The 56,622-nt window shown below is 68.2% G+C and carries 48 protein-coding genes and 1 pseudogene (1 of these 49 only partly in view); 25 read left to right on the top strand and 24 right to left on the bottom strand.

The features are described from left to right. Positions 1–2,313: the 3' portion of a CHASE2 domain-containing protein gene (locus tag AC3WON_RS15215; protein ID WP_492352157.1), read on the top strand. Its footprint begins 111 nt before the window's first position; only the last 2,313 of its 2,424 coding nucleotides appear in the window; its start codon lies beyond the left edge, outside the window; its stop codon occupies positions 2,311–2,313. A 454-nt stretch (positions 2,314–2,767) separates the two neighbouring features. Here the strand turns inward: AC3WON_RS15215 and AC3WON_RS15210 are convergent, their stop codons facing one another. Both AC3WON_RS15210 and AC3WON_RS15205 read right to left on the bottom strand, forming a co-directional pair. Continuing rightward, entirely contained in the window at positions 2,768–4,141 is a 1,374-nt protein-coding gene (locus tag AC3WON_RS15210; RefSeq protein WP_492352156.1) for a heavy metal sensor histidine kinase, read from the bottom strand. Continuing rightward, positions 4,138–4,833 (bottom strand): heavy metal response regulator transcription factor, encoded by a 696-nt coding sequence (locus AC3WON_RS15205; RefSeq protein ID WP_492317187.1) that lies wholly within the window; start codon positions 4,831–4,833, stop codon positions 4,138–4,140. The genes AC3WON_RS15210 and AC3WON_RS15205 overlap by 4 nt, the downstream gene beginning before the upstream one ends. A 166-nt stretch (positions 4,834–4,999) precedes the next feature. Between AC3WON_RS15205 and AC3WON_RS15200 the strand changes: the two genes are divergently transcribed. From AC3WON_RS15200 to copD, 4 genes are read left to right on the top strand one after another with little or no spacing between them, the layout of a single operon-like run. Beyond that, positions 5,000–6,853, top strand: a complete 1,854-nt coding sequence (locus tag AC3WON_RS15200; protein WP_492352155.1) for a copper resistance system multicopper oxidase — start codon at positions 5,000–5,002, stop codon at positions 6,851–6,853. Between the two features lie 29 nt (positions 6,854–6,882). Beyond that, the gene (locus AC3WON_RS15195) at positions 6,883–7,881 is read left to right on the top strand and encodes a copper resistance protein B (protein ID WP_492352154.1); all 999 of its coding nucleotides are present in this window, start codon (positions 6,883–6,885) and stop codon (positions 7,879–7,881) included. Between the two features lie 35 nt (positions 7,882–7,916). Further along, a complete protein-coding gene (gene copC, locus AC3WON_RS15190; protein WP_492317190.1) occupies positions 7,917–8,303 on the top strand; it encodes a copper homeostasis periplasmic binding protein CopC in 387 nt (128 codons plus the stop codon). After that, positions 8,304–9,236 (top strand): copper homeostasis membrane protein CopD, encoded by a 933-nt coding sequence (gene copD, locus AC3WON_RS15185; RefSeq protein WP_492352153.1) that lies wholly within the window; start codon positions 8,304–8,306, stop codon positions 9,234–9,236. Positions 9,237–9,248: 12 nt separating this feature from the next. Here the strand turns inward: copD and AC3WON_RS15180 are convergent, their stop codons facing one another. From AC3WON_RS15180 to AC3WON_RS15170, 3 genes are all read right to left on the bottom strand, one after another. Further along, the gene (locus tag AC3WON_RS15180; protein ID WP_492352152.1) at positions 9,249–9,761 is read right to left on the bottom strand and encodes a DUF6644 family protein; all 513 of its coding nucleotides are present in this window, start codon (positions 9,759–9,761) and stop codon (positions 9,249–9,251) included. Positions 9,762–9,776: 15 nt separating this feature from the next. After that, positions 9,777–10,148 (bottom strand): DUF6152 family protein, encoded by a 372-nt coding sequence (locus AC3WON_RS15175; RefSeq protein ID WP_063832578.1) that lies wholly within the window; start codon positions 10,146–10,148, stop codon positions 9,777–9,779. A gap of 61 nt (positions 10,149–10,209) precedes the next feature. Then, complete coding sequence (locus tag AC3WON_RS15170; RefSeq protein ID WP_492317194.1) at positions 10,210–11,538, bottom strand: tetratricopeptide repeat protein; 1,329 nt, start codon at positions 11,536–11,538, stop codon at positions 10,210–10,212. Between the two features lie 217 nt (positions 11,539–11,755). Between AC3WON_RS15170 and AC3WON_RS15165 the strand changes: the two genes are divergently transcribed. After that, positions 11,756–12,190 (top strand): FKBP-type peptidyl-prolyl cis-trans isomerase, encoded by a 435-nt coding sequence (locus AC3WON_RS15165; RefSeq protein ID WP_010810958.1) that lies wholly within the window; start codon positions 11,756–11,758, stop codon positions 12,188–12,190. 9 nt (positions 12,191–12,199) lie between these two features. Here AC3WON_RS15165 and AC3WON_RS15160 read toward each other — a convergent pair whose 3' ends face one another. Both AC3WON_RS15160 and hpnN read right to left on the bottom strand, forming a co-directional pair. Next, the gene (locus AC3WON_RS15160) at positions 12,200–12,994 is read right to left on the bottom strand and encodes an MlaA family lipoprotein (RefSeq protein ID WP_010810959.1); all 795 of its coding nucleotides are present in this window, start codon (positions 12,992–12,994) and stop codon (positions 12,200–12,202) included. A 40-nt stretch (positions 12,995–13,034) separates the two neighbouring features. After that, on the bottom strand, positions 13,035–15,671 hold the full coding sequence (gene hpnN, locus AC3WON_RS15155) for a hopanoid transporter HpnN (RefSeq protein WP_492352151.1): 2,637 nt from the start codon (positions 15,669–15,671) through the stop codon (positions 13,035–13,037). Positions 15,672–15,842: 171 nt separating this feature from the next. Here hpnN and AC3WON_RS15150 point away from each other — a divergent pair, with 171 nt between their 5' ends. Then, complete coding sequence (locus AC3WON_RS15150; protein ID WP_492317197.1) at positions 15,843–16,487, top strand: MlaC/ttg2D family ABC transporter substrate-binding protein; 645 nt, start codon at positions 15,843–15,845, stop codon at positions 16,485–16,487. A gap of 13 nt (positions 16,488–16,500) precedes the next feature. On the opposite strand, the gene AC3WON_RS15145 is transcribed toward AC3WON_RS15150, so the two are convergent. From AC3WON_RS15145 to ispH, 6 genes are read right to left on the bottom strand one after another with little or no spacing between them, the layout of a single operon-like run. Further along, positions 16,501–17,505, bottom strand: coding sequence for a lysylphosphatidylglycerol synthase domain-containing protein (locus tag AC3WON_RS15145; protein ID WP_492352150.1), 1,005 nt, complete (start codon positions 17,503–17,505; stop codon positions 16,501–16,503). 9 nt (positions 17,506–17,514) lie between these two features. Next, positions 17,515–18,318, bottom strand: a complete 804-nt coding sequence (gene hpnK / locus AC3WON_RS15140) for a hopanoid biosynthesis-associated protein HpnK (protein WP_492317431.1) — start codon at positions 18,316–18,318, stop codon at positions 17,515–17,517. A gap of 38 nt (positions 18,319–18,356) precedes the next feature. Further along, positions 18,357–19,781 (bottom strand): hopanoid biosynthesis associated radical SAM protein HpnJ, encoded by a 1,425-nt coding sequence (gene hpnJ / locus AC3WON_RS15135; RefSeq protein ID WP_492352149.1) that lies wholly within the window; start codon positions 19,779–19,781, stop codon positions 18,357–18,359. After that, positions 19,778–20,932 carry a bacteriohopanetetrol glucosamine biosynthesis glycosyltransferase HpnI gene (gene hpnI, locus AC3WON_RS15130; RefSeq protein WP_492352148.1) on the bottom strand — a complete coding sequence of 385 codons (1,155 nt, stop codon included), beginning with the start codon at positions 20,930–20,932 and terminating at the stop codon, positions 19,778–19,780. Before hpnI ends, hpnJ begins: the two co-directional genes overlap by 4 nt. An 11-nt stretch (positions 20,933–20,943) precedes the next feature. After that, on the bottom strand, positions 20,944–22,113 hold the full coding sequence (hpnH, locus tag AC3WON_RS15125) for an adenosyl-hopene transferase HpnH (RefSeq protein WP_492352147.1): 1,170 nt from the start codon (positions 22,111–22,113) through the stop codon (positions 20,944–20,946). 21 nt (positions 22,114–22,134) lie between these two features. After that, a complete protein-coding gene (gene ispH, locus AC3WON_RS15120) occupies positions 22,135–23,148 on the bottom strand; it encodes a 4-hydroxy-3-methylbut-2-enyl diphosphate reductase (RefSeq protein ID WP_010810967.1) in 1,014 nt (337 codons plus the stop codon). 201 nt (positions 23,149–23,349) lie between these two features. On the opposite strand from ispH, the gene hpnA reads away from it, so the two are divergent. Then, the gene (hpnA, locus tag AC3WON_RS15115; protein ID WP_492352146.1) at positions 23,350–24,351 is read left to right on the top strand and encodes a hopanoid-associated sugar epimerase; all 1,002 of its coding nucleotides are present in this window, start codon (positions 23,350–23,352) and stop codon (positions 24,349–24,351) included. A 16-nt stretch (positions 24,352–24,367) separates the two neighbouring features. Here the strand turns inward: hpnA and AC3WON_RS15110 are convergent, their stop codons facing one another. From AC3WON_RS15110 to AC3WON_RS15090, 5 genes are all read right to left on the bottom strand, one after another. Then, positions 24,368–25,516, bottom strand: a complete 1,149-nt coding sequence (locus tag AC3WON_RS15110; protein ID WP_492352145.1) for a glycosyltransferase — start codon at positions 25,514–25,516, stop codon at positions 24,368–24,370. Positions 25,517–25,525: 9 nt separating this feature from the next. Next, complete coding sequence (locus AC3WON_RS15105; RefSeq protein WP_492352144.1) at positions 25,526–26,515, bottom strand: ferritin-like domain-containing protein; 990 nt, start codon at positions 26,513–26,515, stop codon at positions 25,526–25,528. Between the two features lie 80 nt (positions 26,516–26,595). After that, on the bottom strand, positions 26,596–27,975 hold the full coding sequence (locus AC3WON_RS15100) for an amino acid permease (protein ID WP_010810971.1): 1,380 nt from the start codon (positions 27,973–27,975) through the stop codon (positions 26,596–26,598). A 258-nt stretch (positions 27,976–28,233) separates the two neighbouring features. Then, positions 28,234–29,343 carry an alkene reductase gene (locus tag AC3WON_RS15095; RefSeq protein ID WP_492352143.1) on the bottom strand — a complete coding sequence of 370 codons (1,110 nt, stop codon included), beginning with the start codon at positions 29,341–29,343 and terminating at the stop codon, positions 28,234–28,236. A 108-nt stretch (positions 29,344–29,451) separates the two neighbouring features. Beyond that, positions 29,452–30,354, bottom strand: a complete 903-nt coding sequence (locus AC3WON_RS15090; RefSeq protein ID WP_492317206.1) for a LysR substrate-binding domain-containing protein — start codon at positions 30,352–30,354, stop codon at positions 29,452–29,454. Positions 30,355–30,457: 103 nt separating this feature from the next. Here AC3WON_RS15090 and dkgB point away from each other — a divergent pair, with 103 nt between their 5' ends. Together dkgB and AC3WON_RS15080 are read left to right on the top strand one after the other, a co-directional pair. Next, entirely contained in the window at positions 30,458–31,261 is an 804-nt protein-coding gene (dkgB, locus tag AC3WON_RS15085) for a 2,5-didehydrogluconate reductase DkgB (RefSeq protein ID WP_492352142.1), read from the top strand. A 7-nt stretch (positions 31,262–31,268) separates the two neighbouring features. Then, entirely contained in the window at positions 31,269–32,390 is a 1,122-nt protein-coding gene (locus AC3WON_RS15080; RefSeq protein ID WP_492352141.1) for an alkene reductase, read from the top strand. A 61-nt stretch (positions 32,391–32,451) separates the two neighbouring features. Here the strand turns inward: AC3WON_RS15080 and AC3WON_RS15075 are convergent, their stop codons facing one another. After that, on the bottom strand, positions 32,452–35,868 hold the full coding sequence (locus AC3WON_RS15075; protein WP_492352140.1) for an adenylate/guanylate cyclase domain-containing protein: 3,417 nt from the start codon (positions 35,866–35,868) through the stop codon (positions 32,452–32,454). Positions 35,869–35,968: 100 nt separating this feature from the next. Continuing rightward, positions 35,969–37,174: a CaiB/BaiF CoA transferase family protein gene (locus tag AC3WON_RS15070; protein ID WP_492352139.1), complete on the bottom strand. Its 1,206-nt coding sequence runs from the start codon at positions 37,172–37,174 to the stop codon at positions 35,969–35,971. Positions 37,175–37,264: 90 nt separating this feature from the next. Here AC3WON_RS15070 and AC3WON_RS15065 point away from each other — a divergent pair, with 90 nt between their 5' ends. The 6 genes from AC3WON_RS15065 (at position 37,265) to AC3WON_RS15040 (ending at position 43,089) form a co-directional block, all read left to right on the top strand. Continuing rightward, positions 37,265–38,404 (top strand): acyl-CoA dehydrogenase family protein, encoded by a 1,140-nt coding sequence (locus tag AC3WON_RS15065; RefSeq protein WP_492352138.1) that lies wholly within the window; start codon positions 37,265–37,267, stop codon positions 38,402–38,404. An 8-nt stretch (positions 38,405–38,412) separates the two neighbouring features. Then, positions 38,413–39,558, top strand: a complete 1,146-nt coding sequence (locus tag AC3WON_RS15060) for an acyl-CoA dehydrogenase family protein (protein WP_492352137.1) — start codon at positions 38,413–38,415, stop codon at positions 39,556–39,558. Beyond that, positions 39,551–40,333: an enoyl-CoA hydratase/isomerase family protein gene (locus AC3WON_RS15055; protein WP_492352136.1), complete on the top strand. Its 783-nt coding sequence runs from the start codon at positions 39,551–39,553 to the stop codon at positions 40,331–40,333. The genes AC3WON_RS15060 and AC3WON_RS15055 overlap by 8 nt, the downstream gene beginning before the upstream one ends. A gap of 45 nt (positions 40,334–40,378) precedes the next feature. Next, a complete protein-coding gene (locus AC3WON_RS15050) occupies positions 40,379–41,341 on the top strand; it encodes a tripartite tricarboxylate transporter substrate binding protein (RefSeq protein ID WP_492352135.1) in 963 nt (320 codons plus the stop codon). Positions 41,342–41,620: 279 nt separating this feature from the next. After that, the gene (locus AC3WON_RS15045; RefSeq protein WP_492352134.1) at positions 41,621–42,229 is read left to right on the top strand and encodes a TetR/AcrR family transcriptional regulator; all 609 of its coding nucleotides are present in this window, start codon (positions 41,621–41,623) and stop codon (positions 42,227–42,229) included. Between the two features lie 134 nt (positions 42,230–42,363). Then, positions 42,364–43,089: an IclR family transcriptional regulator gene (locus AC3WON_RS15040; protein WP_492352133.1), complete on the top strand. Its 726-nt coding sequence runs from the start codon at positions 42,364–42,366 to the stop codon at positions 43,087–43,089. Positions 43,090–43,111: 22 nt separating this feature from the next. Here the strand turns inward: AC3WON_RS15040 and AC3WON_RS15035 are convergent, their stop codons facing one another. Beyond that, positions 43,112–44,014 (bottom strand): HpcH/HpaI aldolase/citrate lyase family protein, encoded by a 903-nt coding sequence (locus tag AC3WON_RS15035; RefSeq protein WP_492352132.1) that lies wholly within the window; start codon positions 44,012–44,014, stop codon positions 43,112–43,114. 250 nt (positions 44,015–44,264) lie between these two features. Here AC3WON_RS15035 and AC3WON_RS15030 point away from each other — a divergent pair, with 250 nt between their 5' ends. The 7 genes from AC3WON_RS15030 (at position 44,265) to AC3WON_RS15000 (ending at position 51,253) form a co-directional block, all read left to right on the top strand. Continuing rightward, entirely contained in the window at positions 44,265–45,635 is a 1,371-nt protein-coding gene (locus tag AC3WON_RS15030) for an MmgE/PrpD family protein (protein WP_492352131.1), read from the top strand. Continuing rightward, complete coding sequence (locus AC3WON_RS15025) at positions 45,632–46,168, top strand: MaoC family dehydratase (RefSeq protein ID WP_492352130.1); 537 nt, start codon at positions 45,632–45,634, stop codon at positions 46,166–46,168. The genes AC3WON_RS15030 and AC3WON_RS15025 overlap by 4 nt, the downstream gene beginning before the upstream one ends. Before the next feature lie 26 nt (positions 46,169–46,194). Then, the gene (locus tag AC3WON_RS15020) at positions 46,195–47,409 is read left to right on the top strand and encodes an acyl-CoA dehydrogenase family protein (protein WP_492352129.1); all 1,215 of its coding nucleotides are present in this window, start codon (positions 46,195–46,197) and stop codon (positions 47,407–47,409) included. After that, complete coding sequence (locus AC3WON_RS15015; RefSeq protein WP_492352128.1) at positions 47,406–47,894, top strand: MaoC family dehydratase; 489 nt, start codon at positions 47,406–47,408, stop codon at positions 47,892–47,894. The genes AC3WON_RS15020 and AC3WON_RS15015 overlap by 4 nt, the downstream gene beginning before the upstream one ends. A gap of 14 nt (positions 47,895–47,908) precedes the next feature. Beyond that, entirely contained in the window at positions 47,909–49,156 is a 1,248-nt protein-coding gene (locus AC3WON_RS15010) for a CaiB/BaiF CoA transferase family protein (RefSeq protein WP_492352127.1), read from the top strand. 62 nt (positions 49,157–49,218) lie between these two features. After that, entirely contained in the window at positions 49,219–50,130 is a 912-nt protein-coding gene (locus tag AC3WON_RS15005; RefSeq protein ID WP_492352126.1) for an HpcH/HpaI aldolase/citrate lyase family protein, read from the top strand. 85 nt (positions 50,131–50,215) lie between these two features. Continuing rightward, the gene (locus AC3WON_RS15000; protein ID WP_492352125.1) at positions 50,216–51,253 is read left to right on the top strand and encodes a Bug family tripartite tricarboxylate transporter substrate binding protein; all 1,038 of its coding nucleotides are present in this window, start codon (positions 50,216–50,218) and stop codon (positions 51,251–51,253) included. An 88-nt stretch (positions 51,254–51,341) separates the two neighbouring features. Here AC3WON_RS15000 and AC3WON_RS14995 read toward each other — a convergent pair. From AC3WON_RS14995 to AC3WON_RS14985, 3 genes and pseudogenes are all read right to left on the bottom strand, one after another. Continuing rightward, positions 51,342–51,632: pseudogene (locus AC3WON_RS14995) on the bottom strand (carboxymuconolactone decarboxylase family protein); the annotation flags it as partial. A 182-nt stretch (positions 51,633–51,814) separates the two neighbouring features. Beyond that, on the bottom strand, positions 51,815–52,588 hold the full coding sequence (locus tag AC3WON_RS14990) for a helix-turn-helix domain-containing protein (RefSeq protein ID WP_492317209.1): 774 nt from the start codon (positions 52,586–52,588) through the stop codon (positions 51,815–51,817). Continuing rightward, positions 52,572–53,495: a DMT family transporter gene (locus AC3WON_RS14985; RefSeq protein ID WP_492317210.1), complete on the bottom strand. Its 924-nt coding sequence runs from the start codon at positions 53,493–53,495 to the stop codon at positions 52,572–52,574. Before AC3WON_RS14985 ends, AC3WON_RS14990 begins: the two co-directional genes overlap by 17 nt. Positions 53,496–53,693: 198 nt before the next feature. On the opposite strand from AC3WON_RS14985, the gene AC3WON_RS14980 reads away from it, so the two are divergent. Continuing rightward, positions 53,694–55,283 carry a DUF1800 domain-containing protein gene (locus tag AC3WON_RS14980; protein ID WP_492317432.1) on the top strand — a complete coding sequence of 530 codons (1,590 nt, stop codon included), beginning with the start codon at positions 53,694–53,696 and terminating at the stop codon, positions 55,281–55,283. Between the two features lie 13 nt (positions 55,284–55,296). Beyond that, positions 55,297–56,619, top strand: coding sequence for a DUF1501 domain-containing protein (locus tag AC3WON_RS14975; RefSeq protein ID WP_492352124.1), 1,323 nt, complete (start codon positions 55,297–55,299; stop codon positions 56,617–56,619). The last annotated feature ends 3 nt before the right edge of the window (positions 56,620–56,622 follow it).

Below are 56,622 nucleotides of genomic sequence, written 5' to 3'. Positions count from 1 at the left end.
CTGGCCCTGGTGGTGCTGGCCGCGCGCCAGGGCTGGGCCGAGCGCGCCGACCTGGCCGCCTACGACATCGCCATCAGCGCCCAGCATCATCCGGCCCGCGACGACATCGTCATCGTCGGCATCGATGACGCCAGCATCACCGCCATCGGCCGCTGGCCGTGGCGCCGCGCGGTGCTGGCGCAGCTGGTCGAGCGCATCGCCGCCGGCCGGCCGCGCGTGATCGGCGTGGACGTGATCCTGTCCGAGCGCGACACCCGCTATCCGCAAGACGACGCCGTGCTGGCCCGCAGCCTGGCCCAGGCCGGCAACGTGGTGCTGCCGGTGGTGGCCGAATCCGGACCCGCCGGCATGCTGGTGCGCTACCCGCTGGCCGGGCTGGGCGCCGCGGTGGGGCATATCAACATGGTGGTCGATACCGATGGCGTGGCGCGCCAGGTCTATCTGAGCGAGGGGCCCCATCCGGTGGCCGCCGCCGGCGTGCCGCACCTGGCCGCGGTGATGGCGGGGTTCGGGCGCGCCGGAGAGCCGCCCGGCATCGCGCGCCAGGAGCCGGCCCGGATCACCGAAGCCAACGGCTGGGAGCGCAGCGGCCGCCTGCGCATCCCGTATGCCGGCCCGCCCGGCACCTTTGCCCGCGTGTCGGCGCGCGACGTGCTGGACGGCCGCACCAATCCCGCCATCTTTGCCGGCAAGGCCGTGCTGATCGGCGCGCTCGCCACCGGCATGGGCGACGTGCTGCCGACGCCCGTGTCGCGCGATGGCCGCGGCATGAGCGGGGTGGAGATCCTGGCCAATACCGTGCAGGCGCTGACCGACGGCGATGCCATCGTGGCGGTGCCGCGCGCGTGGCAGGTCGGCGGCACGCTGCTGGCGGTGCTGCTGGCCGCACTGGCCGCGCTGCGCCTGCCCCCGCGCGGCGCGCTGGTGGCCACCGGGCTGCTGCTGGCCGCCCTGCTGGGCGGCTCGCTGTTGCTGCTGGCGCTGGCGCGGCTATGGTTTGCACCCGCCGCCGCGGCGCTGGGCTGCGTGCTGTTCTACCCGCTGTGGAGCTGGCTGCGCCAGGAGGCGGCCCTGCGCTTCCTTACCGACGAACTGGCGCGGCTGGAACGCGAACCCGGCCTGATTGCCGCGCCGCGCCATGCCGGCGCCACGCTCGACAGCCGCATGCGCGCCGTCTACAGCATGAGCGCGCAGCTGCGCGGCACGCGCCGCTTCCTGTCCGATGGCCTGGAAAGCCTGCCCGATGCCACCGCGATCTGCGACCTGGACGGCGCCGTGATGCTGGCCAACCGGCGCTGCGTGGCGCTGGCGCCCGCGGTGCTGGACGGCGAGCCCGCTCATGCGCCGGGCGCGGCCGGGCCGCCGCGGGCCGCCATCCGCGCGCTGATCGAGGCAATCTTTCCCGCGCCGGCACCGGCCCTGGCGTACTGGCAGTCGCTGCACGACCGCCACGCCGGCGCCCGCATCGCTCCGGTCCCGGTTCCCGACGGCGGCATCGAGGTGGCCGGGCGCGGCGACCGCCGCTACCTGCTGCATGGCGCGCCGCTGCACGCCGAGGCCGGCGCCGTGGCCGGCCTGATCGTCAGCGTGATCGACATCACCGCGATCCGCATTGCCGAGCGCCAGCGCGAGCAGATGCTGCGCTTCCTGTCGCACGACATGCGCTCGCCGCAGGCATCGATCCTGGCCTTGATCGAGCTGCATGAGCGCCGCGCGCGGCGCGATGGGGCAGCCGCCGGCGACGTCGCCACGGACAGCGGCGTGCTGGCACGCATCGCCGCCCATGCACGCCGCACGATGACGCTGGCCGACGATTTCATCAGCGTCGCGCGCGCGGAGTCGAAGACCCTGGCGTTCATGGAAGTGGAATTGGGCGGCCTGGTGCTGGATGCGACGGACCAGCTCTGGGCACTGGCCAAGGCCCGCGAAGTGACGCTGCAGATCGACCTGCCTGACGAGCCCGCGGTGCTGCAGGGTGAACCGACGCTGCTGGCGCGCGCCATCGCCAACCTGGTCAGCAATGCGATCAAGTTCAGCCCGCAAGGGGGGACCGTGACGGTCTCGCTCACGCGTGAGCCGGGCAGCTTTGTCGTTGCCGTGCAGGACCATGGGCCGGGAATTGCCGAGGCCGACCAGGCACGATTGTTCGAACCGTTCGCGCGCTTGCATGAGGGGCAGCAGGGCGCGCCGGAAGGCGCGGGTCTGGGGCTGGTGCTGGTGCGGGCCGTGGCCGAGCGGCATGGCGGCAAGGCCAGCGTGCGCAGCGCGGCTGGGGCGGGGGCGGTGTTCCGTATCGAATTGCCTGTGGCCTGAGCGGCACGCCAACGGCCGCAAGCCACGTTACGGCTGCCGACACAATTGTTGGCAGTCGTCACAGGGGGATTTGCGTAGCATCGGATTGCCGCTGGAGCCGCATCCGGTGGTCTTCGCGCCCACGCCAGCTCCCCCAATTGCCGTAACTGGCGTGGGCGGCTTTTTTGGGGGCCCCTGAACTCAGTACCCGCCTTGCCCAGCACGCCTCTTTGCCTCTGGCAATCGCGGGCGTGGCTGGACCAGATCGACCTTGTGCCGATTCCACCATCCCGGCTGGGCCAGCGCGATTTCTACTTGCTTTACCGAACGGCGGAGTGGCCCGGCCTCGCCGCAGACATTGCCCGGATCACGCGGACGGTGCCCACGCGGGAGCTCGTCCCAGCGATTCGCGCCATGCTGCCTGGGTTGCCGGCGGATGCGATCACCGCTGACACGGCTGAATCTGCCTCAGTCCCTACGCCTTGAACGTCAAGACAAAGCGCGTCCTTCCTCCCTCCGATTCCACTCCAATCCCCCCACCATGCGCAGCCACAATCGCCTGCGTAATCGCCAGCCCCAGCCCGGCGCCATCGGACTCGGGCCGCGCCCGCGACTTGTCGGCACGGAAGAACCGATCGAACAGCGATGGCAGCAACTCCGGCCGGATCGTGTCGCCCTCGTTCTCGACCACCACCGTCACCGCCTCGGCGGAGGGCAGAATCTCCACCACAATGCCCTTGCCCGCCGGCGTATGCCGCAGCGCATTCGACAGCAGGTTGCTCAATGCCCGCCGCAGCATCAGCCGGTCGCCGGTGATGCGGCCACGGCCGCGCAGGGCCATGCGCACACCCTTGTCCTCGGCCAACGCATCGTAGAAATCGAACAGCGCAGTGACTTCATCAGCCACCTCGATCGGCTCGGCGTTCGGCAGGGTGATGCCGTGCTCCATCTTCGCCAGGTAGAGCATGTCCGACACCATGCGCGACAGGCGCTGCAGCTCTTCCACGTTGGACGCCAGCACGTCGCGGTACTTGTCCGCATCGCGCGGTTGCGACAGCACCACCTGGGTCTGCGTCATCAGGTTGGTGATCGGCGTGCGCAACTCATGCGCCAGGTCCGATGAGAACTCCGACAGGCGCGTGAAATCGCGCTGCAGGCGTTCCAGCATGGCGTTGAGCGTCGCGGCCAGGTCGGCCATTTCCACCGGCACGGCATCGACCGGCATGCGCTCGTCCAGCTTGTGCGCGGTGACGGCGCGCGCGCGCGAGGCCATGGTGCGCAATGGCGAGAGCCCGCGACGCGCGGCCCACCAGCCCAGCAGCCCGCTCGCCAGCGCGGCCAGCGCGGTGTAGAAGGCCAGCGACTGGCGGAAGGCGTGCATGAAGTGGGCGTGCAGCGCCGTGTCCATGCCGACCACGACCTGCAGCGGCCCCGGCTGTCCGGTTGGCACCTGCGCCAGCGCACGCATGCCGCGGTAGGTCTGGCCGCCCTGTTCCCAGGTGAAGGCATGCCGCTGCGCCGGCAGCTGCGCGGCGGCGGCCAGGGCCATGCCGAAGTCGAAGCCCTGCGTGGCATACAGGCGCTTGCCGTCGGCGGCGCGCACTTCGGCGACGAATCCGGCATGGTGTTCCAGCACCGGGCCCAGGCGTTGCGCCAGCGACGCCGCCGCGCCTTCGCCCGCGATCTTCTGGATCAGCCGCACGTTGTCGCCGAGCACGGCGTAGTCCTCGTCGGCGAAATGATTGTCGATCGCCAGCCAGATCAGCACGCCCAGCCCCAGCAGCACCGCGGCCGACGACAGCGAGAACAGGATGGTGAGCCGTGCCGTCAGCGACATCCGGACCTTCATTCAGCGTTCTCCGCTGCCTCGGGGGCTTCCAGCACATAGCCCATGCCGCGCACGGTCTGGATCAGCTTGGGCTCGAACTCATCGTCGATCTTCGCGCGCAGGCGCCGGATGGCGACGTCGATGACATTGCTGTCGCTGTCGAAGTTCATGTCCCACACCTGCGAGGCGATCAAGGAGCGCGGCAGCACTTCGCCGCGGCGGCGCGCCAGCAGTTCCAGCAAGGCGAACTCCTTGCTGGTCAGCGTGATGCGGCGCCCGGCGCGCGTGGCCCGGCGGCGGCCCAGGTCCAGCACCAGGTCGGCCACCTGGATGCGGTCCAGCGCCATCTGCGCCGTGCCCCGGCGCAGCAGCGTGCGCACCCGCGCGAGCAGCTCGGAAAAGGCGAAGGGCTTGACCAGGTAGTCGTCCGCACCCAGCTCCAGCCCCTTGACGCGGTCGGCCACGCTGTCGCGCGCGGTCAGGAACAGCACCGGCACGGCGATTTCCGCCGCGCGCAGCGCCTGCACGATGCGCCAGCCGTCGAGATCCGGCAGCATCACGTCCAGGATGACCAGGTCATAGGGCTCGGTCATCGCCATATGCTGGCCGTCCAGTCCGTTGGCCACAAGGTCGACGACAAAGCCCGCCTCGGTCAGCCCCTGGCGCAGGTATTCGCCGGTCTTGGACTCGTCCTCCACCACTAGCAGTTTCATCAGCACATTCCTTGATCGATCAGCCCTTTCGGCAGGGTCCGGCAACTCTACGCCGGCAACGCGGGCGCCAACATGACCGGAAGATTACCGGAATGTCATGTTCCAGTCAGACGTGCGTAGGGTGGCCTTCGCTACGCTTGGCATGCTTTCTACCAGGACTGATGACATGCGACGCCACCCCAGTACCGGCCTTGTGCTGCCCGATTTACCCCGCCGCCGCTTCGTGCAAGGGCTGGTTGCCGGCGGCGTGGTGGCCGGCCTTGCCGGCGTCGGCGGCAGCGCGTGGGCGCAGCATGCGGGCCAGCACGCCGGGCAGGCTGCCCCGGCCGGCTCCGGCTCGGCGCCGGTGCTGCGCGGCACCGAGTTCGACCTGGTGATCGGCGAGTCGCTGGTCAACTTTACCGGCAAGCCGGCCATTGCCACCACCATCAACGGCATGCTGCCCGGCCCGACGCTACGCTGGCGCGAGGGCGACACGGTCACCATCCGCGTGACCAACCGCCTGCGCGAGGCCACCTCGATCCACTGGCACGGCATCATCCTGCCGTTTGAGATGGACGGCGTGCCCGGCATCAGCTTTGCCGGCATCCCGCCCGGCCAGACCTTCACCTACCGCTTCAAGGTCGCGCAGACCGGCAGCTACTGGTACCACTCGCATTCGGGCTTCCAGGAAATGACCGGCGTGTACGGCGGCATCGTCATCGATCCTGCCTCCGGGCAGGAAACCGTGCGGGCCGACCGCGACCACACCGTGCTGCTGTCGGACTGGACCGACGAAGACCCGATGCGGGTGCTGACCAAGCTCAAGGTCCAGGGCGACTACTACAACTACAACCAGCCGACCGTGGTCGACTTCTTCCGCGACGTCTCGCGCGACGGGCTGAAGCAGGCGCTGGACAAGCGCAGCATGTGGAACCAGATGCGGATGAGCCCGACCGACCTGGCGGACCTGTCCAGCGCCACGCTCACGCACCTGGCCAACGGCGTCACGCCGGCCGGCAACTGGACCGGGCTGTTCCGGCGCGGCGAGACCGTGCGCCTGCGCTTTATCAACGGCTCGGGCAACACCTTCTATGACGTGCGCATCCCCGGGCTGAAGCTGCGGGTGGTGCAGGTCGACGGCCAGGATATCGAACCGGTCACGGTCGACGAATTCCGCTTCGGCCCCGGCGAGACCTGCGATGCGATTGTCGAACCGCGCGACGACGCTTACACGCTGTTCGCGCAATCGATGGACCGTACCGGCTATGCGCGCGGCACGCTGGCGGTCAGGGAAGGGCTGGCGGCGCCGGTGCCCGCACTCGACCAGGCCGAATGGCTGACCATGACCGACATGATGGGCGCGATGACGGGCCACGGCGGGCATGGCGGCCATGGCGGGCATGCTGGACACGGCGGTATGCAGCACGGCGCTATGCCGATGCAGGGCATGGACCACGCCGGCATGGACCACAGCCAGCACGCCATGGCCGCCGCCGACCCGCTCAAGGTCCCCAGCAAGACCGCCCGCCACGCCCGCACCGAATACGGTCCGGGCACCGACATGCGCGTCGACATGGCGCGCACCAACCTGGACGATCCCGGCATCGGCCTGCGCAACAACGGCAGGCGCGTGCTGACCCTGGCCGACCAGCACACCATCGGCGGCGCCATGGATGCGCGCGGCCCCGGGCGCGAGGTCGAGCTGCACCTGACCGGCAATATGGAGCGCTACACCTGGTCCTTCGACGGCGTCGAGTTCGGCAAGTCGACGCCGATCTACTTCAAGCATGGCGAACGGCTGCGCGTGATCCTGCACAACGACACCATGATGACCCACCCCATGCATCTGCATGGCATGTGGAGCGAGCTGGAAACGCCGGACGGCAGCTTCCAGGCGCGGCGCCACACCATCCCCGTGCAGCCGGCGCAGCGCATCAGCTTCCTGGTCAGCGCCGATGCGCTGGGACGCTGGGCCTGGCATTGCCACCTGATGCTGCATATGGATGCGGGCATGTTCCGCGAAGTGGTGGTGGCGTGATGGCTCAACCTGAATTCGCAATTATCTCCATGCACAGGCACAAGAAGACGATACTGGCCGCGGCGCTGGCCTTGACCGCAATCGGCGCAGCCCGGGCGCAGGACCCGCATGCCGGCCATGCGCACCAGCACGATGCCCCGGCCGCCATGCAGGGCATGGACCATGGCCAGATGCAGGGCATGGAGCAGGACGGGATCCAGACCATGGACGGTGGCGGCGCGCCGATGCCGGACACGCAGGGCATGGCCGCCCCTGCCATGGACCACGGCGACATGAAGATGCAGGGCGGCAGCGCGCCGCCCGACGCCCGCGATCCGCATGCCTATTCCGGCGGCTACCAGCTGGGCGTCGGCAAGTACGCGCTGGGCGACAAACGCCAGCTCGTGATGGCCGACGAGCACCTGTTCGCCTCGGTGCTGGTCGACCGCCTGGAGTGGGCCCACGCCAGCGGCAGCAATGCCGCCGCCTACGAGATGCAGGCGTGGTTCGGCAACAGCTATGACAAGCTGGTGCTCAAGGCCGAGGGCGAAGCATCGAAGGGCAAGCTGCACGAGGCCCGCACCGAGCTGCTGTGGGGCCACGCTGTGGCGAGCTACTGGGATACCCAGCTGGGCCTGCGCAACGACGCCGGCAGCGGGCGCCCGGCGCGCAACTGGCTGGCCTTCGGCGTGCAGGGGCTGGCGCCGTACTGGTTCGAGGTCGATGCCACGGCCTATGTCGGCACCAGCGGCCGCACCGCGCTGCGGCTGTCCGCCGAATACGAATTGCTGCTGACGCAGCGCCTGATCCTGCAACCACGCATCGAAGCCAACCTCTATGGCAAGAACGACCCGGAGGCGGGCATCGGCAGCGGCTTGTCCAACGGCACCGTGGGGCTGCGGCTGCGCTATGAGTTCAGCCGGCAGTTCGCGCCGTATATCGGCGTGGAGCGCTACCAGGCCTTCGGCAATACCGCCGACATGATCCGGACCTCTGGCGGCAAGGCGGGCGAAACGCGTTTCGTCGCCGGTGTCCGGGTCTGGTTCTGACACCACAACTTCATCATCCCCAAGCGGAGACAACCATGCATGCCAATCGCCCCCTGATCCAGATCCTGCTTGCCGCAACCGCGGCGCTGGCCAGCAGCATCGCTTTCGCGCACCCGAAGCTGGTGTCGTCCACGCCGGCGGACAAGGCCGAGGTGGCCGCGCCGCAGAAGATCGAACTGCAGTTCTCCGAGAACCTGGTCACCCAGTTTTCCGGCGCCAACCTGGTGATGACCGGCATGCCGGGCATGGCCGACCATGCGCCGATGAAGATGGCCGTGAAAGTCTCCGGCAGCGACGACCCCAAGGCCATGGTGATCACGCCGGCGCAGCCGCTGCCGCCTGGCAGCTATCGGGTGGACTGGCGGGCGGTGTCGTCCGATACCCATCCCGTCAACGGCAAGATTGCCTTCACGGTGAAGTGATTGCAGCAGCCGGACTGGATGGCCGCCGGGCTGCGCCTGGCGCTCTATGTCGACCTGGCCTTGCTGTTCGGGCTGCCGCTGTTCTGCACCTATGCGCTGCATCGGGGGGAACGGGCCTCACGCTTCGCAAAGCGTTGCCAGGCGCTTGCGCTGGGCTGCGCCATCGCCGGCATCGGGCTTTCGCTGGCTGCCCTTGTGGTGATGGCGCTGGCCATGACAGGGGAGTCCGACTACGCCGCGTTGCAGGCCCACGTCTTCGCCATGATCGTCACAGGGACGGATTTCGGGCTGGCGTGGTCGGTGCGCCTGGCGGCCCTGCTGCTGTTCGTGCTGGCCTGCGTGTCCTGGCGCAGGCGGCCGGGCGCGCGCTTCACCGCGCTGGCCGGGTTCGGCGGGATTGCGCTGGCGACGCTGGCCTGGGGCGGCCACGGCGCGATGCATGAGGGCGCCTTGCGCTATCTCCACCTGAGCGCCGACGTGGCCCACCTGCTGGCCGCCGGCGCCTGGGTTGGCGCGTTGGCCGCGTTCGTGCTGCTGTCGCTGGCGGGGCCGGTATCGGACCGGGCGGCGGTGGTGCTGCTGAGCCGCACCTCGAACGGGTTTGCCCGTATCGGCACCATCATTGTTGCCACGCTGCTGCTGACCGGCGCGCTCAACTACTGGTTCATCGTGGGCCCGGCGCTGCCGGATCTTGCGCCGATGTCCTATGGCGGGCTGCTGGCCGCCAAGCTCGCGCTGTTCGTGGCGATGCTTGGCCTGGCCGCCGCGAACCGCTTCCGCCTGAGTCCGCGGCTGGCGTTGGCGGTGCAGGCCGGGGAGCATCGGGCGGCGACGCTGGCGTTGCGGCGCAGCCTGCTGCTGGAGGCCTGCGCCCCCGCGCTGGTGATGGCCCTGGTGGCCATGCTGGGGATGCTGTCTCCGGCGCCGCCGTGAGTCCCGCGGCCATCAGACATAGGCAATCAGACGCCCGGCACAGATCACCAGCAACCACGTCACCATCGAGACAATGGCGCTGACGCGCGCGCCGGCCGGCGGCGCGACGCCGCTGTCCCAGCCCCGTTGCCCGGCATGCAGGCTGCGATAGGGCCCGAGGTGGAACCACAGCACATTGGCCAGCGCCAGTGCAATCAGGTACAGCTTGGCCAGGAACGCGGGATTGGCGGCCAGCTCATCGGCATGGGCCAGGAACAGCAGCACGCCGCTGGCCGCGACCGCAATGAAGGCGCCGACGGTGAAGGGCAGCGCATGGCGCAACAGCAGGCTCACCGGCAGCCGCCGGCCGAGCCCGGCCAGGCGCATGTCGACCACGAAGATGGAGCCGAACAGCAGCGCCATGCCGGCCAGGTGGACGATCTCTACCGCGGGATAGGCCCAGGCCGAACTGCGCAGGGCCATCGGGAACGGCAGCCGCGCCAGCGCGCCGGCCCATTCCGTCCATTGCGCGAACAGCACCGACATGCGGCGCGCGCCGGCTCAGCGCAACTCGACGGTCTTGCCGTCCACGGTGATGCGCTCGGCGCGCAGCTCGCCGGCCTTTTCCTTGCTGGCGTAGCCGACCAGCGTGACCTCGCGCCCCACGGCCACCTTGTCGGCGGTGGCGCCGCGCGCCTCCATCCGCGACACCGGTGCCAGCACGGCCAGCCAGCGCTTGCCGCCGGCATCGATGCGGATATGCGCGTGGGGGTTCTCGTAGTGGCTCTCGACGATCTTGCCGGTCAGCGTCAGCGGCTTGGTCTCGTCGTAGGTGGACCAGCCGTGATGGGCAATGGCCGGCACGGCGGCCAGCGCCAGCGCGGCGCTGGCGGCAAAGAGGGCGGGGCGGAACAGGGCGCGGAAGCTGGGCATGGGTGATCTCCGGTCAGGACAGGTGCAGTATAGGCGCCGATCCCGGCCGCGGCAGGGAGACTTATGCGCGGCACGAGTCGGCGCGCTGCACCAGCCGGTGCAGGCTAGGACTCATGGGCTTGAGCGCGGCGCGTTCGGCCGTGAGCGCGATCGCCAGGTTGCTGCGGCGGCCGCGCAGCGCCGCCTCGAGCAGGGTCAGGCTGACGATGTCGCGCTGCGCATGGCTGCCGCCGAAGCGGTGGGCGATCAGGCGCACCGGCATCAACAGGTCGATGGCGGTGCTGTAATCGCCCTGGTCGAACGTGATCAGGGCATCGGCCACCGGCAGCCCCACATCGCGCGACATCATGGCATTGGTGCCGTTGCCCAGGGCGGCGCGCTCCAGCGCGGCGCGGACCTGGTCGGCGGCAGCGGGCCGGTGCGCGCCCAGGCTGGCCATCACGGCATGGACATCGTTGAAGGCGTAGTAGCCGGCCGCGCCGCGGCCGAGCCAGTCGTCCGCCACCGGCTGCCAGCGCCGGCCCACGTCCACGCCGCGCAGGTGCAGCCGCCACAGCAGCGCGGAGGCATCCACCAGGTCCAGCGCGATCGCCGGCGCAGGGCGCTTGATATAGCGGTCGTACAGCGCCAGCACCTCGTCGGTCCTGCCCGCTTCCAGATGGAACAAGGCCAGGTGCCACCAGTTGTGCACGGCCAGCATATTGTCGTCGGACCAGTCGTCGCGGCGCCCGTCCAGCCAGGCGATGCCGTCGTCCAGCCGGCCCTGCATCTCCATCACGTGCGCCACCGCGTGCACGGCCCACGGGTCGCGCGGATTGAGCTCCAGCGCGCGCCGGCCGCTTTCCTCGGCGCGCTCGTAGAGCTGGGTTTCTTCCAGGCCGAAGGCATGCATGCCGAGCAGGTAGCCGTAGCCCGGCATGCCGGCATCCCAGTGCGGCAGCGCCTGCGCCACGCGGTCGCGCAGCATCGATGACTGCCCCAGCAGGAAGTCGCCGAGATGCGCGGTCTGGATCGCCAGCAGGTCGCGTGGATAGTCGATCACGATATCGCCGTAGAGACGGACCGAGCGCTCGAACTCGCCGTCCAGCCAGGCCCGTGCCGCGGCGATGTGGCGGCGCTCGCGGTCGTTGGCGCGGGCGTGCAGGGCTTCGCCGGCTTCAACGCTCTGGCGCAGCATGGGCTCGGCCGTGCCATCGCCAGAGGTGACCGCCAGCGCCGCGCGCAGCGCGTGGCCCATGGCGAAGTCGGGGTCGGCGGCCAGCGCCGTGTCGATGGCGGCGAGCGGGTCGCCGTAGTAGCCGTTCAGCAGTTGCAGGGCGGTCTCATACTGCTCGACCGAGCGGGCGTTCTGGGTCGAGACCGGAAGGTCCCGTGAATCCGTGAGTGCCATGGCAATCTCCGTGCGCCCGCGGCAGCGGGGCTGTCACGAACCATCGTAGACGGCAAAACGCCCCGTGTAACGGATGCGGCGGGGTGCGCCGCACCATGCCCACCGCAAGGCGCACGGCGGGGGTGCGTTGTGCGCTATATGCCGCTGCCGCCATATCGTTGCCGTGTGTCGGTTAAACTGCCGCATCCCCAATCACGACCTCACGACCAGGTTTCCCATGAAAACACTTGCGCTTTTCCTCGGCACCCTGACCTTAGCCTGCGCCGCCTCCGCTGCCGCCCCGGCCGCCTCGGCCCCGGCCGCACCCGCGGCGGCGCCGCAGACGCTGGCGTCGGGCATGACCATCCAGCACCTGATCAAGGGCAACGGTGCCTCGCCCAAGGCCACCGACTCGGTGCAGGTTCACTACCGCGGCACGCTGGCCGACGGCACCGAGTTTGACAGCTCGTACAAGCGCGGCCAGCCGATCTCGTTCCCGCTCAACCGCGTGATCCCGTGCTGGACCGAAGGCGTGCAGGCGATGCAGGTGGGCGGCAAGGCCAAGCTGACCTGCCCGCCGGCCACGGCCTACGGCGCGCGCGGCGTGCCGGGAACGATCCCGCCGAACGCCACGCTTACCTTCGAGGTGGTGCTGCTGGGGATCGGCGGCTAAGACCCCGCGTCAGCGCGGCGCCTGCGGCTGCGCGGGCGCAGGCGTGCCCGCCGGCGCCTCCGCGGCGGGCGCTGCGGCCGTGCCGCCGTCGTCGTCTTCGTCGTAGTCTGGCAGCGACGTGTTCTCTCCCAGCAGGTAGCGGCGCCGCTGCAGGTAGGCATCGCGCACAAAGGCGTACTTGTCCAGCGCCGCCAGCTTCAGCAGGTCGGTGGCGCCCAGCAGGTTGGTGCGCACGTCAACCACGTTCATCCCGAACAGCGAATTGCGCACCGCCGGCTCGGCATAGGTGGTCGGGTCGAACTGGAAATTCACATACAGGCCCACGCCGTCGCGGAATGAGCTGGGGCCGAACAGCGGCAGCACCAGGTAGGGTCCCGACGGCACGCCCCACGTGCCCAGCGTCAGGCCGAAATCCTGCGAATGCTTCTGCAGCCCGGCGGGCGTGGCGATGTCGATCAGTCCGCCGATCCCCAGCACGGAATTGATCGCGACCCGCATGAAGCTCTCCGCTGCCTCAACGCCCTTGCCCTGCAGCAGGTTGTTGGCAAAGTTGCCGATGTCCGCGATATTCGAATAGAAATTGGTGACCGCGGTGCGCACCGGCTCCGGCGTGACCGCCTTGTAGCCCTTGGCCACCGGCACGGCCACGTACTGGTCGAGCTTGTCGTTGACGGTGAAGACCGCGCGGTTCATCGGCTCGAGCGGATCGTCGGGGCTGGCTTGCGGTCCGGTGGCGCAGCCGGCGAGCAGGGCGGCGGCAATGGCGGTGGTGGCAACGGATGTAGCGCGCTGGCGTAAAGGCATCGTACGAAGGGGATTGGGGTCGGCCGCATCGGGCTGGTGATTATGACCGGGCGGCCTTGTCATGTTTGTGATGGGCGCCTTCGCGCGGGCGGCCCATCAGGATCGGCTGGAAGAACACCGCGCCGACCAGCGTGCACGCCAGCGCCAGCGCCAGCAGCTTGCCCATGCTGGCGGTGCCGGGATGCTGCGACAGCCACAGGCTGCCGAAAGCGGTGGCGGTGGTGGCCGCGCTGTACAGCACGGCGTGCGTCAGGCTGGACTGCAGCAGCTGGGTCTTGCCGTGCCGCCAGGCAATCACGTAGTAGATCTTGAACGCGACGCCCACGCCCAGCAGCAGCGGCAGCGCGATCACATTGGCAAAGTTCAGCGCAATGCCGAACAGCACGCACAACTCCAGCGTGACGATGGCCGAAACCAGCAGCGGTATCAGCGTGCGCAACACATCGCCGAATCGACGCAGCGTGATCCATAGCAGGATGGTGATCGACACCACCGCCCAGATGCCGGCCTGCGCAAAGGCGGCCATGATGGTGTCGGCCGAGCCGCGGATCGCAATCGGCCCACCGGTGGCGGCCGGCTCCACGCGCTGCACCGCGGTGATGAAGCGGTCCAGCGCGGCCTCGCGCTGCGCGCTGGCGGGCGGCGGCAGCTTCGGGCTGACGTTGACCAGCGCGCGCCCGTCCGGCGTGATCCAGTCGCGCACCAGTTCGGGCGGCAGCGTCTGCTCGCTGACGGGCTGCGGGCCCAGCGCCAGCTGCAGCCGTGCCAGCGCCAGCTGCAGCGGCACGGCGATGGCGCGCTCGGCGCGGTCGCGCGTGGCGGCGTCGGCGGCTGCCAGCTGCTTCAGCGTGGCGGACAGGTGCGCGGCGTCGGCCGCGCCCGGACCGGGATGTTCGTCGGCGGCGATGGCCAGCTGCCGCGCGGCATTGCGCAGCGCATTGACGCGCGCGCTGTCGGTGGCGGGCGTGGCGGCGGGCTGCGTCAGCGCCGGCATCAGCGCGGCCGAGGCCTGGCCGATGGCCTGCAGCTTGGTCGGCTGGTCTGCGGGGATGAAAGTCTGCAGCGTGACCGCGCGCGCCACCTCGGGCAGCGCCGCCAGCTTGCCGGCCAGATCGCGCGCGGCCGGCAGCGAAGGCGCCAGCACGCTGACATCGTCGGTGCCGGCCTGCGGCGCGTCCTTGAGCGCCAGCAGCGTGGCCATCGATTCGGACCTGGGGTCCTTCAGGTGCAGCGGGTCGAAGTCAAAGCGCAGGTGCGGCAGCAGCGGCGCACCTGCCAGGATCGCGAGCAGGGTGACCAGCAGCACCGGCTTGCGATAGCGGTCGAAGAACCGGTCCGCGGGCGCCAGCCACGCGAAGCCCGGCGCCTCGGGTTCGCCGCCGGGCTTGAGCACGCAGATCAGCGCCGGCAGCAGCGTGAAGGTGGTGGCAAATGCCACCATCATGCCCACGCCCGCGATCAGCCCCAGCTCGGCCACGCCGCGGTAGTCGGTGGGCAGGAAGCAGAAGAACGCCGCCGCCGTGGCCGCGGCGGCCAGCGCCAGCGGCGCGCCCACCGCGCGCGCGGCCAGCCCCAGCGCTTCGACGATATGGTCGCGGTCGTGGCGCTCGGCGCGGTAGCGCACGCCGAACTGGATGCCGAAGTCCACCCCCAGCCCGACGAACAGCACCGCGAACGCCACCGAGATCATGTTCAGCGCGCCAACCATGGCCAGCCCCAGCGCGGCGGTGATCAGCAGCCCGGCAAACAGGCTGGCCAGCACCGCAACGATCAGCCGCGCCGAGCGCAAGGCCAGCCACAGGATCAGCACCACCACCAGCACCGTCAGCACGCCGTTGAGCACGGCGCCGTCGCTGACCGAGGCGAATTCATCGTCGGCCAGCGCCTGCGGGCCGGTCAGCCGCACCGTGGCCTGGTAGCGCTGCGCCAGCTGCAGCTCGGCCGCCGCCTGCCGGACCGCGCGCGAGGCGGCGGCCCCGGCCTGCAGGTCGCTGTAGTCCAGCACCGGGCTGAGCGCGATATAGCTGTAGACCTGGCCATCGGGCCCGGGCTTGAGGCTGTCGTCGAGCAGCCCTGCCCAGGACAGCGCGGCGGGCTTGCCGGCCAGCACCTGGTCCAGTGTCCGTGCACTGCTACCCAGCAGCCTGGCCATGTCGCCCAGCTTTACCTGCCCCATCTGCAGCGGCAGCGTCAGCGTGGTGGTGAGGAGATCGGACAGGCCGCGCAGGGTCGGGTCATGTGCGAGCGCGTTGACCAGCGGGCGTGCCTGCACCAGCTGCTGCGTGAGCTGGCGCACTTCATCGGTGCTGGCGAACAGCAATCCGTTGCGCGCGAAGAACGGGCCGCCGCCGGGCTGGCTGACCGCGGTGAAGCGTGCCGGCTGGCGGCGCAGCGCCTCGGCCAGCGCCTCGGCGGCGGCGTCGGCCAGCTCGGTCGCGGGCGCCTGCACCACCGCCAGGATCAACTGGTTGCGCTGGGGAAAGGCGTCGCCGATGGCGGCATCGCGCACCGCCCAGGGGGCGTCGGATTCCAGCAGGCGGCCGATGTCGGTGTTGATCGCAAAGTTGCGGGCCACGTAGACGCCGCTGACGGCGGTCAGCAATGCCGCCAGGATGATGACGCGCCACGGCCAGGCGGTGGCAAGCCGGACAATGCGTGTCAGCAGCGAAGTCAGCATGGGCGGATCCGGAAGGAGCACGAACCGCGAGTATATCGGCTGGCAGCGTGGCGCATGCGGCATGCGCGGCCCGGGCATCCGCGATTCAGGCCGATCCGCTATAAACTGTCAGCCTGGCACCGGCGCTGCAGCGCCGGCGCCGCTTCACCGTCCTTCCTGGCTCTCATATCCATGACGATTCACGGTTTGCTTCACCTGGCGCCGCTTGCGGCGGTGGCCATGGTTTCCGTAGCGCACGCCCAGGCAGTCCAGCCCGGCGACCTGCGCGCCAGCCCCGAGCGGCTGGTGCAGGCCGCGGTGGAGGGCGTGATCGGCACCATCCAGTCCCATCCCGACACCCGCGCCGGCGACCTCGCCAAGATTACCGCGGTGGTCCAGAAGCAGTTCCTGCCCTACACGGATTTCCAGCGCACCACGCGGCTGGCGGTTGGCGGTGCCTGGCGCACCGCCACGCCGGAACAGCAGCAACAGCTCCATGAGCAGTTCCAGATGCTGCTGGTGCGCAGCTATGCGGTGTCGCTGGCGCAGCTGCGCGAGCAGAACGTCAAGTTCCGCTACCAGCCGGTCAAGTCCGGCAGCGGCGCCACCGATGTGGTGGTGCAGACGCGCGTGATCAACAATGCCGACGAGATGCAGATCGATTACCGGCTGCAGCGCACAGCCAACGGCTGGAAGATCTACGACATCAACATGATGGGGGCGTGGCTGATCGAGGTGTACCGCAAGCAGTTTGCGGACATCGTCGCGCGCAGCGGGGTCGACGGGCTGGTGAAGTACCTGACCACCCACAACGCGCGCCAGGCATCCGACACCTGAGCGCCGCACGCCATCAGGGCGCGGCGTGGCCGGTGTCGCGGTTGCGCCGCCAGTGGCGCAACTCCACCCATTGCCATGACAGCAGCGCGGGCACGCCGAACAGGATCTCGCGCGCGCGCTTGACCAGCGCCAGCGCCAGCGAGACCTGCGCATCCATCCCCAGCACCTGCCCCAGCAGCATCACCACCGCTTCCTGCACGCCCAGCCCGGCGGGCACGAAGAAGGCCACGTGGCGCGCGGCCTGGGTCAGTGATTCGATTGCCAGCGCCTGCCAGACCGGCACCGGATGGCCCAGCAGCATCAGCGCCAGCCAGATCTCCAGCGTGCCGCTGACCAGCCCTGCCAGTTGCCAGCCCAGTGCCGCCAGCAGCTCGCGCCGGCGCCGGTTGAGCGCGCGGATATGGGCATCGAGCCGCGCACCGTCGATCAAGGCGACGACGCGGTGATCTTCGCCAAACAGCTTGCGCGCCGCGCCTTCCAGTTTCTCGAAGATCGCGGTGTGCCGCAGCGACAGCGCGAACAGCACCGGCACCGGCAATGACAGCAGCAGCCCGGCCAGGATGACCCAGGCCCCGCCGCTGTCCTGCAGCGCGGCCACCAGCAGCAGCACCCCCATGGCCGAGAACAGGTACTGCGAGAACAGCGTCACCATCACTTCGACCACGATGCTGGCAGTCACCGCGGTGGTGTCGCGGATGCGCAGCCGCGTCAGGCGGATGCCGACCAGTTCGCCGCCGACCCCCACCGTCGGCAGCAGGCGGTTGACCGCTTCGCGCACCGTGGCGACCCACCACAGGAAACCGAGCCCCGCCTTCTCCTCGGGGGCGGCCGAGGTCAGCAGGACGCGCCAGGCTTGCGCGTCGAGCAGCAGCGGCAGTGCGTGCAGGGGCACCAGCAACAGCAGCAGCCAGCCGCCCTGCGCCACGATGGCGGCGATATCGCCGGCGCCCTGATGGATCACCAGTGCGGTGAGCGCCAGCAGGCCGATCAGCCCGGTCAGGTAAGCAATGCGTTTCATCTTGAAAAATCAGGGCACCAGCACGTCGGCAAAGCCGCCGCGCCGGTTGGCCGCGCGCTCCAGCGCGGCGCGCACGCGCGGCGACAGCAGCGCGGCCAGTTCGTCGGCGTGGCGGTAGCCGCGCATCGATGCGGTAATGGCCTCGCCAGAGACCACGGCCGGATGCAGGTAGATCTCGCCCACGCCCGCGGGCAACTGCGCCAGCGCCTGCAGCAGGGCTGCCTCGTCCATCTGCCCGCTGCGCGCGATGCCGACCACGTAGTCATTGTGCGCGATGCCGGCGCGGTCCAGGCGCCGGCGCAGCAGCGCCAGCCAGGGGCGCAGCGGCAACGGCGCGCCCTGCTCGCGCGGCAGGCGCATCGCGCGCAGGCCGTAGTCGCGCCCGATCGACAGGATCAGTGACAGCACCGTGGGGTGCAGGTGGAAATGCTTGTGCGTGTTGACGTGGTCAAGCGGCAGGCCGGTGGCGGCAAAGGCTTCGAACTGCGCGCGGATCTCCGCCGCCAGCTGGCGGCGCACGCGCGGCAGGAAGAAGAAGCGGCAGCCGTCCAGGGCCATGGCCGAGCCGAAGCGGGCTTCGGCGTCGACCAGGTCGGGGATCTGCGCGCGCGGCAGCGTGGCCGGGCCGTCGGCCAGCACCACGTGCAGCCCCACGCGCAACGACGGCAGCCGGCGCGCGCGCTCGACCGCATCCGCCACGGCGGGCGCGCCCACCATCAGGCTGGCGGCGTTGAGCACGCCGTCGCGGTGGGCCAGCTCCACCGCCTCATTGACGGCGGGATGCAGGCCGAAGTCGTCGGCGGTGACGATCAGCGCGCGTAGCGAGGCACAGGAAAGCGCGTGGGCCAGGATCAGGCCTCGTGCGAGCGCAGGAAGCGGAAGAACTCCACGCCTTCGCGCAGGCGCCGCTTCATCATGTCCCAGCTGCCCAGCATCTCGCGCACGATTTCCCAGATCTTGCCGGGGCGGAAGTAGAAGCGCTTATAGAAGGTCTCGACGCCGTGGTAGATGTCTTCCCTGGACAGGTGCGGATAGCTGATCGCGGCCAGCTGCACGCCCTGGTCGTTGACCAGGTTGATGACCTTGTTCTCCTCGAGCCAGCCGTTCTCCACGGCCTGCCGGTACAGCGTGGTGCCGGGATAGGGCGCGGCCAGCGACACCTGGATGGTGTGCGGGTTGATTTCCTTGGCGTACTCGATGGTTTTCTCGATGGTCTCGCGCGTCTCGCCCGGCAGGCCCAGGATAAAGGTGCCGTGGATCTGGATGCCCAGCTTGCGGCAGTCCTCGGTGAAGCGGCGCGCGATGTCCGTGCGCAGGCCCTTCTTGATGTTCAGCAGGATCTGGTCGTCGCCGGACTCATAGCCCACCAGCAGCAGGCGCAGGCCGTTCTCCTTCATGATCTTGAGCGTGCTGTACGGCACGTTGGCCTTGGCATTGCAGGACCACGTCACCCCCAGCTGGCCCAGCCCGCGCGCGATCTCTTCCACGCGCGGCTTGAAGTCGGTGAAGGTGTCGTCGTCGAACATGATCTCCTTGACCTCGGGCATGTTCTCCTTGATCCATTTGACCTCGGCAATCACGCTTTCGGCCGAGCGCGTGCGGTAGCGGTGCCCGCCCACGGTCTGCGGCCACAGGCAGAAGGTGCAGCGCGAACGGCAGCCGCGACCGGTGTAGATCGACACATAGGGGTGCTTCAGGTAGCCGATGAAGTAGTTGTCGATCTTCAGGTCGCGCTTGTAGACCGGCGCCACGAAGGGCAGCTCGTCCATGTTCTCGATCATCGGGCGCTGCCCGTTGTGTTCGAGCGAGCCGTCCGGCAAGCGATAGGAGAGGCCCAGGATGTCCTGGAGCGGCTTGCCCGCGGCCACATCCTGGCAGGTGTAGTCGAACTCCTCGCGGCAGACGAAGTCGATGGCCTCGCTGGCACCCAGCGTGCCGCCCGGATCGACCGCGGGCTTGGCGCCGACCATGCCGATCATCACGTCCGGCTCGCGCTGCTTCAGTTCCTCGGCGAACTTGGCGTCGGTGGGGAACGAGGGCGTGCTGGTGTGGATGATGACCAGTTCATAGTCAGCGGCGATATCCAGCGTCTGCTGCACGGTCAGGCCGTCGGCCGGCGCGTCGAGCACGCGGCTGCCCGGCACCAGCGCGGCGGGCTGCGCCAGCCAGGTCGGGTACCAGAACGACTTGATCTCGCGCTTGGCCTGGTAGCGCGAGCCCGCGCCGCCGTCGAAGCCGTCGAAGGAAGGGGCCTGGAGGAACAGGGTTTTTTTCATTGCGGCCTCTGGGGATGGATGCCGGTGGATGAAGGTTGGTTCGGGGTCAGCGCAGGACTGGTGTGCAGGGCATCGCGCACCGACAGCACCTGCTCGCGCCACTGCACGCGCTTGCCTGCCAGCGCAAATGCCCAGCCGGCCAGCAGCAGCGCATCGCGCAACGGTGCGCGCAGTGCGGCGGCGACGCTGCCTGCCAGCAAACTGCGCGCCAGCGCGCCGGCGGCCGCCACCGCAATCACCAGCGGCTGTGGCGCCAGCAGCACACCCAGCGCCAGCATCGGCCAGGTGAACGTGATGAAGGTAAAGGCAAAGCCCGGCGGATTCAGCGAGCGGATCGTGCGCAGCCAGCGCAGCTCATGCCGCCACAGGTCGGTGAAACGGTCCTCGGTGACATCGGTCGTGACCACCACCTCCGACAGCACCGTGCGCAAGCCCTGCTGCCGCGTCAGCTCGCCCAGCCAGTAGTCGTCGGCCAGCCGCTCGGACACGGCTGCGAAGCCACCGATGGCTTCCAGCGCATCCCGCCGCAGCGCAATCGTCGCGCCAAAGGCAAAGCGTTGCGAGCCGCCCGCGTGGGCGATGCGCACCGACGGCGCGAACCAGTCGTTGATGAACTGCGCGCCGATGCGCGACCACGGCCCGCCAGTCGGATTGCCGCGGTAGAGGCAGGTGACCACGCCCACGCCGGTGTCGGCCAGCGGCGCGGTCACGCGCGCCAGGTAGTCGGGCGGCACGGCGATATCGCTGTCGGCGATCACCAGCACATCGTGCTTCGCTTGTGCGAACAGGTTGACCAGGTTGCTGACTTTCAGGTTGGTGCCGTGCACCTGCGGGTCGACCACCAGCGCGATGTCGCACGCCGGGAAGTCGCGGCGCAGCCGTTCGACCACGGCGATGGCGGGATCGTCCGCGGCACGCACGCCGAATAGCAGCTGGAACGACGGATGCCGCTGCCGGCACAGCGTGGCCAGGTTCTCATACAGCCGGGGCTCGGCGCCGCACAGCGGCTTGAACACGCTGACCGGCGTCGTTGCGGTGCCGCCGCTTGCCGCCGGCGCGCGGTGCGACAGCCAGGCCGCGGCCAGCGCATAGCCCGCCGACACGCAGGTCAGCGCAGCGCCTGGGAGGGTGGCAGCAAGTTCCGCGGCCATCGGCAGTGCGGTCAGTGCGTGGCCGCGGCGTTGGCCTCGGCCGGCCGCGGCCGGTTGGCGCGCGGCTTCGCGCGCTGGATTTCCTCGAGCTTGATCTCGACGTGGCGCGAGAACACGTATTCCGCCGGCCGCTGCCGGTCCAGCGCAATATCGGGCGCCATCGGCCCGCTGGTGCGCACGCCGCGCAGGCTCACGCCCAGCGCCTTGAGCGGATGGGCAAAGGTGTCGGCCACGGCGGTGGCCTCATAGCCGCTGTGCACCATGCAGTCGGCGCACTTCTCGTAGTTGCCGGTGCCGTAGGCATCCCAGTCGGTCTCTTCCATCAGCTCGCGGAAGGTGGTGGCATAACCCTCGCCCACCAGGTAGCACGGACGCTGCCAGCCGAAGACGGTGCGTGCCGGGTTGCCCCACGGGGTGCAGTGGTAGGTCTGGTTGCCGGCCAGGAAGTCCAGGAACAGCGTCGACTGGCTGAAGGCCCAGTTCTTGCCGGCGCGGCCGCGGCTGAGGATGTCGCGGAACAGCTGGCGGGTCTTGCCGCGGTTCAGGAAGTGCTGCTGGTCCGGCGCGCGCTCATAGGCATAGCCCGGCGACACGGTGATGCCGTCCACGCCCAGCGCCTTGACCGAGTCGAAGAACTTCGCCACGCGCTCGGGCTGGGCATCGTTGAACAGCGTGCAGTTGATATTGACGCGGAAGCCCTGTTGCTTGGCCAGCCGGATCGCCTCGACGCAGCGGTCGTACACGCCTTCCTGGCACACCGAGCGGTCATGCATCTCGCGGTCGCCGTCCAGGTGCACCGACCAGATGAAATACGGGCTGGGCTGGTACTGGTCCAGCTTCTTTTCCATCAGCAGCGCATTGGTGCACAGGTAGACGAACTTGCGCCGCGCGATGATGCCTTGCACGATCTGCGGCATGTCCTTGTGCAGCAGCGGCTCGCCGCCGGCGATGGAAACCACCGGGGCACCGCATTCATCCACCGCCTCCAGGCATTCCTGCACCGACAGGCGCTGGTTCAGGATGGGATCCGGATAATCGATCTTGCCGCAGCCTGAGCACGCCAGGTTGCAGCGGAACAGCGGTTCCAGCATCAGGGCAAGCGGATAGCGTTTCTGTCGCGACAGATGCTTGCCGACGATGTAGGCGCCCACGCGGGCGACCTGCAGTAGCGGAATAGCCAAGGCAGCTTCCTCTGGTTGGGTTCAGCCGGCGATATTCTCGTTGGCGGTGGCCGGTGCGGCCGCGACTGCGGCGGGTTCCTTGCCGGCCTTGCGCGGGGCCGATTGCGGCTTAACGTCGGCCAGTTCGGGCGGCAGCCGGAACTCGGCATGTTCCTCGCGCCCGGCCATGGTGGTGACATCCACCGGGCCCAGCCGGCGCAGCGCGTTGATCACGTCCTCGACCATTTCCTCGGGGGCGGAGGCGCCGGCGGTGATGCCCACCACGTTGGCGTCGCGCACCCAGGCGGGGTCCAGCTCGGCGCCTTCGGCGATCAGGTAGCTGGGCACGCCGCTTTCAGTGCCGATCTCGCGCAGGCGGTTGGAGTTGGAGCTGTTGGTCGCGCCGATCACCAGGATCACGTCGGCCAGCTTGCACAGGTCGCGCACCGCGCTCTGGCGGTTCTGCGTGGCGTAGCAGATGTCGCGCGTATCGGGACCGACCAGGTTGCTGAAGCGGCGCCCGAGCGCGGCGATGATATTGCGGGTGTCGTCCACGCTCAGCGTGGTCTGCGTGACGTAGGCGACCGGGGTGTCGGCGGGCAGGTCCAGCTGCGCGACCTCGGCCTCGTTCTGCACCAGGATCACCTTGCCCGGGATCTGGCCCATGGTGCCTTCCACCTCCGGGTGGCCGGCATGGCCGATCAGGATCACGGTGCGGCCGCTGGCCGCGTACTGGCGGCCCTGGGTATGGACCTTTATCACCAGCGGGCAGGTGGCGTCGATGGCATGCAGCTGGCGCTGGCTGGCATCGGCGATGACCTCGCGCGAGACCCCGTGCGCGCTGAAGATCGTCACGGCGCCGGTCGGGACTTCGTCCAGTTCTTCGACGAAGCGCGCCCCCTTGTCCTTCAGTCCCTCTACGACGTGCTTGTTGTGCACGATCTCATGCCGCACGAACACCGGGGCGCCATGCTTGACGAGGGCGCGGTCGACGATCTCGATCGCGCGCACCACGCCAGCGCAGAAGCCCCGGGGCTGAGCAAGAATCACCTGCATAGAGTAAGCCCCCCGACCCTTTGCAACGGGTTTCAGTGTTTGGGATGGCGGGACAGGAAATGCACCGGCATCCACCGGAGATCCACCGCAGATCACATTTCCGTCGCACGGTGGTTACTATATACCCGACACGCCGGCTTTGTCTGGCGGGGGGGGGGGGGGGGGGGCCAAAGCGCCTCCGCCTCACGGGAAAACGGGTTTATGACGATAAACGATGACGTGCTGGTGACAGGCGCCTCGGGCTTTCTCGGCTCGGCGGTGGCGCGCAGGGCGCTGGCACGCGGCTTCCGGGTGCGCGTGCTGGTGCGCCCGCAAAGCCCGCGCACCAACCTGGCCGGGCTGCCGGTGACCGTGGCGGAAGGCGACATGCGCGACCCCGGGGCCGTGGCCGCCGCGCTGCAGGGCGTGCGCTACCTGTTCCATGTGGCCGCCGACTACCGGCTGTGGGCGCCGGACCCCGAGGACATCGTGCGCACCAACGTCGACGGCACCCTGGCCGTGATGGAGGCCGCGCAGCAGGCCGGCGTCGAGCGGGTGGTCTATACCAGCAGCGTGGCGACGCTGCGCGTGGCCGGCGCGCGGGCGCCGGTGGACGAGACCGCGGCGCTGCGCCCGCACGAGGCCATCGGCGCCTATAAGCGCAGCAAGGTGCTGGCCGAGCGCGTGGTGGAAAAGCTGGTGGCCGAGCGCGGCCTGCCGGCGGTCATCGTCAACCCGTCCACCCCGATCGGCCCGCGCGACGTGCGGCCCACGCCGACCGGGCGCATCATCGTCGAGGCGGCCACGGGCAAGATCCCCGCCTTTGTCGATACCGGCCTGAACCTGGCGCATGTGGACGACGTGGCCGAAGGGCATTTCCTGGCGCTGGAACGCGGCCAGGCCGGCGAGCGCTACATCCTGGGCGGCCAGGACGTGATGCTGCAGCAGATGCTGCGCGACATCGCGCAGCTGTGCGGCCGGCGCCCGCCGACGGTGCAGCTGCCGCGCTGGCCGCTGTACCCGCTGGCGTACGGGGCGGAAGCGGCGGCGCGCTTTACCGGCAAGGAGCCGTTCATCACTGTGGATGGACTCAATATGTCCCGGTACCGGATGTTCTTTACATCAGACAAGGCGCGCCAGGTGCTGGGCTATCAGCCGCGGCCATACCAGGAGGGTTTGCGGGACGCGCTGGAGTGGTTCCGGGCGCAGGGGTATCTCGGCTGAGGGCGGCAGCGCGCGCTCAGGACCGCACCGGCGCCTGTGCCCGGCCCTTCCACTGCCCGCCGCGCCGCAGCCAGTTGCGCCGTGCCGAGTCGATGGTTGCCCCCAGGTAGAACAGCGCCGTGACCGGCAACAGCGGCGCCAGCCACGCCGGCTGCCGGTATTCGCGCAGCATCGGCAGGTAGGCCAGCACCATCGCGCCCCACGCCAGCCATGCCGGCCACAGCCGCCAGCCTCCGGCCAGCGCCAGCACCGGCGGCAGCAGATAGGTAATCACCATCCCCGACACCGCGCCCGCCAGCAGCAGCGGCGAGTAGCGCAATTGCGTATAAGCGCTGCGCGCGATCATGTCCCACAGGCTGCGCCAGTCGTTGTAGGGCCGCAACGACACGCTGTCGTCGGCCAGGTCCAGGCGGATCGCGCCGCCGGGCTTGATGTGCGCGGCCAGGCTGCAGTCGTCGATCAGCTCGCCGCGGATGGCGGCAAAGCCACCAATGCGCGCCAGCGCCGCGCGGCTGGCCAGCATGCAGCCGCCGGCCGCGGCGGCCACGCGGCTGCGGCCATCGCGCACGCGGGCGAAGGGGTAGAGCTTGGCGAAGAAGAAGACAAAGGCCGGCACGATCAGCCGTTCCCAGGCGGATTCGCAGCGCAGCCGCACCATCAGCGAGACCAGGTCGCGCCGTTCGTGCTCGGCGCGCGCCACCAGCGCGGCCAGCACGCCGGGGCCATGCCAGATATCGGCATCGGTCAGCCAGACGTAACGGGCCTGCGCGGCGATGCGGTCGGCAGCGGCCAGCCCTTCGGACTGCGCCCAGACCTTGCCGCTCCAGCCGGCCGGCAGCTCGCGTGCGCCGATCACGGTCAGCCCACGCGCGCGCGCGGTGGCCGCGGCGGCGGCGCGGGCGATATCGGCGGTGCCGTCCTGGCTGTGGTCGTCCACTACCACCAGCGCCAGCCGGCCCCGGTAGCGCTGGCCCAGCACGCCGGCCACGGCGCGGCCGATCACCTCGGCCTCGTTGCGGGCGGGGATGACCGCGACCACCTCCGGCCAGGCCGCGGGATCCGGTGCGGCAGCCGGCTTGCGCACGCGCCAGAAGCTGGCGCGGGCAAAGATCAGCACCAGCCAGACCGCCAGCGACAGCAGCGACAACGCCAACGCAAGGTGCATGGGCAGGCCCTACTTGACGAAGCGCCGCGCCAGCCGGGCCAGCCGCGGCACGGTTTCCGGGCGCAGCAGGCGCGCGTCGTAGCCGGCCATGCGCCGGTCGTTCTCGGCCAGGCACAGGTCGATCATCGCGCCCGGCGTCAGCGCCTCGGCCAGCGCCGCCGAGCCGTTCATGGTGAAGTTGGCGTCCTGGGCCACGCCGTCGGTGTCGATGCCGCGCGCGATGCCGATGCGCTCCCAGACCAGGAAGGCCCACACCCGCGCCACCTTCAGCGCAAACAGCGGGCGGCGCCACCACGGCAGGTTGCGCCGGTACCACGCGGCCCAGTTGACGAAGAACAGGATATGGCGGCCTTCCTCCTGGATCACCGGCTCGAAGGTCTCGACCAGCTCGGCGGGGAAAAAGCCGGAGCGCCTGGCCGCGGCGAACAGGCCGAAGGCGAAGAAGCTGTCGATGCACTCGCTGTAGCCGGTGACCAGCCAGCCCCATTCCGGATCGTCCGGGGGCGGGTAGTCAGGCTCGGGCGCGAGCGCGATGCCGTAGGCCTCGACCAGCTTTGACAGCACTACCTTGTGGCGCGCCTCTTCGCCGCCGTCCATTTCCAGCGCGCTGCGCAGCAGCGGGTCGCTGACGGTCTGGGCAAAGGTCTTGACTCGGATCGAGGCGCGGCCCTCGGTCTGCACGGCGATATCCCAGATCGGCAGCGAGGTGACGCGGTGCAGGGCCTCCGGCGACAGCTTCGGCCAGTCGATCACGGCGGGTTTGTAGGGGTTGTGGGTCTGCAGCAGCATATTGCAGAACATCTGCAGGTGCTGCGCGGAGCCGATGCGCACCGGCCCCGCGGTGGGGTCGGTCCAGTGGCGCATGGCATGGTCGGCCTGCTCGACGGCAGTGCGCGCGACCATATCGGCAACCGCGATGGCGCGGGCCTCGGCATCGGCGGCGCTGTTGCGCGGCGGCGCGGCCGCCGCGTTGCCAGCAACCTCAGTGGTTTCGGACATTCGGCCCCCTGGCGTTGGATTGCCCGGGAGCCATTGTAGCGAGGCGCGCCGGCCGGCGCACCCCGCTGGCTACGGCAAGGTCAGGCGCGGTAGCTGACCGGCCCGCGCGAACGCATGTCCAGGGCGTAGTAGCACACCGTCAGCAGCACCAGCCAGCCCGGGCCCACGTACAGCGCCACGCGGGTCTCCGGGAAGTAGGCCATCAGCGCCACCACCAGCGCCAGGAAGGCCAGCGCGATGTAGGAGCCATAGGGCCAGAACGGCATGCGGAAGGCCAGCGCCTTGCGCTCGGCCGCCGACAGGCTGCGGCGGAACTGGATCTGCGTGACCAGGATGATGGCCCAGGTCCAGACCGCGCCGAAGGTCGAAATCGCCGTCACCCAGACGAAGACCTGCTCCGGCACCAGGTAGTTGAGCAGCACGCCGCACAGCAGCGCGGCGATCGACACCAGCAGCGCGCGGCGCGGCACGCCATTGCGGTCGACCTTGGCAAAGGCCTGCGGCGCCTGGCCCTGCTGCGCCAGGTTGTACAGCATGCGCCCGGTGCTGAAGATGCCGCCGTTGCACGACGACAGCGCCGCGGTCAGCACCACGAAGTTGATGATGCCGGCGGCGGTCTTGATGCCCAGCCGCTCGAAGGTCAGCACGAAGGGGCTGCCCTGGGCGCCGATCTCGTTCCACGGGTACAGCGACAGGATCACGAACAGCGCGCCCACATAGAAGATCAGGATGCGCCAGAACACCGAGTTGATCGCGTCAGGAATCGACTTCTTCGGATTGCGCGCCTCGCCGGCAGTCAGGCCGATCATCTCCACGCCGAGGTAGGCGAACATCACCATCTGCAGCGACATCAGCACGCCGGAGGCGCCGTTGGGCATGAAACCGCCGTGCGCCCACAGGTTGGAGATGCCGGTGGCGATACCGCCGTTGCCAAAGCCGAACACGATCATGGCGCCGCCGCCGATCAGCATCAGCACGATGGTGACGATCTTGATCATGGCGAACCAGAACTCGAACTCGCCATAGGCCTTGACCGCCATCAGGTTGACCGAGCCCATTGCCGCCAGCGCGGCCAGCGCCCAGATCCAGCGCGGCACGTCGGGGAACCACATGCCCATGTAGATGGCAACGGCGGTGATCTCCGCCACGCAGGTCACCAGCCACAGGAACCAGTAGTTCCAGCCGGTCAGGTAGCCGGCCAGCGGGCCCATGTGGTCCTGCGCGTAGCGGCAGAACGAGCCGGCCACAGGGTTGTGCACGGCCATCTCGCCCAGCGCGCGCATGATCAGGAAGATCACCGCGCCACCGATCAGGTAGCCCAGCATGATGGCGGGGCCGGCCATCTTGATGGCATTGCCGGCGCCAAGGAACAGGCCCACGCCGATGGCCGAACCCAGCGCCATCAGCCGGATATGGCGTTCGCCCAGGCCGCGTTGCAGATGTTCTGCGCTTGCACTCATGTGTCGTTGTCTCCGTGTCATCTGAAAGGCCGCGCCGGCCTTCGTGGGGCCGGCGGGAGCAGCTATTTTCTCGTCCGCGCGGGCCGCAAACGGAAAATAGCGGGCAGGTTAATCAGATAGCCGGGATATTTGTTGCTGAATTCGTGGTGAAAATCAGGAAAAATTGCTGGCGACGGGAGCGGCGATACCCGTGCGCGCAATCGTGTGGCTCGATGGCCTGAGCGCCGCGTGAAGCTGCGCGATGTGGTCTGGCGCAGTTCAGGCTGCGGCGGCGCCGCCGTAGGCGGGATAGTCCGTGTAGCCCTCGGCGCCGCCACCGTAGTGGTGCGCGCGGTCCGACGAGGCCAGCGGCCAGTTGTTCTCAAGCCGGGTAACCAGGTCGGGGTTGGCGATGAACGGCTCGCCGAAGGCGGCAATGTCGATCAGGTCATCGGCAATCAGCTGCTCGGCGCGTGCGCGTGTCATGCCACCCGCAAGGATCAGCGCACCCGTGAAGCGACGACGGAACCTTGCCAGGAAGTCCGCCGGCGTGGCCGAGCTGCCGCGCGTGCTCTGGTCCATGAGGTGGACGTAGGCGATGTTCCGCTTCGAGAGTTCGTCGGCCAGGTGGAGATAGGTTTGCTCCAGCTCGGGGTACTCGGCCATGTCGCCCAGTCCGCCATAGGGAGACAGGCGGATGGCCGTGCGATGCGCGCCGATCCGGGCTGCCACGGCGTCGATGGCAGCCAGTACAAAGCGGGTACGGCCTTCCAGCGTGTCGCCACGGAATTCGTCGGTGCGGTCGTTCACCGTCGGGTTCAGGAACTGTTCGATCAGGTAGCCATTGGCACCGTGCAGTTCCACGCCGTCGAAGCCGGCGGCGATCGCATTGGCCGCGGCTTCCGCGAAATCGGCGATCACGCCGTAGACCTCACCGCTGGCCAGCGCGCGCGGCGCGGACACGTCGACCGCACCGGGCGTGCCGTCGGCGGTATAGCCCCAGGCCTTGGTGTTCTTCGCAACCTGGCCGGTTGCGCTGACCGGCTGGATGCCGCCGGGCTGGATCGAGACGTGGCTCACCCGGCCGACGTGCCAGAGCTGCGTGAAGATCGTTCCGCGCTTGGCATGCACCGCGTCGGTCACCTTGCGCCAGCCTTCAACCTGTTGCGGCGTGTAGAGGCCCGGATTGAACAGGAATCCCTGCGCGCTGGGCGAGATCACCGTGCCTTCGGTCACGATCAGGCCGGCGTCGGCACGCTGGCCGTAGTAGAGCGCGTTGAGATCGTTGGGCACCCCGTCCGGGTTGCGCGAACGGGTCAGCGGCGCCATGGCGATCCGGTTGGATAGCGTTTGCTCGGCCATGGCAAAGGGCTTGAAGAGGGGGCTCATGTGTGCTCCAGGGAATGGGTTTCGATGGAGCGCAGTTTGCCTGGTTCATCTTTGCAGATTAAGCCGTGTATCAGTCAAATACTTTTGATTTTGCATCAAATATGAAAACTAGCTCTCGAATGCCTTCTGCCCGAGCACCTTGACCACATACTCGACAAAGCAGGTGATGCGGGACGCCAACGCGGTGTTGCGATAGTAGACCGCGTTGATCGACTGGCGCACATCGAGGGTCTGTTTCGCAAACAGCTGCACCAGCCGCCCGTCCTGCCGATCGTCGCGCGTCATGAAGTCCGACAGGCAGGCAATGCCCTGGCCGTTCAGGGCCAGGCTCCTGAGGGTCTCGCCGCTGGACGAGGCGATGGTTGGCTTGATATGCAGCACGCTGCCGTCGTCGTCGCGCAGCGGCCAGTCGTTCAGCGATTCCGGTTGCGTGAAGCCCAGCAGCGCATGCTGCGCGAGCTGCGCCGGTTTGGTGGGCGTGCCGTGGCGCTTCAGGTAGCCGGGACTGGCCAGGATGCGGATGCGGCTGGTGCCGATGGGGCGCGCATGCAGCGTTGAGTCCTTCAGCTGGCCGATGCGGAACGCCACATCGGTGCGCTTTTCGATCAGGTCGATGATGCCTTCGTTCGAGTTGAGTTCCAGTTCCACTTCCGGGTAGCTGGCGCGAAAGCCCTCCAGCAGCGGCACGATCACATGCAGCATGAACGGCGTTGCCGCATCCACCCGCAAGCGCCCAACCGGCCGCAGGCGGCGCGCCGCGATCTGCTCTTCCGCCTCGTCAACCATCGCCAGGATGGCGCGGGCGTGTTCCAGGAATGCCGCCCCTTCCTCGGTCAGCTCCAGCCGCCGCGTGGTTCGCCGCAGCAGCGTGGTCTGCAGCTTTTCCTCCAGCCGGCCAAGGGTGCGGCTGGCGGCGGAGACCGTCAGCTTGAGCTGCTCGGCGGCCGCCGTGATCGAGCCGGTGTCCACCACGGCGGCAAAGGCCAGCAGTTCGTCGATGGTCGTCTTCATTGTTGATTTTAAATCAAATGAATTTCCCTTATACACGGCTTTATCCGCAAAGGTAAGGGCGGCAAACTGCGTGCATTCGAGTTTCCTTCAGAGGTGTTGCACCATGAGCGTTCCTTCATTTGGTGTTGGTACTTTCCGCCTGACCGGCCAGGCCGTGATCGATTCGGTGCGCAACGCGCTGGACCTGGGCTATCGCGCCGTCGATACGGCACAGATCTATGGCAACGAGGCCGACGTCGGCCAGGCTATCGCCGAGGCCGGTGTGAAGCGCGACGAACTGTTTGTGACCACCAAGATCTGGACGGCGAACTACGCCGCCGGCAAGCTTGTGCCAAGCCTGCGCGAAAGCCTGGACAAGCTGCGCACCGACTACGTCGACCTGACCCTGATCCACTGGCCGGCGCCGGGCAATGGCGTGGCGCTGCCCGAATACATGGCGGCGCTGGCCGAAGCCAAGGCGCTGGGCCTGACGCGGCAGATCGGTGTTTCCAACTTCAATATCACGCTGACGAAGCAGGCGCTCGATGCGGTCGGCAAGGGCGAAATCGCCACCAACCAGATCGAACTGAGCCCCTATCTGCAGAACCACAAGCTCACCGCGTTCCTGAAGGAGCAGGGCATCGCCGTGACGTCGTACATGACGCTGGCCTACGGCAAGGTGCTGAAGGACCCGGTGCTGGCGCAGATCGCGGACAAGCACCGCGCTACCGTCGCGCAGGTTGCGCTGGCATGGGCGCTGCAACTCGGCTATGCGGTGATTCCGTCGTCGACCAGGCGCGAGAACCTGGCCAGCAACCTGCTGGCGCGCGACCTGAAGCTCGACGCCGACGACATGGCGCAGATCGCCGCGCTGGAGCGCAACGGCCGCGAGGTCAGCCCCGAGGGCCTGGCCCCGGCCTGGGACTGAGGAGGCCATGATGTCCGATACACGCAATCCGCTGTTCCGGCCGCATTCGCTGGGTGCCCTCTCGCTGCCCAATCGTATCGTGATGCCGCCGATGACGCGCTCGCGCGCAAGCCAGCCCGACGACGTGCCGAACGAACTGATGGCCGAGTACTACGCGCAACGCGCCAGCGCCGGCCTGATCGTCAGCGAGGGCACCTGGATTTCGCCGCTCGGCAAGGGTTATGCGTGGACGCCCGGCATCCACACGCCGGCGCAGGTCGCCGGCTGGCGCAAGGTCACCGCTGCCGTGCATGAAGCGGGCGGGCGCATCTTCGCGCAGCTCTGGCACGTGGGCCGCCTGAGCCATGTCAGCCTGCTCGATGGCCACGCGCCGGTGTCGTCGTCCGCCATCCAGGCGCACGGTGTGAACGTGTTCGTTGCCGAACCGGATGGCAAGCCGGGCTTCGTGCAGGCATCCCAGCCGCGCGCGCTCAAGGTGGAAGAGATCCACGCCATCGTCGACGAATTCCGCCAGGCCGCGCGCAACGCGATGGCGGCCGGCTTCGACGGTGTGGAACTGCACGCGGCCAACGGCTATCTGGTCAACCAGTTCATCGACTCGGAAGCCAACAACCGTACCGACGAATATGGCGGCTCGCTCGCAAACCGCCTGCGGTTCCTGTGCGAGGTGACGCAGGCGCTGATCGAGGGCACGGGCAGCAAGGACCGGGTCGGTATCCGCCTGGCTCCGCTGACCACGCTCAATGGCTGCGTCGACGCCGATCCGGAAACCACCTATACGGCCGCGGCAAAGCTGCTCGGCGAGCTGGGCGTGGGCTACATCCATATCGCAGAGGCCGACTGGGACGATGCGCCGCATATGCCAGCCGCATTCAAGCAGCGGCTGCGCGAGGTGTATCGGGGCACGCTGATCTACGCCGGCAAGTACACCGCGGAACGTGCGCAGGCCGCGCTGAACGAGGGATGGGCCGATCTGATTGCCTTCGGCCGGCCGTTCGTGGCCAACCCCGACCTGCCGGAGCGCCTGCGCGCTGGCGCGACGCTCAACCCCCCTGACCGCGACACGCTGTTTGGTGGTGGCGCACGCGGGCTGACCGACTATCCCGCACTGGCCGCCAACGCGGCCTGAGTGGAAATCAGGAGATTCAGAATGAAAACACTGGCGCAAAGCGCCCCTGGCCGCGAAATCGTCATCGACGGCATGCCGCCACGACGTCGCGCATGTCCGCGCTGTCCAGCCCTTCGGTAAACGCGCTGCGGATCTGGTCCAGCAGTTGCCTGGCCGGCTCGGGCCTGCCCTGGCGTTGCCAGAGCCGTGCAAGGCTCAGTGAGGCCCGCAACTCCAGCGACCTGGCATTCTGCTTGCGGGCTACCGCGATCGCCTGGTGAAAGCACGCTTGCGCGTCATCTTCAGACAGAAGGCCATCAGAACGGCAGCCGTGAAGGATCATCTCGCCCTTGATCCGATGCCACTCAGCTTCGCAATAGTGCTCACCGGTCCCTTGCACCGCGTCTTGCGCTTCGGCTAGCGCGTCCAGGGCCGCATCGACCTGTCCCATGCGTGCGTAGATCTGCGCCAACAGTTGCTGGAAGTGCGATTGCCCCAGCGCCGCGCCCGTGGCGCGGTACGCCGCCAGCCCCTGGCGCATCTGCGCGATGCCTTGCTCATGCTGCCCTTGCTCGGCCAGCGCCCAACCGCGCAGGAAGGTCGACCAGGCAAGCCACACGGGGAAGCCCTGCTCGCCTGAGAGCGCGATGGCCGCGTCGGCGCACTCGAGCGTGAGCCTTGGGTCGCAGCGGAACTGGTGCAGCTCGGCCGCCAGGCAGAGGCCATGCGCGAGACTGAAGGGATGGCACAGCTGCCGGGCCAGCGTGAGCGAATTCCGTGCTCGCTTGCAGGCCTGGTCCGGATAGCCGAGATTCCACAGGACCAATGCCGAAAAGGATAGCGCCCGTGACTCCGGGTCGACGCCATGCATATTCACATGGACGTGATCCGGTTTGGCGCCATAGAGGGCGAGCGCATCTCGCAGGTGGCCATCGGAGGCCCTGAACTTCCCGCAGTAATACAAGGTCGTGGCGAGCGAGACATGGGCCTCGCCCAACAGCTCCGGGTCCTGCGACTTCCTGGCCTGGGCAAGCAGTTGCTTGCCCAGCTGGTAAGCCTTGCGATGCTCGGCGCGCAGGGAGAAATACGTGCGCAGGCCGACTAGCGTGGGAAAGAGCTGTGGGGTCTCCCCAACCTCGCCGCACAGCGCCAGGGCACGGCTGTAAGTGGCTTCGACCTCGGACGAGGCAAAGCCCCTGGCGGCGATCAGCGCCGGCCCGATGGCAAGGCGCAGCGTGAGTTCCTGGCGGGCGCGTTCGGGCGAATCGGGCTGGCGCTGGAGCAATTCCAGCGCGGCATTCAGGTGGCGGATCGCTTCGTGGTACGCGGAGCGCTGCACTGCCTGCTGGCCGGTGCACTGCAGGTACTCGACCGCCTTCGGCTCATTGCCGCTCAGGCTGTAGTGCCGGGCCAGCTCGCTGTAGTGATCCTTCAGCTGATGCTGGAACAGGGCTTCGATTGCCTGCGCCGTGCGCTGGTGCAGCGCGGTGCGCTCTTCGGTCAGCAGCGAGCTGCCGGCGACTTCCTGGGTCAGCGCATGCTTGAACATGTACTCCGTATCCGGGAATGCGGGCCGCTCGTAGATGAATTCGCCGGCCTCCAGCCTGGCCAGCAGCGGCTGCAACTGTTCCTCCGGCTGGGAGACCACGCGCTGGATCAGGCTCAGGGAAAACTCCTTGCCGATCACGGCAAGGCTCTGCAGCAAGTCTTTCTCGGCGCTGGGCAGCCGGTCGATGCGGGCGGCCAGCACGCCCTGGACCGTGGTGGGAATATGCAGCGCGATCGGGGTCTGCTCGATGCGGTAGTGGCCAGGTACGCCGAGCAGGGCCTTCTCCTCGGACAAGGTCTGCACCACTTCCTCCATGAAGAAAGGATTGCCCTCGGTCTTGTCCAGGATGAGCCGCTTGAGCGGCATCAGCGCGGGATCGTCGCCAAGCAGCGCGGCGAGCAGTTCCTGGGCCTCGGCCTGGCCCAACGGATCGAGCCGGAGCTCGGTGTAGCCGTCCAGCTGATGCCGGCCATGCTGGTACTCGGGCCGATAGTTGAGCAGCAGCAGGATCCTGGCACCTGGCAGGTGGCTGGCGAGGACATCCAGGAACGCCTCGGTCTCGCTGTCCAGCCATTGCAGGTCCTCGAAGACCAACTTGAGCGGCTGGTTGTGGCTCTCGCGGACCAGCAGGCGCGTGATCGCGTCGAACGTGCGCTGGCGCCGGATGCGGGGATCCATGTTCGGCAATGCCGAACCCGGCTCGCTGATGCCCAGCAGGAAGAGCAGGTAAGGCAGCAGCTCTTCCAGCGTGCGGTCCAGCATCAGCATCCTGCCTGCGACCTTCTCGCGGCACCTGCGCTCATCATCGAGCGGCTCGATCTGGAAATAGTTCTTCACCAGGTCGATCAGCGGCAGGTACGCGAACGACTTGCCGTGCGACACCGAGAAGGTCTCAAGCACCATGCAGCCGCGCTGCGACAGCACCTTGAACTCATGGAACAGCCGTGACTTGCCGACCCCGGCCTCGCCGACCACGCCCACGATCTGCCCGTGTCCCGCCTTGGCCCGCTCCAGCGCGTCACGCAATTGCGCCAGCTCGCCCTCGCGGCCTACGAACTGCGCCAGGCCTCGGCGTTGCGCCACCTGCAGGCGCGTGCGCAACACGCCCAGGCGCAGCACCTCATACACGGCAAGCGGCTCCCGAATGCCCTTCACCTGGGTCGCGCCCAGGGCCTTGAAGTCGAAATACCCCTCCGTCAGCTTGCAGGTCGCCTCGCTGACCAGAATGGAAGACGGCGTGGCGATGCTTTCCATCCGCGAGGCGATGTTGATCGTGTGTCCTACCGGATCGTAGTCGGTATGCAGGTCGTCCCGGCGGATGGACCGCACCACCACCTCGCCGGTGTGGATGCCCACCCGGATCTGGAGCGGTATGCCTTGCTCCAGGCGGATGCGGTCGCCGTGGCGGCGCATCGCTTCCTGCATCCGCAGCGCCGCATACAGCGCGCGCTGCGGGTGATCTTCATGCGCGATGGGCGCACCGAACAGGGCCAGTATGCCGTCGCCCAGCGACTTGGCGACATAGCCTTCGTAGTGGTGCACGGCCTCCATCATCAGCGCGATCACGGGATCGATCAGGCGGCGCGCTTCTTCCGGGTCCAGGTCATGGATCAGCGCCGTGGAGCCCGCCATGTCGGCGAACAGCGCCGTGATGGTCTTGCGCTCGCCGGCGGTCGCGCCGCTGGCTTCCATTGCCGCCTGCTGCGCCAGGATGCGTTCGACCAGGTGGCGTGGGGTGTAGTCGATGGGAGCGGGCGCCGCCGTCGGCTGGTTTTCATCGGAAGGGCCGGCAGTCGGTAAGGTCAGCGATGCGCCGCATGCGGTACAAAACCTGTCGGCCGAACCCGAGTCGTGGCCACAGTGCGGGCAGCGTCGGCCCAGTCGCGATCCGCAATCCTTGCAGAACCTCGCGTCAGGAGGGTTCTCGGAACCGCAGTTTGTGCAATGCATATTGACCTCGTCACTTCAGGTCCCTTCTCTGGATGATTAGACGCTTTCTCCACTTTGGGATCAATGGGCGGCAGCCTGGCCGTGTTTTTCAGGTTCGGCTTCAATTCGAACATTTCACGGACCTGGAACCCAAGACCCGCTCGGTATCCTCGCCGAGACGAGGGGCAGGCTTATGGATGGAAGCAGGCGTCCTGGAGAACAGGGCCGTCGGGCGGGTGGTTACCACGTCGCCTTCGGTGGGGTGCGTCATGGTCTGGAACAGCCCGGTGCTTTGTACCTGGGGATGGGTCTGGATGGTGTGGATGGAATACATTTCCGCGACCGGGATATCCATCTCGCGGCACACGTCCATCATCTCCTTTGTGGTGTACTGCGCGGTAATGTTGCGCAGCTCCGCATAGATCGCCTGGATGTTCTTGTTGCGCTCGATCCGGCTGCTGATGTTGAACTGTTCGATGAATTCGCCGCGCCCGAAGCGGTGAAAGAAGGCCTTCCAGTGCTGCTCCGTATAGGGCAGCAGGGCGATGTACCCGTCCCTGGTGGGCGAGGGCTTGCGGCCGCCCTTGAGCAGGCGCGCATAGCCGGCGTCGCCAATGGGCGGCTGAAAGCCGTGGCCGCCCAGATGCTCCGTCATCGTGAAAGCGACCATGGTCTCGAACATCGGCACTTCGACGTACTGGCCTTCGCCGGTGCGGACCTTGTGGACGATCGCGCCCAGGATGGCGTTGGCCGTGGCCAGGCCCGCGATCTTGTCGGCCAGCAGGGTGGGCGGGTAGTCAGGGACGCCGCTTTCGTGTCCCACCAGATGGGCCAGTCCGCAGGCGCCCTGGATGATGTCGTCGAATGCGGGCTGGCCGGCAAACGCGCCGCCCTCGCCAAAGCCGGTGGCGGCGCAGTAGACGATGCCCGGGTTGATCTGCGCCACCGCATCGTAGCCGAACCCCAGCCGCTCGATCGCCTTGACGCGGATGTTGTGCACCAGCACGTCGCAGCGGCCGATCAGCTGGCGTAGCTGCGCCTTGCCTTCTTCCGTCTTGAGGTCGATGCACACCGAACTCTTGTTGCGGTTGATATTCATGAAGGTGGAACTCATGCCGGGCGTGCGGCTCACGCCGTTCGCACGCATCAGGTCGCCCTCGGGCGGTTCAACCTTGATCACCTCGGCGCCATAGTCCGCCAGCACCTGGGTGGCGACGGGACCCAGTACCACCGCGGTCAGATCCAGTACGCGGATACCGGCAAGAGGGCCTCGGGGAGCGGTGGCGTCCGGCTCCTTCTGGTCGTTCGTCATGTCGCTTGCGTTCATGGTTGCCTCGCTTCTCATCGTTATTACCTAGAGCAGATTCGTTGTATCCACTCTATAGTTTTGCTTGTCAGCAAGCAAGTAAGGATAAACATGGATACGTTGCACATCACGGTCGGGGACCTGCCACCCAAATGCGAGGCGCTCCGGCAGGAGGCACGAGCCTTTGCCAGGGAGCACATCACAAAGTATTCACGCGTCGAGCGGGCGCACAACTGGGCCGGCCGCGACCCGGATTTCTCCAGGAAGATGGGCGAAAAGGGGTGGCTCGGCATGACCTGGCCAACCGACATCGGCGGCGGCGGAAAGAGCATGCTGGAGCGCTATGTGATGCTGGAGGAACTGCTGGCCGTAGGTGCCCCGATGGGCGCGCACTGGGCCGCCGACCGCCAGATGGGGCCGCTGCTCATCCGCTACAGCCGCGACCAGCTTGCTCCCAAAATCATTCCGCAGATCCGCCGGGGCGAGGCCTTCATTTGCATCGGCATGAGCGAGCCGGACTCGGGCTCGGACCTCGCTTCCATCCGTACCCGCGGCACCAAGGTTGAAGGCGGCTGGAAGATCAACGGCCGCAAGGTGTGGACCTCGGGCGCGCACCATGCGCACTACATGGTGGCCCTGGTGCGCACCAGCGAACGTGGCGATGACCGCCACGCCGGCATGAGCCAGATCTTCATCGAGATGGACCGCCCCGGCGTGACGGTGCGGCCCATCGTCTCGCAACTCGGCACGCGCATCTTCAACGAGGTGATCCTCGACGATGTGTTCGTGCCCGATGACCACCTGGTGGGCGAGGAGGGCAAGGGCTGGAGCCAGGTGATCAATGAACTGAAGTACGAGCGATCGGGCGCGGAGCGCTTCCTGAGCAGCACGCAACTGCTGCTGGAGATGCTCGATGCGGCGCAGGCAGGCAACCGCCAGCAGGCCGTGGCCATCGGCAAGGTGATCGCGCGCTATGCCACCTTGCGCCAGATGTCGCAGGGCATCGCGCTGATGATGGCCGAGGGGCAGGACCCGTCGCTGGCCGCCTCCATCGTCAAGGACCAGGGGGCGCTGCTGGAGCAGTCGCTGCCCGACATTGCCTACGAGGTATTCCCCGACCGGCTGGGGGATGGAAGCGAGTTCGACCAGGTGCTGAACCTGGTGACGCTGGCGGCGCCATCGTTCTCGCTGCGAGGAGGGACGAGAGAGATTTTGCGCGGAATTATTGCGAAAGGACTGGGGCTGCGATGAGCGACAACATGATTGAAGAAACCGTCAAGCGACTGCTGGCCAACGAGGTGAGCCGCGAGCTGCTGACCGCTGTCGAGGCCGGTGAATTTGCCGGCGCACTGTGGCAAGCCATCGCCGACGCCGGCATGACCAAGATTCTCTGCCGCGAGGCGCATGGCGGCATCGAGGCCTCGTGGCCGGAAGCGTTGTCCCTGTTCTACCAGGTCGGCTATACCCAGGCGCCGGTGCCGCTGTCGCAGGCGGTGGTGGGGCAGTACCTGGCATCGCGCAGCGGGCTGGACCTGGCGGCCGACGGCGTGTTCGCGCTGGCCGCCGGCGCGCAGACGCGGGCACTGGCACTGACCGGCAATGAGGCGGGGACGCCCGCCACCCTCACCGGCACGATGACAGCGGTGAAGTGGGCGCGCCATGCCCATTGGCTGGTGGTGGAGGCGGCAGGCCACGTCTGCCTGGTGGATGCCAGGGGGACTGGCGTGCGGGTGGAGCCAAAGGCCGATGCCGCATCGCTGCCGGCCGACACGGTGGTGCTTGACCATGCCCCCGTGGCGCATGTGCTGCCTGCTGGCATTTCCGGGCTGAGCCGGCCGCTGGAAGTGTTCTACGCTGCCACCACCGCCGCGCAGCTGACCGGCGCGCTGGAATACGCGCTGGACCTGGCGGTGCAGTATGTGAAGGACCGCGTGCAGTTTGGCAAGCCCATCGGCAAGAACCAGGCTATCCAACAGCAGCTTGCCGTGCTGGCCGGCGAGGTGGCCTGCAGCTACGCGGCTGCGACCACGGCGCTGCGCGATCTGCCCGCCATGCAGGAGGACAGCGCGCCCCAGGCTGAATTCAGCGCCGCCGTAGCCAAGGTGACGGCCAGCGACGCGGTGCGCACGGGTGCCTCGATTGCGCACCAGGTGCATGGCGCCATTGGCTTTACCCACGAATACCCGCTGAACTTTGCCACCCGGCGCTTGTGGGCCTGGCGTGCCGAGGCCGGCAGCAGCACCGAATGGGCAGAGCGCCTCGGCCAGGCGTTCATCCAGGCAGGCTCGGATCAGTTCTGGCCGCACCTGACCGCGCGCACCCTGCCGTCGGCGGATGCCCCGGCAACGCCGGCTGACCCCCAAGCCCGACCCACGCATGCAGAAAGGACCGCCACCCATGTCTGAGACGCCGAACCAGGCCATCCTGACCAGCCGCGACGGCCATGTCGCCATCATCGAGCTGAACCGCCCGCCGCACAATTTCTTTGATGTGGAAATGATTGCCCGGATTGCCGACGAGCTGGACCGGCTGCAGGCCGACAAGACCTGCCGTGCGGTGCTGCTGCAGGCGGGCGGCAGCGCGTTCTGCGCGGGGGCGGATTTTTCGCGGCGCAATGGCGCTGAGGCGCCGCGTAGCGCCTCGCGCATTAATCCCATCTACCTGGAGGCACTGCGCATCTTCAGTTTCAGCAAGCCGATTGTGGCCGCCATCGAGGGCGCGGCCGTGGGTGGCGGCCTTGGCCTGGCGCTCGCGGCGGACTTCCGGGTGTCATGCGCAGAGGCCCGGTTCTCGGCCAACTTCAACCGGCTCGGGATTCACCCTGGCTTCGCGCTCTCGTACACCCTGCCTTCGCTGATCGGCAAGCAGATGGCGGCGTGGTTGCTGTACACCGGCGCCCGCGTGGATGGCGCCCGCGCCAGTGAGCTGGGGCTGGTGGACTTCATCGTCCCCAAGGCGGAGGTGCGCACCGCCGCGATGGCACTGGCCCGGGAAATGGCCACTTCATCGCCGCGTGCATTGCAGTCCACCCGCCAAACCTTGAAGGCGGACTCGCTCAGCCACATCCGCAATGCCATCTCGCGCGAGAGCGCGGAGCAGGCTACCCAGTTTGCGGGGCCGGACATGGCCGAGGGCGTGAAGGCCATGGTCGAAAGGCGGCTGCCAGTCTTTGAAGACTGAATCCGGCCAAGGCCAATCCATTTCGATATACAGGAGACAAGCACCATGCAACGGAGACAATTTGGCGCCACGCTGCTGGCTGGCGCGGCAGCGTTGGGTTTCCCCTACATCGCCCGGGCGCAGGGCAAGGTGATTCGCGTCATCGTGCCCTTCACGGCGGGCAGCGGCTCGGACGAGGGCGCGCGCTTTTACGCGGAGCTGATCTCCAAGGCGCTGGGACGCTCCATCGTGGTCGAGAACAAGCCGGGGGCCAGCGGCCTCATCGCCGTGCGCACTGTGCTGGCGGAACCGGCGGACGGCAACACCATCCTGCTGGGCAGCAACTCGCTGATCGCGGTGAACCCGGTGATGGTGAAGGACCTGGGCTACGACCCGTTCAAGGACCTGGTGCCGCTGCACGGCCTGGCGATCTCCGCCGCCGCCTTTGTGGCCGGCAACGACTCACCCTACAACAGCATTGCGGATGTGGTGGCCCGCTACAAGGCCACGGGCAACCCGATCTCGATCGGCAATTATTCCGAAGGCTATCGCCTGGTAGGCGAGTGGCTGGCGCAGGTAACGGGTATCAAGACCACGCCCGTGCCCTACAAGGGCGGAGCGCCCATGGTGACGGACCTGATCGGCAACCGGCTGGACATCGCCCTTAACGACATCACCGGCATCGCCCCCATGGAAAAGGCCAAGAAGCTCCGCGTGCTCGCCATCACCGGCGGGGCGCGCGACAAGCTGTTGCCGAATGCCCCGACGATGAAGGAACTGGGCTACACGGACTTTGAATCCTACGTGTGGTCGTCCTTCTCGATGAAGGCCGGCACCGCGCAGGACAAGCTCAAGGCGCTTGCCGCAGCGATTTCCGCCGCGCAAGGGACCGAGGCGGCAAAGGCATACCAGTCCAAGCGCGCGGGTACTTTTTTGAACAAGGCGCTCGGCGAATTGGGGGAATTCCAGCGTGCGGAATACCTGCGCTTCAAGCGTGTGGCGGAAAAAGCCAATATCCGGCCGAGTTGAGCGCCTGGCCTTACTGCTGCGCCGGAAACTGCGCACGCAGGGGCTTGTGTCGACGCAGTTCTGGAACGTGGCCCTTTCGCTTCGGTACAATTTGAGCTGCCGTGCAGCTCCGCGTGAATGGATCCAAACCCTGTTCAACGCAAGCCACAACGGCGCCATGGACCATTACCACTGCTTCGAGACATAGCCGGCCGATCCGTGCATCGGTCGGCGAGCCCGCGCCAGGCGCAGCCCCGGACCATGCGGGGCGGGCCGCGGGCGACAAAACGTTCACTACCTATGAAACAGCAAACCAGTCGCACCCAGGAGCAACGGCGTGAGGAGTCTGTCAGCCGTATGGTGCAGGCCGCTATCGAGCTGATTTCTGAAAAAGGCCTCGCCGGGCTGACGATGAATGAAGTCGGCACCAAGGCGGGCTATAGCCGCGGCCTGGCGCACAATCACTTCGGCTCCAAGGAAAAGCTGCTGGAGGAATGCCTGGAACAGCTCTCGCGTGAATTCAATGCCCAGCGCAAGAAGGATGGCAGCGATACCCGCGGCATTCACGGCATCTATTCGCTGGTGGACGCCTACACCCAGCGGCCGGAAAACGCGGTCAACAGTATCCGTGCGATGTTTTTCATCGTGCTTGACTCGTCCGTTGCCGACTCGCCGCTGCACGGCTTTGTCCACGACTACAACGAAAAGAACATGGCCTACGTCGAGTACAAGCTCAACGAGGCGAAAACCCTTGGGCAGATCCGGGCGGACGTGGACGCAAAATCCGCGGCCTTCATCCTGATGAGCCTGCTGCGCGGTATCTCCGTGCACCGCCTGAACCGGGCCTCCATGGACCCTGCAGCCGTGAAGGCGGAAATCCTGCGGATGATCGGGGAGTGGCTGGTGTAGAAGAACCATCGCCATGGCGATGTTGAGGGTGGGCTGAAAGGCAAGCACTTGGGAGACGCCGGCCGGTCCGAAGCATGGCAAAGACAGCGCCGGAGACGCGCGCGGGCCAGGGAGGGACTGCTATGGACAGCGGCATGGTCAAGTCGGCAAATCGGGTGTTCGATCTGCTGGAGTTGTTCGAGCGGGTGCGCCGGCCGCTGCGCGTCGGCGAGATCGCCGAGCGCCTCGGCATCCCGCAGTCCAGTGTCTCGATGCTGCTGCGGACCATGGTGGCGCGCGGCTACATGGAGTTCGACGCTCAGATGCGAACCTATTGCCCGTCGGTCCGCGTCGCGTTCCTGTGCGGGTGGACCACGAGAATGCACGGTACCGGCGCCTCGGTCCACGACGCCCTGCGCCGGCTTTCGAGCGAGACCGGCGAGACGGTGCTGCTGGGCCGCCAGAGCGGCAATATGCTGCAATACCTGTCCGTCATCGAATCCAGTCATGCTTTGCGCCTGTCGGTATCGTCGGGCACCATCCGGCCGATGCATCGCACCGCGATCGGCATCATGCTGATGAGCCGGATGGAAGACGAACAGATCGGGCGGCTGCTGCGCCGCTACAGCGCCGAGGTGGCCCCGGGCGAGCCGCCGGTACGCACCGACGAGATCATGCGCGAGGTGGAGCAGGCGCGCCGGCAAGGCTACTACGAGTCGGCCAGCCTGGCGTCGCCGGGGGCCGGTGTGATCGCCACGCTGGTGGCCACGCCGATACGCGGCCAGTGGCTCGGCATCGGCACCGGCGGCCCGGTAGCGCGTTTGCACGCACGCCGCAAGAAGTTGCTGGCCGCCGTGCTGGCGGTAGCGCAGGACTGCTGAACGCCGCCGCGGCGGCGCGAAATCAGCGGCCGGGCCGTTCCCTGCGCGCCCGGACGGCATCGAGCCGCGCCAGCAGGCGCCTGGCCTGCGCCAGGTGCAGGCGCTCGACCATGCGCCCCGCCAGATTGATCACACCCGCCGCGGCATGCTCGGGCCGCGCGAAGGCCGCGACGATCGCCTGCGCCTCGGCGATGGCGGCATCCGACGGCGTGAACGCCGCGTTGGCCGGATCCACCTGCGACGGATGGATCAGCGTCTTGCCGTCAAAGCCCATCCTGCACGACTGCAGCACTTCATTGTCGAAGCCGGCGCGATCGCCGAAGTCATTCCATACACCGTCGAGCACGTCCATGCCATAGCGCCTGGCGGCCAGCACCACCGACATCAGCCAGGGAAGCAGATACGCACGGTTGTCGCCCGGATACACGCCGGTCTCCTTGGCGAGATCGTTGGTGCCCACGACCAGGCAGTCGAGCTGCACCTGCCGGCGCTGGCCGGCTTGCAGGATGCCATCGAGGTGATGGATCGCGGACGCCTTTTCGATCATGGCCCACAGCTTGGGGGCAGGGCCATTGGCAATGGCGCCGATCGCCTCGGCAAAGCGTTCCAGGTCTGCACCGGTGTCGACTTTCGGCAGCAGGATCGCATCGGCCCCGCAGGCGGCGGCAGCGCGCAGGTCGGCATCGAATTCGGCGGTTCCCAGCGCATTGACCCGGATCACAGTCTCATGCGCCGCAAAGGGCTGCGTGGCAAAGGCGCTGGCAAGGTTGTCCCTGGCCTGGCCTTTCATGGCCGGCGCCACGGCGTCCTCCAGGTCGAACACGATGACGTCGCAGGGCAGGTTGCGGGCCTTCTCGATGGCGCGGGTATTGGTCGCGGGCACATACAGCACGGAGCGGCGGGGCGCGGTCTTGTTCATGGTCATGAGATATAGCGTCGCCGGTGGCGACGTGGACGTGAAGCGTTGAGGGCAGTGTGGCCATGGCGCGGCGCCGTGCGCCGCGAATGGCCGCGGACAAGAGTTTCGATCCCGCACGCACCGGCTTCCATCACATATGTGATCGATGCCCCGGCGTCGGCATCCATCACATATGTGATGCCGGGCCCGTCGGCGTTCGCCAATACTCGCTCCATCGACAACAACACGGCGCCGGCCAACGCGGCGATGCTTCCGAGTGGAACCTGACCATACCATCGACAAGACAGCGGACAGCACCGGCTTCACCCGGGCGCTGGCCGGCTGGATCAGCATGGTCGACGATGCCGAGCTCGGCGCGCCGGCTTTCGCCTGGGCACGGCACGCCATGCTCGACTGGATCGCCGTTACCCTCGCCGCCGCCCGCGAGCCGCTGGTCGAAATGCTCGTCGCCGAATATGCCGGCTCGCGCGATTTGCCGTGCGCGCTGGTGGGCAGCCCGTTGCGCGCCGATCCGGCGCAGGCCGCGCTGATCAATGGCGCTGCCGGCCACGCTCTCGACTTTGACGACGTCGCCTCGGCGATGCACGGCCATCCGACCGTGCCCGTGGCACCTGCCGCACTGGCGGTGGCGCAGGCCGCCGGCGCCAGCGGCAAGGACCTGCTGCGCGCGCTGATACTGGGGCATGAAGTCGAAAGCCGGGTCGGAGAAGTGGTTGGCGCCGAGCAGTATCGCCTCGGGCTGCACCCGACCGGCACCACCGGCACGCTGGGCGCCGCCGCTGCCTGTGCGCGGCTGGGTGGACTCGACCCGGAGGGCACGGCCCACGCGCTCGGGCTCGCCGCGACGCAGGCAGCCGGGCTCAAATGCATGTTCGGCACCATGGCCAAGCCGCTGCATGCAGGCAAGGCCGCCATGAATGGCGTGATGGCGGCCCGCCTGGCGGCGCGCGGGTTCACTGCCAACGCCAGCGGCATCGAGTGCGAGCAGGGCTTTGGCCGCACCCAGGCGCCCGCTGCGCCGGCGTTCCCGGCCACCTTCGAGCGCCGCGCAGGCATGGCGATCGAACGCACCCTGTTCAAGTTCCATGCGTCCTGCTACCTCACGCACTCCACCATTGAAGCCGTGCGCCAGGCTTGCCGTGAGCACCGTATCGACCTCGATGCGCTCGAGTCGATGACCATCTTCGTGTCGGGTGCGCATCGTGGCGTGTGCGATATCGCCAACCCGCAGACCGGCCTGGAGATCAAGTTCGCGATCCAGCATCTTGCGGCGCTGGCGATGGACGGTGCGCCCACTGCGTCGCTCGCCCTGTATTCGCCCGAGACCGCGCTCGCCCCACGCTATGTCAGGGCGCGGCAGCGGACCGCCCTGCAGGTGGTGCCCGGCCCGGACCGCAACGCCGCCACGGTCGAGATCCTGACGCGCGACGGCCGCACGCTGCGCGCGCAGGCCAATGTCGCGGTGCCGGCCGCGGACCTTGCCATGCAGTGGCGGCGCCTGGTCGACAAGGCGCAGGCCATCGTCGTGCCGCGCATCGGCGCGGCCAAGTTCGCGAAGCTGGTGTCGGTGGTCGACACGCTGGACCAGCTTCCTTCCGTCGAACCTTTGTTTGAGGCAATTCAATGACATCCACCCATCCCGCCATCGAGCGCGCTCCCGAGATCCCCGCCGATCCGGTCGTCGCCCGCCTGAAAGCAGAAGCCCGGCTGCGCGCCCGCGGCAACCGCTACGAGGATTTCGAGCCGGGCCGGCGCTTCGACCATCACTGGGGCCGTACCGTCACCGCGTCGGACAACACCATGTTCTCGGTGCTGACGCTGCACTACAACCCGCAATACACCAACGAGGCGGTGGCGCAGGCCAACGGCCACGCGGGCGTGCCGGTCAATCCGCTGCTGGTGTTCAACACCGTGTTCGGCCTGTCGGTGGAAGACCTGTCCGAGGGCGGCGGCCCCTTTCTCGGGGTCGACGAGCTGGCCTATCTGCGGCCGGTCTACCCCGGCGAGACGCTCTATGCCAGCTCCGTCGTGGTGTCGCGCAGGCCGGCCAGCAACCGCCCCGGCTACGGCATCGTCACGTGGCACACGCATGGCACCAATCAGCAGGGCGATGTAGTGATCGAGTTCAAGCGTACCAATCTGGTCAGGATGAGGGGATAAGCATGTCAGGAGACGGTCTGGGTTACATGACGGAAGCGCGTTGCATGATCCGCGATGCGGCGCGCGATTTCACGATGAAAGAGGTGCTGCCGGTTGCCAACGCGCTGGACGGCCCGGATGCGGAGATCCCGATGTCGCTGCGCGACAAGATGGCCGAGATGGGCTACTTCGGCATCACGATCCCGGAGGAGTACGGCGGCCTGGGCCTTGGCATTTTCGAGTATTGCCTGATCTGCGAGCAGCTGTCGCGCGGCTGGATGTCGGTGGCCTCGATCGTGGCCCGTGCGCAGGGCGGCTGGATCATGAAATCGATGCCCGAGGACATGCGGCGCGAATACTTGCCGCGCGTGGTTCGTGGCGACTTCCTCAATGCCAGCGCGCTGTCCGAGCCGGATACCGGTTCCGACCTGGCGTCGATCTCGTGCCGCGCCGTGCTGGATGGCGATGAGTGGGTGCTGACCGGCAACAAGTACTGGTGCACCTTTGCCGACGGCGCCGACTACCTGATCCTGTTCGCGCGCACCTCGGCGCCGCCATCGCCCGACAAGCGCTGGGAAGGCATTTCGTGCTTCATGATCGAGAAGCAGCGGGGCGGCTTCCCCGCTGGCATGACCGGCTCGCCGATCCCCAAGATCGGGTATTTCGGCTGGAAGACCTTCGAGCTGGCGCTCGACGGCGTGCGCGTGCCGAAGCGCAACCTGATGGGTCCGGAAGGCAAGGCCTTCCTGCTGATGGCCAAGGGCCTGGAGGGCGCCCGCGCGCATACCGCCGCACGGGCGATCGGCCTGGCGCAGGGCGCGCTGGAAGACGCGATCGCCTATTCACTGGAGCGGCGCCAGTTCGGCATGCCGATCGCCGAATACCAGGCGATCCGCTTCAAGATCGCGACCATGGCCACCGAGATCGAGGCCGCGCGTCAATTGCTCTACTTCGTCTGCAACGAGATCGACAGCGGGCGCCGCTGCGACAAGGAGGCGTCGATGGTGAAGTACTTCGCCTCGGAGATGGCCGAGCGCGTGACCTCGTCGGCGCTGCAGATCTTCGGCGGCGCGGGCTATACCAGGCTGTTCCCGGTGGAGCGCTACTGGCGCGACGCGCGCCTCACCAAGATTTTCGAAGGCACTTCCGAGATCCAGCAACGCATCATCGCCAACAGCCTGCTTGGCAAGTCCGAGGTCGAGGGCATGATCGCCAGCCGCGCGTTCGGCGGGCAGGTCCGACAGTCGAAGGAGGCGGCATGAAGCTCTGCGCACTCACCAGCCCCGACGGATACTTCGAGCACTTCGAAGCGGGCATGCTGATCCGCCATGCGCGCGGCAAGACCGTGACCGAGATGGACAACGTCATGCTGACCAACATGGTCATGAATACGGCCGAAGGGCACTTCAACGAAGACGCCATGCGGCGTGCCGCCGGCGGCATCTTCGCGCAGCGCGTGGTCTTTGGCGGGATCAACCTGTCGATGGTGCTCGGGCTTGCGGCGCAGGACACTGCCGAGCAATGCCTGCGCGAACTGACGCTGGACAAGATCCGCCTGTCGCATCCGGTCTTCCACGGCGATACGCTCTACGCCTTCACCGAGGTGCTGGGCAAGGAGGACGGCGACCGCGAGGATGCCGGCATCGTCCGCTTCCGGCACTACGGCGTGAACCAGGACGACAAGCTGTGCGTGCAAGCGGAGCGCACCGCGCTGATCAAGCGCGAGAGCCACTGGGGCGGGCGATGAGCGCAGAGGGGAGCATGGATGGCCATGCAGATGGCCGCCCCAAGGGCGCGCTCGACGGCATGGTGGTACTCGACCTGACCCAGATGCTGGCGGGCCCCTATTGCTCGATGATGCTCGCCGACCAGGGCGCGCGCGTGATCAAGATCGAGCCGCCCGGGGGCGACCAGACCCGACGCAACGGCCCGCACCTCGAGGGCGCGTTGCGGATGGAGTCCGGCGGGTTTGGCGGCTACTTCGGCTCGATCAACCGCAACAAGGAATCGCTGGTGCTGGACCTGAAGCAGTCCGCCGGGCGCGAGACCCTGTTGCGGCTCGTGCGCAGCGCCGACGTGCTGGTCGAGAACTACCGCGCCGGCGTGATGGAGCGCTTCGGGCTGGGCTATGAACGGCTCGCCGAGGAGAACCCCAGGCTGGTGTACGCGGCGCTGCGCGGCTTCGGCGACCCGCGCAGCGGCGAGAGCGCCTACGCGGGCTGGCCCGCCTACGATCCCGTCGCGCAGGCAATGGGCGGCATCATGGGGATCACCGGCCCGCAGCGCGGCGGCGCGCCGACCAAGATCGGCCCGGGCGTTGGCGACATCGTGCCGGCCATGTTCCTGGCCTACGGCATCGCAGCGGCGTGCTGGCACGCCCAGCGCACCGGCCGTGGCCAGTTCGTGGATGTGGCCATGGTCGATGCCGTGCTGGCGGTGTGCGAACGCATGGTGTTCCAGTACAGCGCCTCGGCGCAGGCGCCGGGACCCGAGGGCAACGGGCATCCGCTGCTCTGCCCGTTCGGGCTTTTTCCGGCCAGTGACGGCTTTATCAGCCTTGGGGTGCCGAACGACCGCTTCTGGCGGCTGCTGGTGGAGCGGATGGGCAATCCGCCATGGGCCGGCGATGCGCGCTTTGCCACCAACGAATCGCGCGTGCGGCACCGGGCCGAGGTGGAGCAGGCGGTCGCCGCCTGGACGGTGCGCCACACCAAGCGCGCGCTTGCCGAGATGCTGGGCGGCGAGGTGCCGTTCGGCCCGGTATTCGATGCCGCAGACATCTTCGACGATCCGCATTTCCGCATCCGCGGGATGCTGGTCGAAGCCGAGCAGCCAGGCGCAGCGCGCGGACTGACCATCGCCGGCAGTCCGGTGCGCATGAGCGCCACGCCCGGAGGCGTACGGCATCGGGCCCCCATGACCGGCGAGCACACCGACCGCACCCTGGCCGACCTCGGCTTCGATGCCGGCGAGATCGCCGCGCTGCGCGCGGACGGCGTGGTGCAGTAGGCGGTGGCGCCACGCCGTGACGACTACAGACAACACTAGTACAACAAGCAGGAGACAACATCATGCAGGAAAAAGCCAAGCGGCTGCGCCGCTGCCAGCTGTCCGTGCCGGGCTCGAGCGAGAAGATGATGGCCAAGGCCGCGGGCATGGGCGTGGACTTCATCTTCCTTGACCTGGAAGACGCGGTGGCACCCAGCGAAAAGCGCCCGGCACGGCGCAAGATCGTCGACGCCCTCAACGGGCTGGACTGGGGACGCACCACGCGCTGCGTGCGCATCAACGACCTGACCACCGAGTACGCGTACGAGGACATCATCGAAGTGGTGGAGGGTGCCGGCCGCAATCTCGATGTCATCATGCTGCCGAAGGCCATGTCGGCGGCGGATGTGCAGTTTGTCGACAAGCTGTTGTCGATGATGGAGAAGAAGCTTGGCCTGCGCCACCGCATCGGCATCGACGTGCTGATCGAAGAGGTGGAGGCAATGATGAACGTCGAGGCCATTGCCGCGTCGACGCCGCGGCTGGAATGCCTGATCTTCGGCATGGGCGACTACTCGGCCAGCCAGGGCGTATCCATGCGCGACATTGGCGGCAGCGGCGGCTATCCGGGCGACATCTGGCACTACCAGCGCCAGCGCCTGACGATTGCCGCGCGCGCGCACCGGCTCGACGCCGTCGATGGCCCGTTCGCCGACTTCCGCAGCCCCGACGCGTTCCGCGAGGAAGCGCGCCGCGCCATGATTCTAGGCATGGTCGGCAAGTGGGCCATCCATCCGTCGCAAGTCGAACTCGCGCAGGACGTCTTCTCGCCGACCGCCGCCGATGTGGCGCGTGCCCGCGACATGATCCGTGCCTATGACGAAGCCCTGTCGCAAGGACTGGGCGCCGTCCAGTACGAGGGCAAGATGATCGACATCGCCTCGGTCCGCATCGTCAGGAACCTGGTACAGCGGGCCGACCAGATCGGCATGTAGCGGCATGTAGCGGCATGCCGCGCCGGCCACCCGGGTGTCCGCGAGCCATCGCGGGCGCAGGCTTGAAGCATTCCGGAGAATACCCATGCGTTCTTCTTTTCGTCCGGGCAACGACTTGCCCGTGGATACCATCGACCTTCGCCGGCGTCGGGTGCTCGGCGCAGCGGCGGGAGCTGCTGCATTGCCCTGGCTGCTGCCACGCCATGCGCTTGCCAGCGACTGGCCCTCGCGCCCGATCCGGATCATCGCGGCGCAGGCGCCGGGCTCTTCCAACGACAGCACCGCGCGTGCATTCGCGGAGTTTTTCTCCACCAGGCTGAAGGTGCCGGTGGTGGTGGAAAACAAGCCCGGCGGCATCGGCATGATTGCCGCCGAGGCGGTGGCGCGCGCCAAGCCAGACGGGAGCACGCTGCTGTGCACCTTGCACAGCCAGCTGGCGCAGGCGCCAGTGTTGCTGAAAAAGCCGCCCATCGATCCGTCGCGCGACCTCACGCCGGTGGCGTCGATCAGTACCGGCGTCGGCGTGATGGTGGCGACCAAGGGGCTGCCGGCCAACACCTTCAAGGAATTGCTCGCCCTCGCGCACAAGCGGCCGGTCAGCGTCGGCAACTACGGCATCGGCTCGGGCTGGCAGCTGATGGTGGCCCAGCTGAAGAAGCTGACCGGAGCGCAGTTCGACATCATCAACTACAAGGGCACCGGTGCCATGATCGGCGACCTGCTGGCTGGCCATATCGATATCGGCGCCGGCTCGCTGCTCGGGATGTCCGGCGGGCTGGCTTCCGGCGGATTGAAGCCGTTGCTGCTGATCTCCGGGTTGCGGAGCGCGAAATTGCCCGGGATACCGACGTGGGCGGACGAGGGCATATCCGACCCGGTCTTTGCCAACCTGGCCGAATGCAATATGCTGCTGGGCCCCGCGGGGCTGCCAGCCGGCATCGTCAACAGCCTGGCCACGCTGGTGCGGCAGTCGGTCACGGAATCGGAGGCGGTCAGGAATGTGCGGGAGCAGCTTGGCAGCCAGGACACGCCATTGACCGGCGAAGCCCTGCAGCGCTTCATCGCGCGCACGTGGCCGACCTACCAGGCCATGACCAGGACGGTAGGGCTCAAAATGGAATGAGTAGGCTGCGAACCGCAGCGGAGTGGTGATGTCGTGCCTCAAAAAGGGAAACGCGCCTTAAGGCGCGCTTCTCAACTGCCTTGACCCCTCATCCGAGGGACGACAAGCACCAGTCTTTCGCGGCCAGTGCGGATTCGGGGGCGCGCCGGAAGCTGATGGCGAGCCGGTTATAGGCGTTCATCAGGCTGATAGCCATCGTGAGGTCAGCGAGCTCTTTCTCATTGAACGCCGCGGCCGCGACTTGGAATTCCGTCTCGGGCACGTGTGTGTCCGCCACCAGGGTGACCGACTCGGCCCATGCGAGTGCGGCCTTTTCACGGTGAGTGAACAACGGCCCCGCTTCACGCCAGGCTTGCACGAGCGCAAGCTTCTCGGGCGTATTGAAACTGTTGTGCCCATGCGGTAGCGAATGTCCTGCTCATTAGCATTTCCGACTCCGCGCAGACCCGCGCAGCTCCGTCGGCCATGATGCTCTGCGTCGCATCTCTGCCCCATACTTACTGTGCGCCGGCGGCATCAGCCGCGTCGGCGCGAAGCCGGCCCGCGCGCAACGAACGGGCGTCAGTCGGGATGGACGCGTGCGGCCGCGCGCCACGCCCCGGGCGGCTGCCCGAAACGCCGCGTGAAGCTGCGCGTGAAGGTGGTCTGGTCCGGGTAGCCTGACGCCAGCGCGACCTCGGCCAGCGGCAGCGCGGATTGCGTCAGCAGCTGCAGCGCGCGGTCCAGCCGCAGCCGGGTCTGGTAGCGGTGCGGGGTATCGCCGAAGGCCTCGGCAAACAGGGTCTGGAAGCGCCGCACGCTCCAGCCGAAATGCCCGGCGACTTCCGCCGCGCGCAGGGGCGCGGCCAGGTTGGCGCGCAGGTAGGCATCCACGGCCATCAGCGGGAATACCTGCTCGTCGCCGGGCATGCCGAGGCAGTCCGCCAGCGCCGCGGCCAGCGTGGCCGCCAGTTGCCAGTCGGTCTGCGGCCCGCGCGCTGCCGCGGCGGCGCGCCACGCCGACAGCGCGCGCACGCGGCTGCCGAAGGCGCCGTCCAGCGGGAACGTGCGCGGGCGCGCCATCAGCCGCGCGGGCAGCGCCACCGAGCGCGCCGGGAAGTCCGCCACTAGCTGCAGGTTGCCGTCCAAGCCCAGGAATTCATGATGGCTGCCGGCCGGCACGATCAGGCCGCTGCGGTCGTCCACGCGATAGACGTGGCCGTCGATCTCCAGCTCGGTGGCGCCGGCCAGGCCGAACAGCAATTGGTGGTAGCCGTGCTGGTGGCCGTCCGGCTGCGGGCGGTAGCGCCGGTGCTCGACCAGCGGCGAGGCGTGGGGTTCAGCGGGCTTCGGCATGCCGCAACCTGCCACGGGTCTGGCACAGCCAGACGCCCGCGCCGGCCACCGCCATGCCCAGCGCCTGCACCGCATCCAGCCGTTCGCCGAACAGCAGCCAGGCCTGCAGCGCGGCCAGCGGCGGCGCCAGGAACATCAGCGCCGCGGCATTGGCGGCCTGGCCGCGCCGCACCAGGCTGACCAGCAGCCAGGTGCCGGCGCCCGACAGGCCGATCGCCGCCCATGCCAGCCCGGCCCACAGCGCCACGCCGCCATGCCAGTGCAGCGGCGCGTCGGCGGCCTGGATCGCCACCATCGCGGCGGCTACCAGCATGGCGCCCAGGTTCTGCCAGGCGGAACTGGCGCGCAGGTCACAGGCGGCGATGACGGATTTCTGCAAGAGGGTTCCCATGGTGATGGAGACAATGGCCAGCACGCCCAGCAGCACGATCCAGGGCGACAGCGCCGGCGCGGCCGGGTGCATGCCGGCCGGCATCGCCGGGGCGACCACCAGCGCGACGCCGAGCGCACCCAGCGCCAGGCCCTGCCACGTCCGCCTGGAAGGTAGCTCCTTCAGCAGGGGAATGGCAACCAGCGCGGTCAGCAGCGGCTGCAGCGCGCCCAGCAGGGCCATGATCGCCGGCGGCAGGCCCCTGGCCACGGCGCCGTAGCCGGCGCACAGGTAGATGCCCTGCATCAGCGCGCCGGCCAGCAGGTGGCGCGGCGCCTCGCGCAGCGGCGGCCAGGCCGCGCGCGCGGCCAGCGACCAGGCCACGAACATCAGCGCCGCCACGGCAAAGCGGCCCAGCAGGAACAGGCTGGTATCGGCCAGCGGCACGATGGCCTTGCCGACGATAAAGCCGGTGGACCAGATCAGGACAAAGGCAACGGTGGGCAGCCAGGCGGCAGCGGACAGGGGGCGCGACATGCAAGCAGGCGTTTCCGCCGGGGGCGGGATCGGAGGGACAGAGCGCAAGGCTAGCCAGGCAGCGCGCCGCTGTCTTGGCAAATCCGGCAATCGGCATGCTGAAAGCATTGGTAACACTCCGGTGGCGCCTCCGGGTCAACCAATGTGCGCTTGCCACGTAACATAGTGATGTTGATCGAACAGGGCGAGGAGCAAGGCATGAATCCGGCGCAGCATTCGAGACAATCCGGCCCGGGCCGGCTCGCCGCCTGGCGGGCCGCCGCGGCACTGGCACTGGCAGCGTGCCTGGCCGCCTGCGCACAGGTGCCGGCCGAGGCTGGCGGCAGCACCGCCGCCACCGACCTGCGCTGGCTCAACACCGTCACCTACGGCGCTGACCAGGCCACCCTTGGCCACCTGCGCCGGCTGGGCCGCAAGGGCTTCCTCGACCGGCAACTGACGCTGCCGCTGGCCGATCCGCCCGAACTGGCGGCTGCCATCGCAGCCTTGCCCAACCTGCAGGCCGATGCCGCCGCGCAGATCCAGGCCGCACGCGACGCGCGCCAGCGCATCGACGCGTTGCCCGACGACGACCGCAAGCAGCAGGCCCGCCAGGCGCTGAACGCGCAGGGCCGCGAGATCGTGGCCGATGCCGCGCGGCGCCACCTGCTGCGCGCGCTGTATTCTCCGGCGCAGCTGCGCGAGCAGATGACGTGGTTCTGGATGAACCATTTCAACGTCTACTCGGGCAAGGGCCAGGTCCGGCTGCTGCTGGCCGACTACGAAGAGCGCGCCATCCGCCCGCACGCGCTGGGCCGCTTCCGCGACCTGCTGATGGCCAGCGTGACCGGGCCGGCCATGCTGGTCTACCTCGACAACGCCCAGAGCAGCGCCAACCGCATCAACGAGAACTACGCGCGCGAGCTGATGGAGCTGCATACCATGGGCGTATCGGGCGGCCCCAGCGGCTCCCGCTACACCCAGCAGGACGTGCAGGAGCTGGCGCGCGTGCTGACCGGCGTGGGCGTCAACCTGCGCGGCACGCCGCCGCCGCGGCTGCCGCCGGCGCGCGCGGGGCTGTACCGCAGCGAGGGCTTGTTCGAATTCAACCCCGCGCGCCATGACTTCGGTGCGAAGACGCTGCTGGGCCAGCGCATCGAGCCGGCCGGTTTCGACGAGGTGGCGCGCGCAGTGTCGATCCTGGCGCGCGAGCCGGCCACCGCGCGCTTTATCAGCGCCAAGCTGGCCGCCTATTTCATCGCCGACAACCCGCCGCCGGCGCTGGTCGAGCGCATGGCGCAGACCTTCACGCGCACCGATGGCGATATCGCCGCAGTGCTGCGCACCTTGTTCCTCGCGCCGGAACTGGACCGGCAACTGGCGGCGCCCACGCGCAAGTTCAAGGATCCGATGGTCTATGTGGTGTCGTCGATGCGGCTCGCCTATGAAGGCCGTCCCGTAACCAACCTGCGCCCCGTGATGAACTGGCTGAACCAGCTCGGCGAGCCGCTCTACGGCCACGTGGCGCCGGACGGCTACCCGTCGTCGGAAAGCGCGTGGGCCAGCTCGGGCCAGATGGTGCGGCGCTTCGAGATCGCGCGCGCGATCGGCTCGGGGCCGGCGGGATTGTTTGCCGGCGATGGCGCGAGGCCGAGCGGCGCGCGCTTCCCGATGATCGGCAACAAGCTGTACTTCGACACCATCGAAGCCACCCTTGGCCCCGCCACGCGCGCCGCGCTGGCGCAGGCGGAATCGCAGGCCGAATGGAATACCGTGCTGCTCGGTTCACCCGAGTGGATGCAGCGCTGACAGGGAGCAGACCATGCAACGCCGACAATGGCTGAAAACAATGGGCGGCGCCACGCTGGGGCTGGCGCTGCCCGCCATCGCCTCGCGTGTCTATGCGCTGCCGGCGCAGGCCGATGCGCGCTTCCTGCTGGTGTTCCTGCGCGGCGGCTATGACGCCGCCAGCGTGCTGGTGCCGGCGGGCAGCGACTTCTACTATGCCGCGCGGCCCAATATCGCCATCCGCCGCCCGCCCGCGGCCGGTACGGACGCTGACCCCAACGCGGCAGTGGCGCTGGCGCCGGCTTTTGCCGCCGACAGCGCCGCGCGCGGCATCGGCGACTGGGCGCTGCACCCGGCATTGGCCGCGACCATGCTGCCGTTGTGGCAGCGCGGCCAGTTGGCCTTCGTGCCGTTCGCCGGCACGCACGACCTGTCGCGCAGCCACTTCGAGACCCAGGACGGGATCGAGGCCGGTTTGCCCGGCGAAGGCGAGGACCGCAAGTCCGTGGCCTCGCTGCGCGGCAGCGGCTTCCTGAACCGCCTGGCGCAGGCCATGGGCGGGCAGGCCGCGCCCGTGGCCTTCACCGACGGCTTGCCGATGGTGCTGTCCGGTCCGCGCGACGTGCCCAATGTCTCGCTCAAGGGCAGCGGCCGCACCCCGTTCGATGCGCGCCAGGCGAAGCTGCTGGCGCAGATGTACCGTGGCACGCGTTTCGAATCGCTGATCGATGAAGGCTTCGAGCTGCGCGAAACGGTGGCGCGCCAGGCGCAGCCGCAGCCCGGCAGGTCAGGCAGTGACGCCGGCACCATGGCCGCGCGCATGCAGGAAATGCAGGCCGCCAACCGCCGCTCGCTCAGCGCGCGTGGTTTCGAGGTCGAGGCCCGGCGCATGGCGGGCTTGATGCGTGAGCGCTTCAACCTGGGCTTTATCGACGTGGGCGGCTGGGACACCCACGTCAACCAGGGCGGCGCGCAGGGGCAACTGGCCGGCCTGCTCGACAACCTCGGCCGCGGCCTGTCTGCTTTCGCTGCCGAGATGGGTCCTGTATGGGACAAGACCACCGTGGTGGTGCTGTCCGAGTTCGGCCGCACCTTCCGCGAGAACGGCACGCGCGGCACCGACCACGGCCACGGCACGGTTTACTGGGCCGCGGGCGGTGCGGTGCGCGGGGGCCGCATCGCCGGTGAGCAGGTGGCGGTAGAACAGGCCACGCTCAACCAGAACCGCGACTGGCCGGTGCGCAATGAGTACCGGGCGGTGCTGGGCGGGGTCTTCCGCAGGTTGTACGGGCTGGATGAGGTGCGGCTGGCGCAGGTGTTTCCGGGGGTGCGGGGGCGGGATATCGGCTTGGTGTAGCCC

This window comes from Cupriavidus sp. FW305-46 (assembly GCF_058787075.1).
This window is presented reverse-complemented; position numbering and strand designations above follow the sequence as displayed.

Excerpts from the sequence above, each read along its gene's own strand:
- AC3WON_RS15210 (WP_492352156.1), bottom strand. The coding sequence starts at position 4,141 with ATGAAGGTCCGGATGTCGCTGACGGCACGGCTCACCATCCTGTTCTCG.
- AC3WON_RS15205 (WP_492317187.1), bottom strand. The coding sequence starts at position 4,833 with ATGAAACTGCTAGTGGTGGAGGACGAGTCCAAGACCGGCGAATACCTG.
- AC3WON_RS15200 (WP_492352155.1), top strand. The coding sequence starts at position 5,000 with ATGCGACGCCACCCCAGTACCGGCCTTGTGCTGCCCGATTTACCCCGC.
- AC3WON_RS15195 (WP_492352154.1), top strand. The coding sequence starts at position 6,883 with ATGCACAGGCACAAGAAGACGATACTGGCCGCGGCGCTGGCCTTGACC.
- copC (WP_492317190.1), top strand. The coding sequence starts at position 7,917 with ATGCATGCCAATCGCCCCCTGATCCAGATCCTGCTTGCCGCAACCGCG.
- AC3WON_RS15180 (WP_492352152.1), bottom strand. The coding sequence starts at position 9,761 with ATGTCGGTGCTGTTCGCGCAATGGACGGAATGGGCCGGCGCGCTGGCG.
- AC3WON_RS15175 (WP_063832578.1), bottom strand. The coding sequence starts at position 10,148 with ATGCCCAGCTTCCGCGCCCTGTTCCGCCCCGCCCTCTTTGCCGCCAGC.
- AC3WON_RS15170 (WP_492317194.1), bottom strand. The coding sequence starts at position 11,538 with ATGGCACTCACGGATTCACGGGACCTTCCGGTCTCGACCCAGAACGCC.
- AC3WON_RS15165 (WP_010810958.1), top strand. The coding sequence starts at position 11,756 with ATGAAAACACTTGCGCTTTTCCTCGGCACCCTGACCTTAGCCTGCGCC.
- AC3WON_RS15160 (WP_010810959.1), bottom strand. The coding sequence starts at position 12,994 with ATGCCTTTACGCCAGCGCGCTACATCCGTTGCCACCACCGCCATTGCC.
- hpnN (WP_492352151.1), bottom strand. The coding sequence starts at position 15,671 with ATGCTGACTTCGCTGCTGACACGCATTGTCCGGCTTGCCACCGCCTGG.
- AC3WON_RS15150 (WP_492317197.1), top strand. The coding sequence starts at position 15,843 with ATGACGATTCACGGTTTGCTTCACCTGGCGCCGCTTGCGGCGGTGGCC.
- AC3WON_RS15145 (WP_492352150.1), bottom strand. The coding sequence starts at position 17,505 with ATGAAACGCATTGCTTACCTGACCGGGCTGATCGGCCTGCTGGCGCTC.
- hpnJ (WP_492352149.1), bottom strand. The coding sequence starts at position 19,781 with ATGAAAAAAACCCTGTTCCTCCAGGCCCCTTCCTTCGACGGCTTCGAC.
- hpnI (WP_492352148.1), bottom strand. The coding sequence starts at position 20,932 with ATGGCCGCGGAACTTGCTGCCACCCTCCCAGGCGCTGCGCTGACCTGC.
- ispH (WP_010810967.1), bottom strand. The coding sequence starts at position 23,148 with ATGCAGGTGATTCTTGCTCAGCCCCGGGGCTTCTGCGCTGGCGTGGTG.
- hpnA (WP_492352146.1), top strand. The coding sequence starts at position 23,350 with ATGACGATAAACGATGACGTGCTGGTGACAGGCGCCTCGGGCTTTCTC.
- AC3WON_RS15110 (WP_492352145.1), bottom strand. The coding sequence starts at position 25,516 with ATGCACCTTGCGTTGGCGTTGTCGCTGCTGTCGCTGGCGGTCTGGCTG.
- AC3WON_RS15105 (WP_492352144.1), bottom strand. The coding sequence starts at position 26,515 with ATGTCCGAAACCACTGAGGTTGCTGGCAACGCGGCGGCCGCGCCGCCG.
- AC3WON_RS15100 (WP_010810971.1), bottom strand. The coding sequence starts at position 27,975 with ATGAGTGCAAGCGCAGAACATCTGCAACGCGGCCTGGGCGAACGCCAT.
- AC3WON_RS15095 (WP_492352143.1), bottom strand. The coding sequence starts at position 29,343 with ATGAGCCCCCTCTTCAAGCCCTTTGCCATGGCCGAGCAAACGCTATCC.
- AC3WON_RS15090 (WP_492317206.1), bottom strand. The coding sequence starts at position 30,354 with ATGAAGACGACCATCGACGAACTGCTGGCCTTTGCCGCCGTGGTGGAC.
- dkgB (WP_492352142.1), top strand. The coding sequence starts at position 30,458 with ATGAGCGTTCCTTCATTTGGTGTTGGTACTTTCCGCCTGACCGGCCAG.
- AC3WON_RS15080 (WP_492352141.1), top strand. The coding sequence starts at position 31,269 with ATGATGTCCGATACACGCAATCCGCTGTTCCGGCCGCATTCGCTGGGT.
- AC3WON_RS15075 (WP_492352140.1), bottom strand. The coding sequence starts at position 35,868 with ATGCATTGCACAAACTGCGGTTCCGAGAACCCTCCTGACGCGAGGTTC.
- AC3WON_RS15070 (WP_492352139.1), bottom strand. The coding sequence starts at position 37,174 with ATGAACGCAAGCGACATGACGAACGACCAGAAGGAGCCGGACGCCACC.
- AC3WON_RS15065 (WP_492352138.1), top strand. The coding sequence starts at position 37,265 with ATGGATACGTTGCACATCACGGTCGGGGACCTGCCACCCAAATGCGAG.
- AC3WON_RS15060 (WP_492352137.1), top strand. The coding sequence starts at position 38,413 with ATGATTGAAGAAACCGTCAAGCGACTGCTGGCCAACGAGGTGAGCCGC.
- AC3WON_RS15055 (WP_492352136.1), top strand. The coding sequence starts at position 39,551 with ATGTCTGAGACGCCGAACCAGGCCATCCTGACCAGCCGCGACGGCCAT.
- AC3WON_RS15050 (WP_492352135.1), top strand. The coding sequence starts at position 40,379 with ATGCAACGGAGACAATTTGGCGCCACGCTGCTGGCTGGCGCGGCAGCG.
- AC3WON_RS15045 (WP_492352134.1), top strand. The coding sequence starts at position 41,621 with ATGAAACAGCAAACCAGTCGCACCCAGGAGCAACGGCGTGAGGAGTCT.
- AC3WON_RS15040 (WP_492352133.1), top strand. The coding sequence starts at position 42,364 with ATGGTCAAGTCGGCAAATCGGGTGTTCGATCTGCTGGAGTTGTTCGAG.
- AC3WON_RS15035 (WP_492352132.1), bottom strand. The coding sequence starts at position 44,014 with ATGACCATGAACAAGACCGCGCCCCGCCGCTCCGTGCTGTATGTGCCC.
- AC3WON_RS15025 (WP_492352130.1), top strand. The coding sequence starts at position 45,632 with ATGACATCCACCCATCCCGCCATCGAGCGCGCTCCCGAGATCCCCGCC.
- AC3WON_RS15020 (WP_492352129.1), top strand. The coding sequence starts at position 46,195 with ATGACGGAAGCGCGTTGCATGATCCGCGATGCGGCGCGCGATTTCACG.
- AC3WON_RS15015 (WP_492352128.1), top strand. The coding sequence starts at position 47,406 with ATGAAGCTCTGCGCACTCACCAGCCCCGACGGATACTTCGAGCACTTC.
- AC3WON_RS15010 (WP_492352127.1), top strand. The coding sequence starts at position 47,909 with ATGGATGGCCATGCAGATGGCCGCCCCAAGGGCGCGCTCGACGGCATG.
- AC3WON_RS15005 (WP_492352126.1), top strand. The coding sequence starts at position 49,219 with ATGCAGGAAAAAGCCAAGCGGCTGCGCCGCTGCCAGCTGTCCGTGCCG.
- AC3WON_RS15000 (WP_492352125.1), top strand. The coding sequence starts at position 50,216 with ATGCGTTCTTCTTTTCGTCCGGGCAACGACTTGCCCGTGGATACCATC.
- AC3WON_RS14990 (WP_492317209.1), bottom strand. The coding sequence starts at position 52,588 with ATGCCGAAGCCCGCTGAACCCCACGCCTCGCCGCTGGTCGAGCACCGG.
- AC3WON_RS14985 (WP_492317210.1), bottom strand. The coding sequence starts at position 53,495 with ATGTCGCGCCCCCTGTCCGCTGCCGCCTGGCTGCCCACCGTTGCCTTT.
- AC3WON_RS14980 (WP_492317432.1), top strand. The coding sequence starts at position 53,694 with ATGAATCCGGCGCAGCATTCGAGACAATCCGGCCCGGGCCGGCTCGCC.
- AC3WON_RS14975 (WP_492352124.1), top strand. The coding sequence starts at position 55,297 with ATGCAACGCCGACAATGGCTGAAAACAATGGGCGGCGCCACGCTGGGG.